This window comes from Pirellulales bacterium (assembly GCA_019694455.1).
Taxonomy (GTDB): Bacteria; Planctomycetota; Planctomycetia; order Pirellulales; family JAEUIK01; genus JAIBBY01.
In genome coordinates this window covers 1-57,671 of sequence record JAIBBY010000001.1, presented here as the reverse complement: position 1 = coordinate 57,671, position 57,671 = coordinate 1, and the positions used below count along the sequence as shown (strand labels likewise).

The 57,671-nt window shown below is 59.4% G+C and carries 44 protein-coding genes (1 of these 44 running past the window's edge); 22 read left to right on the top strand and 22 right to left on the bottom strand.

Annotation, left to right across the window (positions count from 1 at the left end; translation table 11 throughout):
- On the top strand, positions 1 to 696 hold the 3' end of the coding sequence (locus K1X71_00220) for a DUF1501 domain-containing protein (GenBank protein ID MBX7071540.1). It extends 699 nt beyond the left edge of the window; 696 of the gene's 1,395 nt are visible here — the last part of the coding sequence; the start codon falls outside the window, past its left edge; it ends in the stop codon at positions 694 to 696.
- 38 nt (positions 697 to 734) lie between these two features.
- On the opposite strand, the gene K1X71_00215 is transcribed toward K1X71_00220, so the two are convergent.
- Complete coding sequence (locus K1X71_00215; protein ID MBX7071539.1) at positions 735 to 2,024, bottom strand: glucose-1-phosphate adenylyltransferase; 1,290 nt, start codon at positions 2,022 to 2,024, stop codon at positions 735 to 737.
- Positions 2,025 to 2,283: 259 nt separating this feature from the next.
- Here K1X71_00215 and K1X71_00210 point away from each other — a divergent pair, with 259 nt between their 5' ends.
- From K1X71_00210 to K1X71_00190, 5 genes are read left to right on the top strand one after another with little or no spacing between them, the layout of a single operon-like run.
- Positions 2,284 to 3,867, top strand: a complete 1,584-nt coding sequence (locus tag K1X71_00210) for a sodium/solute symporter (protein MBX7071538.1) — start codon at positions 2,284 to 2,286, stop codon at positions 3,865 to 3,867.
- The gene (locus K1X71_00205) at positions 3,864 to 4,262 is read left to right on the top strand and encodes a hypothetical protein (protein ID MBX7071537.1); all 399 of its coding nucleotides are present in this window, start codon (positions 3,864 to 3,866) and stop codon (positions 4,260 to 4,262) included. The genes K1X71_00210 and K1X71_00205 overlap by 4 nt, the downstream gene beginning before the upstream one ends.
- A 3-nt stretch (positions 4,263 to 4,265) precedes the next feature.
- Complete coding sequence (locus K1X71_00200) at positions 4,266 to 4,517, top strand: hypothetical protein (GenBank protein ID MBX7071536.1); 252 nt, start codon at positions 4,266 to 4,268, stop codon at positions 4,515 to 4,517.
- The gene (locus K1X71_00195) at positions 4,514 to 5,032 is read left to right on the top strand and encodes a hypothetical protein (protein ID MBX7071535.1); all 519 of its coding nucleotides are present in this window, start codon (positions 4,514 to 4,516) and stop codon (positions 5,030 to 5,032) included. Before K1X71_00200 ends, K1X71_00195 begins: the two co-directional genes overlap by 4 nt.
- A 49-nt stretch (positions 5,033 to 5,081) precedes the next feature.
- Positions 5,082 to 7,280, top strand: coding sequence for a beta-galactosidase (locus tag K1X71_00190; protein ID MBX7071534.1), 2,199 nt, complete (start codon positions 5,082 to 5,084; stop codon positions 7,278 to 7,280).
- Positions 7,281 to 7,327: 47 nt separating this feature from the next.
- Here the strand turns inward: K1X71_00190 and K1X71_00185 are convergent, their stop codons facing one another.
- Positions 7,328 to 7,960: a histidine phosphatase family protein gene (locus K1X71_00185; protein ID MBX7071533.1), complete on the bottom strand. Its 633-nt coding sequence runs from the start codon at positions 7,958 to 7,960 to the stop codon at positions 7,328 to 7,330.
- Positions 7,961 to 8,181: 221 nt separating this feature from the next.
- Here K1X71_00185 and K1X71_00180 point away from each other — a divergent pair, with 221 nt between their 5' ends.
- From K1X71_00180 to K1X71_00170, 3 genes are all read left to right on the top strand, one after another.
- Positions 8,182 to 8,742, top strand: a complete 561-nt coding sequence (locus tag K1X71_00180) for a sigma-70 family RNA polymerase sigma factor (protein MBX7071532.1) — start codon at positions 8,182 to 8,184, stop codon at positions 8,740 to 8,742.
- Entirely contained in the window at positions 8,739 to 9,776 is a 1,038-nt protein-coding gene (locus tag K1X71_00175) for a hypothetical protein (protein ID MBX7071531.1), read from the top strand. Before K1X71_00180 ends, K1X71_00175 begins: the two co-directional genes overlap by 4 nt.
- Positions 9,777 to 9,916: 140 nt before the next feature.
- Complete coding sequence (locus K1X71_00170) at positions 9,917 to 12,043, top strand: DUF11 domain-containing protein (protein ID MBX7071530.1); 2,127 nt, start codon at positions 9,917 to 9,919, stop codon at positions 12,041 to 12,043.
- A gap of 155 nt (positions 12,044 to 12,198) precedes the next feature.
- Here the strand turns inward: K1X71_00170 and K1X71_00165 are convergent, their stop codons facing one another.
- Positions 12,199 to 12,378, bottom strand: a complete 180-nt coding sequence (locus K1X71_00165) for a hypothetical protein (protein MBX7071529.1) — start codon at positions 12,376 to 12,378, stop codon at positions 12,199 to 12,201.
- Between the two features lie 194 nt (positions 12,379 to 12,572).
- Here K1X71_00165 and K1X71_00160 point away from each other — a divergent pair, with 194 nt between their 5' ends.
- On the top strand, positions 12,573 to 13,736 hold the full coding sequence (locus K1X71_00160) for a hypothetical protein (protein MBX7071528.1): 1,164 nt from the start codon (positions 12,573 to 12,575) through the stop codon (positions 13,734 to 13,736).
- A gap of 23 nt (positions 13,737 to 13,759) precedes the next feature.
- Here K1X71_00160 and K1X71_00155 read toward each other — a convergent pair whose 3' ends face one another.
- Positions 13,760 to 17,407: a PQQ-dependent sugar dehydrogenase gene (locus tag K1X71_00155; protein ID MBX7071527.1), complete on the bottom strand. Its 3,648-nt coding sequence runs from the start codon at positions 17,405 to 17,407 to the stop codon at positions 13,760 to 13,762.
- 174 nt (positions 17,408 to 17,581) lie between these two features.
- Positions 17,582 to 18,292: a pyridoxine 5'-phosphate synthase gene (locus K1X71_00150; protein ID MBX7071526.1), complete on the bottom strand. Its 711-nt coding sequence runs from the start codon at positions 18,290 to 18,292 to the stop codon at positions 17,582 to 17,584.
- Positions 18,293 to 18,325: 33 nt separating this feature from the next.
- Here K1X71_00150 and K1X71_00145 point away from each other — a divergent pair, with 33 nt between their 5' ends.
- Positions 18,326 to 19,330: a phosphonoacetaldehyde hydrolase gene (locus K1X71_00145; GenBank protein MBX7071525.1), complete on the top strand. Its 1,005-nt coding sequence runs from the start codon at positions 18,326 to 18,328 to the stop codon at positions 19,328 to 19,330.
- A gap of 46 nt (positions 19,331 to 19,376) precedes the next feature.
- Here the strand turns inward: K1X71_00145 and K1X71_00140 are convergent, their stop codons facing one another.
- The 8 genes from K1X71_00140 to K1X71_00105 form a co-directional block, all read right to left on the bottom strand.
- Positions 19,377 to 20,162 carry an ABC transporter permease gene (locus tag K1X71_00140; protein MBX7071524.1) on the bottom strand — a complete coding sequence of 262 codons (786 nt, stop codon included), beginning with the start codon at positions 20,160 to 20,162 and terminating at the stop codon, positions 19,377 to 19,379.
- 1 nt (position 20,163) lies between these two features.
- Positions 20,164 to 20,958, bottom strand: a complete 795-nt coding sequence (locus tag K1X71_00135) for an ABC transporter ATP-binding protein (protein MBX7071523.1) — start codon at positions 20,956 to 20,958, stop codon at positions 20,164 to 20,166.
- A gap of 341 nt (positions 20,959 to 21,299) precedes the next feature.
- Entirely contained in the window at positions 21,300 to 22,463 is a 1,164-nt protein-coding gene (locus tag K1X71_00130) for an ABC transporter permease (GenBank protein MBX7071522.1), read from the bottom strand.
- The gene (locus K1X71_00125) at positions 22,460 to 23,416 is read right to left on the bottom strand and encodes an ABC transporter ATP-binding protein (protein MBX7071521.1); all 957 of its coding nucleotides are present in this window, start codon (positions 23,414 to 23,416) and stop codon (positions 22,460 to 22,462) included. Before K1X71_00125 ends, K1X71_00130 begins: the two co-directional genes overlap by 4 nt.
- A 375-nt stretch (positions 23,417 to 23,791) precedes the next feature.
- Positions 23,792 to 25,036 carry a PEP-CTERM sorting domain-containing protein gene (locus tag K1X71_00120; protein MBX7071520.1) on the bottom strand — a complete coding sequence of 415 codons (1,245 nt, stop codon included), beginning with the start codon at positions 25,034 to 25,036 and terminating at the stop codon, positions 23,792 to 23,794.
- Between the two features lie 1,153 nt (positions 25,037 to 26,189).
- Positions 26,190 to 26,309 (bottom strand): DUF1501 domain-containing protein, encoded by a 120-nt coding sequence (locus K1X71_00115; protein MBX7071519.1) that lies wholly within the window; start codon positions 26,307 to 26,309, stop codon positions 26,190 to 26,192.
- A gap of 54 nt (positions 26,310 to 26,363) precedes the next feature.
- Positions 26,364 to 27,098, bottom strand: coding sequence for a hypothetical protein (locus K1X71_00110; protein MBX7071518.1), 735 nt, complete (start codon positions 27,096 to 27,098; stop codon positions 26,364 to 26,366).
- A 49-nt stretch (positions 27,099 to 27,147) separates the two neighbouring features.
- Positions 27,148 to 28,023: a nuclear transport factor 2 family protein gene (locus K1X71_00105; protein ID MBX7071517.1), complete on the bottom strand. Its 876-nt coding sequence runs from the start codon at positions 28,021 to 28,023 to the stop codon at positions 27,148 to 27,150.
- A 260-nt stretch (positions 28,024 to 28,283) separates the two neighbouring features.
- Between K1X71_00105 and K1X71_00100 the strand changes: the two genes are divergently transcribed.
- Positions 28,284 to 30,455: a serine/threonine protein kinase gene (locus K1X71_00100; GenBank protein MBX7071516.1), complete on the top strand. Its 2,172-nt coding sequence runs from the start codon at positions 28,284 to 28,286 to the stop codon at positions 30,453 to 30,455.
- On the opposite strand, the gene K1X71_00095 is transcribed toward K1X71_00100, so the two are convergent.
- Positions 30,440 to 32,329: a hypothetical protein gene (locus tag K1X71_00095; protein MBX7071515.1), complete on the bottom strand. Its 1,890-nt coding sequence runs from the start codon at positions 32,327 to 32,329 to the stop codon at positions 30,440 to 30,442. The two genes, K1X71_00100 and K1X71_00095, sit on opposite strands and share 16 nt — an antisense overlap.
- Positions 32,330 to 32,517: 188 nt before the next feature.
- Between K1X71_00095 and K1X71_00090 the strand changes: the two genes are divergently transcribed.
- Positions 32,518 to 34,299: an ABC transporter permease subunit gene (locus tag K1X71_00090; GenBank protein ID MBX7071514.1), complete on the top strand. Its 1,782-nt coding sequence runs from the start codon at positions 32,518 to 32,520 to the stop codon at positions 34,297 to 34,299.
- Positions 34,300 to 34,332: 33 nt separating this feature from the next.
- Here K1X71_00090 and K1X71_00085 read toward each other — a convergent pair whose 3' ends face one another.
- Together K1X71_00085 and K1X71_00080 are read right to left on the bottom strand one after the other, a co-directional pair.
- Positions 34,333 to 34,554 carry a hypothetical protein gene (locus tag K1X71_00085; protein ID MBX7071513.1) on the bottom strand — a complete coding sequence of 74 codons (222 nt, stop codon included), beginning with the start codon at positions 34,552 to 34,554 and terminating at the stop codon, positions 34,333 to 34,335.
- Positions 34,555 to 34,807: 253 nt separating this feature from the next.
- Positions 34,808 to 35,902, bottom strand: coding sequence for a tetratricopeptide repeat protein (locus K1X71_00080; GenBank protein ID MBX7071512.1), 1,095 nt, complete (start codon positions 35,900 to 35,902; stop codon positions 34,808 to 34,810).
- On the opposite strand from K1X71_00080, the gene K1X71_00075 reads away from it, so the two are divergent.
- Positions 35,896 to 36,330, top strand: coding sequence for a hypothetical protein (locus K1X71_00075; GenBank protein MBX7071511.1), 435 nt, complete (start codon positions 35,896 to 35,898; stop codon positions 36,328 to 36,330). The genes K1X71_00080 and K1X71_00075 overlap by 7 nt on opposite strands.
- 198 nt (positions 36,331 to 36,528) lie before the next feature.
- Here the strand turns inward: K1X71_00075 and aceA are convergent, their stop codons facing one another.
- Entirely contained in the window at positions 36,529 to 37,821 is a 1,293-nt protein-coding gene (gene aceA, locus K1X71_00070) for an isocitrate lyase (protein MBX7071510.1), read from the bottom strand.
- 59 nt (positions 37,822 to 37,880) lie between these two features.
- Positions 37,881 to 39,482 (bottom strand): malate synthase A, encoded by a 1,602-nt coding sequence (gene aceB / locus K1X71_00065; protein ID MBX7071509.1) that lies wholly within the window; start codon positions 39,480 to 39,482, stop codon positions 37,881 to 37,883.
- 174 nt (positions 39,483 to 39,656) lie between these two features.
- Here aceB and K1X71_00060 point away from each other — a divergent pair, with 174 nt between their 5' ends.
- Positions 39,657 to 40,616, top strand: a complete 960-nt coding sequence (locus tag K1X71_00060; protein ID MBX7071508.1) for a LysR family transcriptional regulator — start codon at positions 39,657 to 39,659, stop codon at positions 40,614 to 40,616.
- Between the two features lie 44 nt (positions 40,617 to 40,660).
- On the opposite strand, the gene K1X71_00055 is transcribed toward K1X71_00060, so the two are convergent.
- From K1X71_00055 to K1X71_00045, 3 genes are all read right to left on the bottom strand, one after another.
- Positions 40,661 to 42,526 carry a hypothetical protein gene (locus tag K1X71_00055; protein MBX7071507.1) on the bottom strand — a complete coding sequence of 622 codons (1,866 nt, stop codon included), beginning with the start codon at positions 42,524 to 42,526 and terminating at the stop codon, positions 40,661 to 40,663.
- Between the two features lie 9 nt (positions 42,527 to 42,535).
- Positions 42,536 to 43,885 (bottom strand): right-handed parallel beta-helix repeat-containing protein, encoded by a 1,350-nt coding sequence (locus K1X71_00050; GenBank protein ID MBX7071506.1) that lies wholly within the window; start codon positions 43,883 to 43,885, stop codon positions 42,536 to 42,538.
- Positions 43,886 to 44,019: 134 nt separating this feature from the next.
- Positions 44,020 to 44,727: a hypothetical protein gene (locus K1X71_00045; protein ID MBX7071505.1), complete on the bottom strand. Its 708-nt coding sequence runs from the start codon at positions 44,725 to 44,727 to the stop codon at positions 44,020 to 44,022.
- 241 nt (positions 44,728 to 44,968) lie between these two features.
- Here K1X71_00045 and K1X71_00040 point away from each other — a divergent pair, with 241 nt between their 5' ends.
- Positions 44,969 to 46,183 (top strand): argininosuccinate synthase, encoded by a 1,215-nt coding sequence (locus K1X71_00040; protein MBX7071504.1) that lies wholly within the window; start codon positions 44,969 to 44,971, stop codon positions 46,181 to 46,183.
- A 341-nt stretch (positions 46,184 to 46,524) separates the two neighbouring features.
- Entirely contained in the window at positions 46,525 to 46,788 is a 264-nt protein-coding gene (locus K1X71_00035; protein MBX7071503.1) for a hypothetical protein, read from the top strand.
- Positions 46,789 to 47,455: 667 nt separating this feature from the next.
- On the opposite strand, the gene K1X71_00030 is transcribed toward K1X71_00035, so the two are convergent.
- The gene (locus K1X71_00030) at positions 47,456 to 48,100 is read right to left on the bottom strand and encodes a hypothetical protein (protein MBX7071502.1); all 645 of its coding nucleotides are present in this window, start codon (positions 48,098 to 48,100) and stop codon (positions 47,456 to 47,458) included.
- A 623-nt stretch (positions 48,101 to 48,723) separates the two neighbouring features.
- Between K1X71_00030 and K1X71_00025 the strand changes: the two genes are divergently transcribed.
- The 5 genes from K1X71_00025 (at position 48,724) to K1X71_00005 (ending at position 57,631) form a co-directional block, all read left to right on the top strand.
- Positions 48,724 to 49,821, top strand: coding sequence for an efflux RND transporter periplasmic adaptor subunit (locus K1X71_00025; GenBank protein MBX7071501.1), 1,098 nt, complete (start codon positions 48,724 to 48,726; stop codon positions 49,819 to 49,821).
- Between the two features lie 42 nt (positions 49,822 to 49,863).
- Positions 49,864 to 53,040, top strand: a complete 3,177-nt coding sequence (locus K1X71_00020; protein MBX7071500.1) for an efflux RND transporter permease subunit — start codon at positions 49,864 to 49,866, stop codon at positions 53,038 to 53,040.
- A 534-nt stretch (positions 53,041 to 53,574) separates the two neighbouring features.
- Positions 53,575 to 55,218 carry a TolC family protein gene (locus K1X71_00015; GenBank protein MBX7071499.1) on the top strand — a complete coding sequence of 548 codons (1,644 nt, stop codon included), beginning with the start codon at positions 53,575 to 53,577 and terminating at the stop codon, positions 55,216 to 55,218.
- A 175-nt stretch (positions 55,219 to 55,393) separates the two neighbouring features.
- Positions 55,394 to 56,671: a hypothetical protein gene (locus K1X71_00010; GenBank protein ID MBX7071498.1), complete on the top strand. Its 1,278-nt coding sequence runs from the start codon at positions 55,394 to 55,396 to the stop codon at positions 56,669 to 56,671.
- A gap of 267 nt (positions 56,672 to 56,938) precedes the next feature.
- Positions 56,939 to 57,631, top strand: coding sequence for a hypothetical protein (locus K1X71_00005; protein MBX7071497.1), 693 nt, complete (start codon positions 56,939 to 56,941; stop codon positions 57,629 to 57,631).
- Positions 57,632 to 57,671 lie beyond the last annotated feature (40 nt).

Sequence of the window (57,671 nt, the reverse complement as noted above, 5' to 3'; positions counted from 1 at the left end):
CAATTCCGTCGCGATCTCGATGAGGGTGGCGCGATGGCCGCCCTCGACGCCTTTGAACAACAAGCAGTGCGACTGGTTGCCGGCGAGCATGCCCGCGAGGCATTCGATCTCACCCAAGAAACGCAAAAGACTCGTGATCGCTACGGCGAGCATCCGTGGTGTCAGCAGGCGCTGCTCGCCCGTCGCCTGGTTGAGTCCGGGGTCAGCTTCGTCACGCTTGATCTGAGTAACCACGGCGCATCGGGCACTTGGGACACACACGGAGACAACATTCCTCCGTACGGTGGCATCACCAAGGGGTTGCAACCGCTCCTGCCGGTGTTCGATCACCTCCTCACCACGCTCGTCGCCGACCTGGAGGAGCGTGGCTTGACCAACGATGTCTTGGTGCTTGCCATGGGCGAGTTCGGCCGCACCCCCACCCTCGGCACGCAAGGCAGCACTGACGGGCGAAATCACTGGCCGCCCGTCATGTCGATGACTATTGCCGGCGGAGGATTTCGCCACGGACAGATTATCGGCGCCAGCGAGCGCGACGGCGGACACATCAAGAACCGCCCCGTTACTCCGGGTGACATCGCCGCCACCATCTATCACCACATGGGCGTACCACTCGACGCCACGTACCTCGATTTTCGTGGCCGGCCCCGATACATCGTCGAAAATGGCCAGCCAATCACCGAACTCATCGGCTGAACACGCAACGCGCCCTCGTCCAAGTGGCGCGTTTGCTATCAGTCCATCACCCAGCCGTCGCGCACCGTGGCGCCTTTCTCCACCACCACGATTCCGTCGGAGATCAAGATTCCATTGCTTTCTTCGCGCTCGGCAATGCCCTGAGGGTTGGCCAATCGCACCTTCCGGCCAATGCGGCAATTCTTATCGACAATCGCCCCCTCGATCACACTCCCTTCGCCAATGCCGATGTGCGGCGCCCCCACCGAATCATCGGCCGCCAATTCTTCTGGCGACTGAAAGCTGTCGGAGCCCATCAGCACCGAGTTGCGAATCACAACCCCCGCTCCGATACGGCAACGCAAGCCAATCACGCTGTTCTCAATCACCGCGCCCTCGCAAATCAGGCAGCCATCCGAGATCAGGCTGTGGCGAATCGTCGCGCCTTCCATGCGCGACGGAGGCAAAAATCGCGAGTGCGTGAAGATCGGCGCATTCGGCGACTCCAGATCAAAGGGTGGATTCCGCCGCGCTAGTTCCAGGTTCGATTGGTAAAAGGAGCCAATCGTGCCAATGTCTTCCCAATAGCCGTCGAACAGGTGGGCATGCACCCTTCGCGCGCGGATCGACGCCGGAAAAACCTCTTTTCCAAAATCGGCGTAGTTGGTCTTGGTGAGCACGTCCAACAACGTATCGCGGTTGAACAGATAAATGCCCATGCTCGCCAGGCACTCGCGCCCGCGACTGGGGATGCCCATCTCGTCGATCCAACTCGGCTCGGTGCGAATCATATCGACTTCAGCATCGGTCTTAGGCTTCTCCAAAAAGCCCACCACACGCCCGCTGTCGTCGATCCGCATGATGCCAAAGCCAGCCGCCTGTTGCCGGCTCACGGGCAAAGTGGCGATCGACACGTCGGCCTTGGCCTCCAAATGCGTGCGCAGCATGTCACGGTAGTTCATGTGATAAAGCTGGTCGCCCGACAAGATCAGCACGTAGTCGACGCTTTGCTCCTGCAGATAACGCAGGTTTTGCCGCACCGCGTCGGCCGTGCCCTGATACCATTCGGTGGAACCCAGCGTCTGCTGGGCTGCCAAAATCTCCACGAATCCGCCGGTGAACTGATCGAAGTTGTAGGTCTGCCGGATATGGCGGTGCAGGCTCACCGAATTGAATTGAGTCAGCACGTAGGTGCGCCGGATGCCGCTGTTGATGCAGTTGGATAGCGGGATGTCGATCAACCGATACTTTCCCGCCAAGGGCACCGCTGGCTTGGAGCGATATTTCGTCAGCGGGTAAAGGCGCGTACCGCGCCCCCCGCCTAGCACCAGAGCCAGTACATTATCCATCGCCGCGGTTCTCCCGTTTCAATTGTTTTCTCGCCGGACCGCGTCGGCGGCCCGTTCTTGTGCCGACAAGATCATGGCAGGCTGCCCATCATGGCGCCATCTAAGCACACCCTGCGCGCCAATCCAGCGCGCTACGCGGAACATACCGCCTGGCCGAATGCCGAACCTGGCGCTACGCACACTGCGCAACTCATGTTAACATCGTGCGATTCAACGCAAACGCCATGCCCTGGCCTACGACCTGATTCTTCGACCAACGATGCAAGATGCTGTCGGCAATCTCGCCGTAATCGACCTGATCATCATTGTCGCCTACATGGCCGGCATGCTGGTCGTCGGCGGCTATTTTGCCCGTTTCATCCATTCCTCAGGCGACTTTTTCCTGGCCGGCCGATCGCTCCCCTTTTGGGCGGTCGGCGTCTCGATCGTCGCCTCCGATATTGGCGCCATCGATCTCGTTTTCGGCTCCGGCGGCACCTATCGCTACGGCATCGCGCAGGCCAACTTCGATTGGATCGGCTCCATGCCGGCCGTCCTCTTCGCGGCGTTCGTCTTTGTGCCGTATTACTGGCGCGCCGGCGTCTACACTATTCCCGAGTTTCTCGGCCGCCGTTATAACGCCGGCGTCCAAACCATTCAGGCCGTGATCTGGCTCATCTTCATGTCGGCCAATGTGGCCATGATGCTCTGGACCTCGGCGGTCATCTTGCAGCCAATTCTCGGTTGGGAGCCGTGGCTCGCCATCACCGTCACCGCGATCCTCATCGGCATCTACACCGTCACTGGTGGGCTGGCCGCCGTGGTCATGACCGACGTGATGCAAGTCGTGGTGATGTTTGTCGGCACCGGCGCTTTGGTCGTATTGTCGCTGTGGGAAGCGGGCGGGCTCGGCGCGGTTGCCGCTAAGATCCAGTCGCAAGGCGGCAACGAAAACTTCTTTCGCCTCCTCATGCCGCACAGCGCCGATACTCCGTACCCCTGGACGGGCATCGTCTTTGGCCTGGGGCTCATCATGTCCACCGCCTACTTTGTCGGCAATCAAGCCGTCTTACAGCGCGCCCTCGGCGCCCGCAGCGAGTGGGATGCCAAGGCGGGCATGCTCGTCGCCGGACTATTGAAGCTGTTGATCCCCGTCTTAATGTTCATCCCTGGTCTGGCCGCGCGGGCCCTCTACCCAGAATTGGAAAAGGCCGATCAAGCGGTGCCCATGCTCGTCGCGCGTTTGATGCCACCCGGTCTCACGGGCCTGATGTTCGCCGCGTTCTTCGCCGCCATCATGTCGAGCGTCGATTCGTATCTCAATTCGTGCGTCACGGTGTTCATCTCTGATCTCTATAGCAAAGGCTACCGCGGAGTCACCGGTCGCCCCCTGTCCGACCGGCATGGCCTGATCCTCGGCCGTTGGTTCACTGTCGCGCTGCTTGTGGCTGGCTGCCTCGCCGCGCCCTGGATCGGCAAATTCGAAACGCTTTACGTCGCGCTACAAACCCTGCTCTCTCTCTTCCAAGGCCCCACACTCGCCTTGTTGCTCCTCGGCATCCTCTGGTCGCGCGCCACTGGCTGGGGTGGGTTAGCCGGGTTGATTGCCGGTGTCACCAGTAGCACGCTACTCACCATCCTGGGTGACGCCGTGTTCCCATCCGCCGAGCCGTTCCTGTTTGTTTCCATTTGGTCGTTTCTCATCACGCTGTTTGTCACCGCCGTCGTCAGCCTTGCCACCCCGCGCGAGCCGCCAGAAAAGCTGCGCGGGTTGGTTTACGGTCAAGTCCTGCACGACGAACCGGTACAACAGGCGCTCGAGCAGCGAGTGCGCAACATCGACTCCAAAGCGGGCTCGATATGAACAGTCAAGCAAATGAAAACGATTCCGCCGGCGCTTGGCAATTGTCGCTTCAGTCGCTATTGCTTATCGCGGCCGGAATCGTAGTGGCAATCACGATCGCGGTCGCGCTCATTCGCCAGCGAGAATCGGTGATCGCCGCGATGCGCGATACGCTTGGGCCACCACTCAAATCGCTGCATGCGCCGCTCGACCGCGCCCTCGACGCCGTGCCCATGTCCGTCGCCCAAGGCTGCACGATCGGGCTGTTTGTCATGGCGGCAATCTTCGCTTGGTGCATGCCGCGGCGCTACATTTATCTCGGCGCCCCCGATCAGGCCCGTTGGCGCGATCTGCGTATCTGGGCCACGTTGGTCCTCGTGCCGTACATGATCATCTACTACTGGCTGGGGATTTAACGCATGCCGCCGACCATCGATCCCCTCGTCGAGCAAAAGCAGCGCGACGCCATGACCTTTGTGCTGCTGGGCGGATTCTTCACCGTGATGGCTCTGCTTGTCCTGATCGGCACGCTTTGGACCCTTGCACGTCCCCACGCCATGGTGGTGAATCTGGTCGCCGGACTGATCCTGCTTGCCATGGGCGGCGCTATGTTCGGATTTGGCGTCCACAAGCGCCGCCTCGCAGATTACCCGCGCGAAGAACAACCGTGAACGCGCTGGTCCATTGGATAGATCGCAAGACCGCCTGGCGCCGGCTGCACCGGTCGGGCCTTTACGCATGGCTCAAGCCGCTCGCAAAAAAACGCGCGTCGAAAGCCCGGATCGAACTGACTTTGTTGCCGTACTATCTCGTGACGTTTGGAGAATCGCCGACAAAGGTGCGCTTTCTGGCGAGCGCGCAAAACGACCACGTCGCGCGCATAAGCCACGCGCGGCTCCATTGGCGCCAATGCGACGAGGAACAAGTGTTGCCCGCGATTATCACGCCACAAATGGCGGAGCAACACGCTCAGGCATTTCTCAGCCGAGCGGTCTTGGCCAGTGGCCGCTCGACGTTGGCGGCCGGCGCGCCGTCAAACACGGAGCTAATCGCCTACCCGTATTGGGTCTACTACTATCAGCGCTCGGCCGGTAAGCTAGACGCCAAATTGCTCGACGCCGTGACAGGCGCTCCCGCCGGCCCGCGCGTCAAATCCGCCTTCCTCGCCGCCATTCTCTCACACTGAGCGGCATACGGTCTCCGCCCTTACCTACGGATGAATGATCGCTAATCGCATGTCCAACATCACCTATCAAGACGGTCGATTCTACAAGGACGGACAGCCGTTCTTTCTCATTGCCGCCGACTATCCCTACTTCCGCGATCGCCGCGATAACTGGGAAGATCGCCTGCGCAAGCAAAAGGCAGCGGGCATCAATACCATCACCTTCTACATCTGCTGGCGGCACCACCTGCAATGGAAAGATGGTCGTCGCTGGTACGACTTCACCGGTCAGACAAAGGACAATCGCGATGTCGTCGGGTACATGCGCCGCATCGCCGACCTCGGACTTTACATGATCGTCAAGCCAGGTCCGTTCATTCATTCCGAACTGAACATCGGTGGCCTGCCCGACATTGTTTCGCCCAGCTTCAACCCCGGCATTCCCGCGGCACGGCGTCATCATGGCCGGCCCGCGTATTGGGGCTACGACGCCAGCATCTTGCCTGCCGCCTACGATTCCCAGGTCGATGCTCTCTGCCGCGAATGGCTCCAAGAGGCCGCCGAGGTCATCCGCCCCTTCGCGCATCCGGCCGGCCCCGTGATCGCGCTGCAACCCAACGACGAGACGCTCTACTGCACCTCAAACGATCCGCCGTGGCACATTGGCTACGAACCGTCGGGCGTCAAATACTTCCAGCAACTAATGACCGAGCGCTACGGCGACCTGGAAAACTACAATCACCTGCACGGCACGCGTCTCGACAGCCTCGACTTCATCGACCCGCCGCGACTTCAAGTGATTGCCGACGACTCGCCTACCGGTCAGGCCGTTGGACCCGACAGCAAAGAGCAGATGTTGCGCTACGTCGATTGGGCCGAGTATCAATGGCGACTGCGACGCGACAATTATTTGCGCGCCAAACAGTATCTCAACATCGATCTCCCCTACCTTACGAACTACGCCGGCATTACGCCACCGATTCAGGAGAACGTCCCTGATCAGAAGGACCATGCCCACGAGGCGATCCCCGCCGATTACGCCCCGCTCTATCCCGAATGGTGGTTCGCGATGAACCGCATCGAGAACGACGCCAACGAGTGTCACTATGGCATGATCAGTTGGCTCGGCGTGGCGGCCTACGATCGCGATGTGTTCGACCGCTACATCAACACCGCGCGCCGCGCACGCGGCATCAACATGGAGGAAAATTGGGGCTTCGGCACCCTCTACGACGCCAAAAGCCGTTATCCGCTGGTCCCCTTTTTCCAAACGCTTGCCTCGGTGGCTGGCGGCGCCACCGGTTACGTCATCTTCACCTGCGTCAACACCGAGCATTGGGAACCCTCTCTCGATCGCATCACCAAGCTGCAGTGCAATTCCTTCCCGTCGCATGCGCCGATCGACGAGCGCGGCAACCTCACGCCAATGTACGACACGGCCGGAATGCTCAACCGTTGGTTCGCCGACCACGGCGACGCCTTCTTGCAATCCGATCTGGAGATCGATTGCGCCTATCTGCTCTACGCCCCTTACGCCGCCGTCTCCTCTTGGACTCCGGACGAGCGCTTTTGGCGTCTGAAAGACCACGACATTCCCCGTTGTGGCCGCCAAGGCTTCGAAGAGTTTTCCCAGTCGCTGCAACAGGCGGGCTATGCCTTTGGCATGTTCGAGCTAGACGCGGCCAGCGACCAGCAGATGCAACACCCGCGCTCCCTGGCGATCCACAGCGCGTTCTTCATGGACCACGCCGCGCAAGACCGCCTCGCCCGCTATATCGAATCGGGCGGCAAACTTTTCATCTCAGGCGAGTTGCCCATCGTCGATCTGGAGTGGCGCCCCTGCGAGCGGCTCAAACAAGCGGTTGAAAAATCCGCCCGCGCAGGCAACGTCGTTTACGACCGAGACAACCTGTTTGCCAATGGCAAGTTCGCAGAACGGCTCGCGGCCAGCGGCATCCGTTCCAATGTCGGCTATTCCCTCGACATGCGGACCTTTGTCTACAAGCGCGCCGACGCGCACGATTACTTCATCTTCTTTTTCAACTTTGATCTCGCGGGCGAACACGAGAAACAGATCGAGTTCTATGGGCAGCGCCTGTCGCTGCGGGTCGGCTCCAAGACCAGCGGTGCACTTCGCGTTCAAGACGGCAAACTCGTCGCCTGGCTCGTGAAGGGACTCAATGAGGTGGAAGGGATCACCGCCAAGGTGCGCATCCAATACCAGGATCAGGTGGTTGAGCAGATCGGCGATTTCAGTTCGTCAGGCTGATCGTTTTTTGCCGATTGGCGATCACCCCTTGGCCATTCAGCGCGATGCTACAGATCGCCGCTGCCCGCCGCATGGCCTGCGTTCACCGCGCGCAGGTGCTGTGTTTCGTTCAGCGTTAGCAACTTCACCCGCTGTGTCCAGCCGATCCGGCTGATCGATCCGTTGATCAAACTAAAGGGATTCACCTCTGCCGGGATTTTCAATAGCGCCTTGAACGCGGCCGACAAGATGCCGCCATGCGCCACCACGGCCACATGCTCATACGGCAACTCCCGAATCGCCAGCATCACGGCCAATCCGCGTTCCATGAGCGCCCGGCGCGATTCGCCTCCCGGAATGACAAAGTCGGGCGCCTGCTCGATCCATAATCGCGCTTCGACGGGATGTGACGATTCGATTTCAGACCAGCGCAGCCCCTGAAAGATTCCGGCATGAATCTCTTTCAAGCGATCGTCGGTCTGTGGCGCCAGGCCATGACGCTGGGCGATCGGTCGAGCCGTCTCCAGTGCGCGCGACAACGGACTCGCGATGACCACGTCGATGGGGTATTGCGCAAGCTCCTCCGCCACCGCCAGGCTTTGTCGCTGCCCCAGCTCCGAAAGCGGTACGTCCAATTGCCCCTGAATTCGCCCCTCGGCGTTATACTGGCTTTCGCCATGTCGGACGCAGTACAGAATCATGCGAAGTCGGCGGCTCCATGCTAGTCGCTAAACCCTGGCGATTTTAGCGTTTGACGGGGCAATTGTGTCAGAGCGATGTGTTTTGCTGGTTCCTGAGTTAAACTGAACCGCTGCCAATACTTGCGCGACGATTCGCCTCGCCGGCCTGGCGCGCCAAATCAGCGCGGCTTGTCCCCATTTTCATACGCACGGGCAATCAACATACGGACCGTCGCAATTTCATGCAGCTTACAGAGTACGCCATCGGAATGAGCCCCAAGGATCTCTTCGAGATCCTGGTGCGCGAGCATGCCGAAATGTTGCAAATGTACCTGCGCTGCGTGGTGCGCGATCCCGTGGCCGTGGACGATTTGTTTCAGGAGACCATGCTGACCGCTTGGAAGACGCTTGAACGCTTCGATCGCAGCCGCCCGTTTGGCCCCTGGCTGCGCGGCATCGCCGGCAAGTTGGTGTTGGCTCACCGTCGGCGTTCCGCAAGAAACATGATGCTTTGCGACGAACAAGTGCTCGAACATCTGGAAGGGCGGCACGCGGCTTTGAATCGAATGCCGGGTGATACCTTGGACGACAAACTCGATGGACTGCGGCAGTGCCTGGAAACTCTGCCCACTCGCTATCGCGAGGCGGTCCGCTTGCGGTACACCGAAGGGCTGCATGGGGCCAGTTTGGCGGAAAAGCTCGAAATTTCCGGAGAGGCCACCAAAAAGCGATTGCAACGCGGTCGAGCGCGGCTGCTGGATTGCATGCAGCGCAAGCTCGCGGCCGTGGGTGAGGCGATATGAACGACGATTACGATTCGCACGACGACCACCTGAGTGAATTTGGACATGCCGACGATCTGGCCAGCCAATGGCTCGACGACGGCTTGCCCGTTGATGCCGATCAGGTTCATCCGTTGGATCAGCAGCGGTTCGCCGACCTCGCGTTTTTGAATGCCCTTCTCGAACGAGTGCATATGCCCGACCCCCGCAACAACGAAGAGCGCGTGCAGCGCGTCTTGGCGTCGATCGTCGACCAAAGCGAGTCGACCCAAACAGAATTGGCGCGTCCTGCCGTTGTGCATGCCCGGGTTTATCGCGCCCAGCGCTGGCTGTTCTCCTCAGTTTCAGCCGCGGCGATTTTGGCCGCGCTGTTCGCCTTTTATTGGACCGACCCGACTCGCACCGCGCATGCCGCCGTCCATCGCGCGCTGGTCAACGCCACCAGCTTGCAAGATCGGCAATATCGCGTCACCACCGAGGTGCGCATCTCCACGAACCATTCCATGTCGTTCGAGTCGTTTCTCACGGTTCGCGGCGGCGAGAAGTTCACGCTGCGGCATCCTGCGATGCTCGGACAAGCTTGGCTCGGCAGTAACGGAGAGGAAACCTGGGTGGTGCCCGCCATGGGGCAGCCACGCCGCGAGTCAGACCCCAAATTGGCCATCGAATGGGCCAAGAAACATGGCATCGGCCTGCCAGAAATGCACATCAGCGCGCTCATCGAGTTCTTGCAACAACAATTCGACTTGGAGCTGATGCCCAGCGAGAAACTACCGGGCGAAGACGACACGCGCTGGCAGCGTTTGCGCGGAGAACGGCGACAGTCCGACAAGGACAAGCCGCAACTGGTCGAACTCTGGGCCAATCCCAAGACCGGGGTCGCCCGCAAGATCCTGCTCGACTGGGATCGTCAGGGCGCCGATCTGGGGCTGACCCGCATCACAGTTGATCTGGTCAGCGAAGACCACGTTCCCGATAGCTGGTACGAGGCGGCCAGTCATCAGCCGCTGCCGGTGCTTCCCATCCCGCCCATCATGCCAGTGGTTGGCCCTTAGAGTCGCTGTAATCGGCAAGAACTGCTGATTCCGCTTAATCGATACTCTCGCCGCGGTCGATATTCCCTCCTGCAAGTTTGGCCAGCGCCGCGCAAGCGCCGGTCGGTCTACAGGGAAGCGACCTCTTCGCGGGTGAGATGATGCTGAAGCGACTCTTTGCCGTCCTGGCGATCGTGTTTTTGTTGTTGAGCGGACTCGCCTATCTGCTCGACGCCGCGCTTGCCGGCCAGCCGTCCCAAAGCTCGTGGTTGGATGCTTTGTTGCCGCGCGGGTCCGCGGCCTATGCCGCTGAGCCAATGGCCATGCGCCCGGCCAGGGCCAGTTCGCGGCGCGCCCTGCCTGCGCGTCGCATTCGCGCGGCCGAAGCCATGGAATCCGACCTGGCAGGCGTCGAACCAATACCCGCGCACGATCCGCTGCACGACCAAGCGGTTGTTGTCGCGCCCGTTTCCGCTACCGATGAGTTCGGTCCGCCCCACGAAGATCGAGATGTCGTCGCGGACTTGGCGGCGCCGACCGATGTGAACACTGAGCATTTCACGCCGCTGGCCGATCTGGGCAGCGACGCCCCCGAATCCCTCGTTCAGAGTGTTGCCTCAGAGCCGGAAATCGAAATTGCGACAGATAATGCGCCATCTGCCACCTCGAATTACGAGTCGGGCGAGCCAACTCTCGCCGAACAATCGCCGACTCGTCACGACGAATTCCAGATGGTCGAATCGGCGATCGAGGATGGCGAACACCATGGCGATGCGGCCGCGATGCTCGGACCCAAGCATTCGCCTGCGCCGCTTGGACTCACCGGAGCGCCCGATGGCGCCACTGGCGCGGGATCAGAAGTCGAGTGCGGAGCCGACGAGTTTGACGGCAGCGACGATCAGCAGCAATCCGAGGCTGACGGGGCGCTCCCATCCGCCGGAGCCGTGCTGCTTCGCTGGCGAACGCCGCGCGAGGTGAGCATCGGTCAGCAGATGCACTGCGGCCTCGAAATCAAGAACACCGGCGGCGCGGTTCAAAACGTTGTCGTCCGGGCAACTCTCTCCAAGCATGTGCGCCTCGATGGAACCAATCCCAAGCCACAGCGCAAAGAGCGTCAACTCATCTGGCAGTTGGGGGAGATCGAGGAAAATGGCAAGCGGCTGATCGAATTCGAACTGACTCCGGAAACAGAGGGCGAAGTCACGCCGCAAGCCGATGTCACTTTCACACGAGCTACGCAGGCCCGCATTCAGGTGCTGCGTCCCGACCTTGAGCTCACCCTCGAAGGGCCGGCCCAGATGATCAGCGGTCAGGCGGTCATGTACGAGTTCAAGGTCCACAATCCCGGTAGCGGGCGTGCGCATAATGTGGTGATCGAAGCCACCCTGCCCGAGCCGCTCAAGCATCCCGAAGGCGCCAAGTTGTCATACTCCGTCGGCACGCTGGGCCCTGGCGAGTCGCGCCTGGTGCAAACGCCCATCACCGGCGTCAAAGCCGGCGCGTGGGAACTGTCTGCTCGCGCCACCGCCACCGGCAACCTGGTGGTCGACCGCAAGTTGCCGGTCGAGGTCGTCAGTCCTCGCCTTCAGGTCGCTGTCGATGGTCCGCGGTTGCGCTATGTCGATCGCCAAGCGCGCTATGTCGTCCGCGTCCACAACCCGGGGCCAGCCCCCGCCAACAATGTGCAAGTCTTCGACGCGGTACCGGCCGGTTTCCGCTTTGTCGAAGCGAGCAGCGGCGGCGCTTACGACAGCCAGACGCGCCAGGTCGCTTGGTTTGTGGGACGCCTGGAGCCCAATGCCACGGCCGAAGTCGATGTGCAACTGTTGCCGATCGAAGTGGGCGAGCAACAAGTGTCCGCCATCGTCAAGGCCGACTCCGGAGTTTCCGAACAAGCCGCGGCGTCTACCCGAGTCGAAGGAGTGGCTTCGATCGCGCTTGATGTGATCGATGCCGACGACCCCGTCGAGGTCAACGGCGAAACGACTTACGAAATCCGCGTGACCAATCGTGGCTCACGTCCGGCCAGCCAAGTGCAGGTGGCCGCCAAGCTCCCGTCACAAATGGAATCGCTTGATGTCGCGGGCCCAACGAATGGCCGAGTGGAAGCCGCGCAGGTGATTTTTGACCCGCTGGAGCAACTCGACGCGGGCCAGACCGAAGTCTATCGCATCAAGGTGCGCTGTCTCCAAGCGGGCCATGCCAGCTTCCGCGCCTACTTCCGCACCGCCGAAACGGCCAAGGCGGTGGTCGAAGAGGAACTGACGCGCATCTATCAAGACGAGTAGGCCATCGTAAGTCGCCTGTCGGTCGATCGAACGTCGACTGACAGCACAGCGCTGCGGCCGCTCGCAATCCGATTTCAAACGGCGCCGATGGTGGACTCAGGGGGGCCCACCATCGGTGTCCGGCTTTTCTGGGCGCGGCAACACTCGCGCTCGGCCTACTTCGACTTCTTCTTCGCGGTCTTCTTGATCGCCTGCTTTGGGGCAGCGCTCTTCTTCTTCGTGCTCTTGGCCGGCTTTGCGGGCTTGGCGGCGGCCTTCTTCTTGCCCCCGAAAATCCGATCCCAATTCTCCGAGAACTCCGGCGAAGCTCCCGACCGTACTATAGGACCACCCACGTTGTCGACTCCTTGGTTGAAACGAGCAGTTCGCGACTAGGGCTCGCATTGTAAAGTTCGCTGCGGTTCTCACAAGGCGACCTGCCTAATCGCTGGCGGTCGACTTGCGGGCGGTTTACGATTGAATCGCAAAAGCCATGCAGACCACCATGGCCGGGGCCATCATCTGCTGCCAGTTGCGAAAGGGTCGATCAATGCGAGCTACCTGTGCCTTGCTCTTCGCCGCAATCGTTGGAGCCAGTGTCGCCACTGCACAAGAAAAGCCTCCGCTCGCGCAGTACACAGGCTGGATCACCGCGCTGGCGTTTTCTCCTGATGGCGCGACGCTCGCGGCCGTTGGCGGTCAGTCGCTGCTCTATCGTCCCGGCACGGTCAAACTGTGGGATCCCAAAACGGGCCAAGAGAAGCGCGCCTTGGATGGGCACGCCAGCGCCGTCTGGTGTGTCGCTTATTCCCCAGACGGCAAGTTGCTGGCCACTGGCAGCTATGACCATCAAATCAAACTCTGGGACCTTGAAAAAATGGCTGAGCGCGCCACGTTGGCCGGACATAAGAACTGGGTGACTGGACTCGCCTTCGCGCCCGATGGCCTCACCCTCGCGTCGTCGAGCGAAGATGGCACAGCGCGCTTTTGGGATGTCGCCGCGGCGCAGCAAAAAGCAATCATCGAACCAGCGCATGCCGGAATGATCCGCGGCTTGGCCTATTCGCCCGATGGCAAACTGCTCGCCACCGCAGGCAGCGACAAGCTCGTCAAGGTTTGGGACACCGGCAACAATACCGAGAAGTTCAAGCTCGAAGGGCACACCGAGCCTGTCTGGTCAGTGGCCTTTTCCGCCGATGGCCAAACACTCGCCTCCGCCGGCGGCGATCGCTCGATCAAACTTTGGGACGTCGCCAGTGGCGCCAACAAGGCCACACTCACCGGTCATACCAACTGGATCACGACGGTTCGCTTTTCTCCCACCGGCCAGCAACTCGCCTCGGCCGGGTACGATCGTTCAATCCGCTTTTGGGACGCGACTAACGGCGCCCCAGGGCCAGTCCTGTATGGCAACAAAAGCACCATCTGGGCACTGGCCTACGCGCCCGATGGCAAGCTGTTGGCGTCTGGCAGTCAAAGCGACTCGCTCCGTATCTGGGATCTGGCGTCGATGAGCCAGACGCTTGGCCCCGAGTTGGCGCCGCCACCGCCTGAGCCCAAGCCGGCCGAGCAGGCGCCTGCGGAGCCAAAGCCCGAGGACAAACCGGCCGAGGCCGCGCCCGCCGAAGAAAAACCTGCCGAACCCAAGCCAGAAGAGAAGCCGGCCGCGGAAAAGCCAGCGGAGCCAAAGCCCGACCCCAACCCCCCGGCGTGATTGGACATTGTAAGGGGGGAGGGCTAGCCGTCGGACCACCGCTCGCCGAAAGACGCAGGACTGTCATTGCGCGCCATGATTCTCCAGCGGATCAAGCTGATGGGGCTCCACCACGCCCGCTGGCCTGCCGCTTGTTGTTCCCATTGCGCAAAGTACGCGGCGCGCGCCAATTGCGCGCGGGCAAGGATGTTTCTTGCAGCGGAGTTGTTCGTTGGTCTTGTCGCGCCGCTAGTAGATGCCGGCAGTACGATTGTCTCAGGCGCCTTGGCGGCGCCGGGCCCTGTTTCTTCAACCAGTAGCGCAGCGCTTGCCGCCGGCATGAAGTTATCTGCCCACAATGTGTAGTCGGCGCCGTTCACCAATCCGTCACCGTTAAAGTCTCCTTGAGCAAAGGTTGGCGGCGGATTGCTTTGCTGAAAATGATCGGCCCAAGAAGTGTAGTCGGCGCCATTCACTAGCTGGTCCCCATTCGCGTCGCCGGGCAGCAATCGAAATTGAAAGCTGAAACTCCCACCTGCGGTTCCGTTGCCAGATGGAAAAGCGCTGCCACTGCCGCCAACGCTCGGCGGATTGACCCATTCGCCGTCCAATCGCTTGCCAAGCGAATCGACGATGGTGTCGGCAAGTTCCAGCGTATACAGTCCAGCGCCGAGGGGTGCGCTTGTCTTCCAGATGCCAACCACCGTCCCTGCAATAGCGCCCGGTTGCGTGACGAATCCCGTCAGCGGAATCACTACGTTGCCGGGGCCGCGCAGCGTCAAATGCGACGCATTGACATTCATCGCTTCGGAGAACGTCAATTGCACTTCATTCACGCCCCCCAACGGCACGCGCCGCAGTTGTTCGCCCCCTGCGGGCACCGCGTAGCTCGGCCCATTCGCGCGTCCCAGCGAGACGCCAATCACCGTTGGCGATTGATTCGGTGGCGAGAGCGCGCTGGCCGGGACAATCTGCTTAGCGACGCTCGGACTCGACCAGGACAACTGAGCCACCGCGCCAAACATATCGTCAAAGTACTCCATGCGTATGGAGTAGCTCTTACCGGCGACCAATGCGATGCTGCCAGCGACCTCGGTCGGCGCCTGGCTCACCCATTGATCAATGACCAACTGCCCATCAATCCACAGTCGCACCCCGTCATCGCTGCGCGCGTAGAACGTGTACGTTTGCGAAAACTGTGGCGTGATTTGCCCGGTCCAGCGAACCGAAAATGTGTCGCTGGCCATGCTGGGGTCGGGCGAACCCTCGCTCCAATCAAAATCAATCGTGGCGTCGCTGCGCACCAAGGCAAGTTGCGACAGATCCTTTTCGTTGTAGTATTCGGCGATCAAGCCGCTGCTGATCACGGCGACATGAATGAAGTCCGGCTTGTGGATCGTGGCGATTCCGGCGGCGCTGGTGACGCTCAGCGTGACATCATAGTTGCCCGCCTGCGTGTACAAGTGGGTTGGGTTTTGTTCGGTACTGGTCGTTCCGTCTCCAAAATCCCATAGCCAGCCAGTTGGCGACAGCACGTCGGAGGCATCGGTGAAGTGCGTCGTCAACGTTGGCACGCCCGTTTGCGCGTCGGCGCTAAACTCGGCTTGGCCGCGATACCGCACGCGGAAGATTCTGGCGCCAGCCTCGATCGGTGATCCGGCTCCGAGATCCTTGTACAACTCGGTGAAGTACAAGCCGTCCGGACCCGCGGCCAGTCCCACGATGGTCCCTTTGCCCACGCCGTTGTATTCCACTAGCGTCGTCGGTCCCTCGACGAGATTGCCGGCCGCATCCAGAACGAACTCCGATATTCGCTTGCCCAGCATTTGCGGGCCTGTTGCGTACGTCGGACCGCTTTCCGTAACAAATAAGTGGTCCTGCTGGTCCACCGGAAACAAGCTGCCGCCAAATGTTTCGGGCTGAATAAATGTCAGGTTCACGGGCGCATGCGCGGGGGACCATGTATAGATCGCGTCCGTCAGCATGCTCTCGTCGGTGCCGTTGTAGCCATAGTTGCCGCCAGCGACTACCTGCGCCAAGCGATCGCGAGTGGGTCCGTTCTCCACTTCGTAGAGTTTGCCGTCGGCGGCTCGCCAAGCGCCGCCAAATGGATTGCGAAAACCATAGGCGTAGATGTAATCAGCGGCAGACACGCCATTATTTGCGTCGTAAAACGGATTGTCGGTTGCTGCCGTGCCATCCAGATTCATGCGCAGAATCTTGCCGCGCATAGTGTTCAGGTTGAGCGAGGTGGAAGGATCGAATCCATCCCCCATATGTACATAGAGCTTTCCATCGGGGCCGATCGACAGATGCGAGATTTGATGCGACTGGCCTTGTTCCTCTCCTGCCATATCGATGATGGTCGATTGAGTAGCAGCGGTGCGCCCGCCATCAGTGGAATGCAAGCGAATGACTTTCGGGTAGTGAGGCGCTAGCTCATCCGCCGGGTTGCTGCTGTAAAGCAGCGAGACGATCACGTCTCCTGTCGCCGGCTCCACCACAATCCCAGCCAGCCCCTGCTCGCCCGTGCCCGGAAAGTTGCCCGTTGGGTTAAAGTTCAACAGGCCAGTGGCGTAAGTCGAGACCGCGCCACCACGGGTGACCACCTTGATCGTTCCGTATAGCTCCGTCACGTAAAACAACGGATCGTTGGCATTCGGACCTGGATTGGGCAAGAACTCGATATTCACCGGCAATTGAAAACCGCCCGCGAACTCGTCAATTGCGTATCCCGGTTCGATCGCTACGAACGGCAGCGCCGAGGCTCGTGCCAACTGCGAGAAATCGGGCTCGGTCTGCGCCGCGGTCCCAACGTAGGTGCTGCCGTCCCCGGCCACCCAAAAAATGGCTTGCGCGCCGGCCTGCAAACTAACGCTCGGTAAGTAAATAGACCGCGTAGCGCCCGAGTTATCGGTGAACGATAGCACCGAAGCGGCCACATTCACTCCCGAGGTTCCCGCCGTCAGCTTGATCCGTACATCACCATGCGCTGCCAACGGGGCCGGATTGACAACCTGATTCGGTCCGCTCGCCCCATCCAGCGCCAGCAAAAGCGCCGCATTGGATGTCTCCATTCTCAAACTGGCCGGTTGGGCGCCGCCTGGCAGGTCGATCGGATTCGATTCGCCATCTAGCCATTCAGATATTGGCTGATTGGTTACATCTTGCATTGCCAATGAAAACACGGTGGCGGGCGCGCCAGTCTGAAACTCGCGTGTCGCCCAATTGCTCACGGCGCCGGTCGAGTCGCGGAATCGAACCCGCAACTGATAATCGGTTTGATAATCAAGCTGCGTGTGTCCAGCCAATTCATTCTCAAAGACGCCGTCCCCCAGATGCGTGTGTGTCCGCTCCAACCCGGTGATCGCATCCGTGACCCACACGCGATGGTTGGAAGCCAGGGACCAAATCTCCCAATCAGTCGATTGGTGGGCGTCGCCATCCGCGTCGAAGTAAATCGGCGCCTCCATATGCACGTCGGCCGGATTGAGCGTCAAGCCATCTGTCAGCGGCTCGGTGATTACAGGTGTGGCAGGTGGCGTGCCGGCCAGCGCGGCCGCAACGACTTCCACTTGCTCAGAATCATGTTCATGTCCGGCGTGCATCAGCCGGCGCGCTTCCAACACCTCACACCGCAGCGCGCGACGGCGCGGATGTGACAGGGAGAATAGCCGAATGGGCTGTGACATCGATCAATTGCGCTTTGAACGGTGAGAGGGGCGCGAGGCAGACGACTCCGCCAAAGGTCGCGATCTCCGCCGCCTCAGCTCGGCGGAATGCTCCTTGCTCCCCCAATTGGGATGAGATTCGAGACTAATTGCCACCACCGCTCGCCGCAATCAGATTCCACGGAAGGCCGGCTATTAAATCAATTCCTTCATTTCCCGCACGGCTGACTGAAAACCAACCATGAGCGCGCGAGCCACGATGCTGTGGCCGATGTTTAGCTCATCCATCTGCGGAATCGTGGCGACAGGCCGCACATTGCGGTAGGTCAATCCGTGGCCGGCGTGCAGCGTCATGCCCGCCGCCACTATCTGTTGCGCCGCCGATCGCAACGCCTCCAATTCCCGCTCCAGTTCGTCGGCATGCCGGGCCAACGCGTATTTCCCGGTGTGCAATTCCACTGCCGTGGCGCCAAGTTGTTGGGCGGCGTCAATCTGCGCTGTCTCGGGATCGAGGAACAAGCTCACCAAGATGCCGGCATCTTGGAGTCGGCGCATCGCCTCTGACAAACGCTTTCGCTGTCCCGCCGCGTCCAGCCCTCCTTCGGTCGTGACTTCTTCACGACGCTCCGGAACGATTGTTGCTTGATCGGGCCGCAACTGGCACGCCAAAGCCAACACGTCGTCGGCCAACGTCAACTCCAGGTTCAGCTTGACGGCAACCGTCTCGCGCAGAACGCGCACATCGCGATCCTGAATGTGCCGGCGATCCTCCCGTAGATGCACCGTAATGCCGTCGGCGCCTCCCAACTCAGCAAGCGCCGCCGCCCACACAGGATCGGGCTCGTTGGTCTTTCGCGCCTGCCGCACAGTGGCCACGTGATCGATGTTCACTCCCAACTTCGCCATGGATGTCTCGATTGCGCTCTGGGCTGGTGCATGATGTTGTTGCGAGCTGCCGATTATACTCGGCCAGTCGGCGCGCCAACTGGCTCCTTTCGCCTCCCTGACGTCGCTGCTAAATTGTCCTTCAAATGCCGGTCAGGGGAGGAGGCATTGAGTGCAGCGGCCGAGTCCCGGCCAGCGCTGCTCACTTTCGCTGGCAACTACCCGCAGGAAACCATCGTGCCGCATACGACAACCTCCGCACGCATTCGCCTCGTCGTCTTCGATTGGGCCGGCACCACCGTCGATCATGGCTGCTTCGCGCCGGTCGCCCCCTTTATCGACGCCTTCCAAGAGGCGGGGGTTGCGATTACCTCTCCCCAGGCCCGAGCGCCAATGGGGCTGCACAAGCGAGACCACATTGTCGCCCTGTTGCAACAACAGGAAATCGCCGCCGCTTGGCGCCAAAAACATGGCCGGGATTGGACCGAGGCCGACGTAGATCAACTGTATGCCGCCTTCATTCCCAAACAGCTCGCCAGTGTGGTGGCAGTGAGCCGGCTTGTGCCGGGCGTTCTCGAAACGGTCGCCGAGTTGCGCCGCCGCGATGTCAAAATCGCCACCACCACCGGCTTCTTCAAGGAAGCGGCCGCGCTGGTCTATCAAACCGCCCGCGAACAGGGCTATGCGCCGGACGCCAGCCTTTCGGCGGGCGATGTCGAGCGCGGTCGCCCCGCCCCCTGGATGATCTTTCGCCTGATGGAACAGCTCGATGTGTTCCCCCCGGCGGCGGTGATTAAGATTGGCGACACCGAGCCCGATATTGGCGAAGGGCGCAATGCCGGCGTCTGGAGCGTGGGGGTTGTCGCTACCGGCAGCGAAGTGGGCCTCACGGCCGAAGAACTTGCCGCTCTAACCACGAGCGAACGCCACACGCGCCTCGCCGCGGCGCGGCAAAAACTGCTCGCCGCCGGCGCGCACTACGTGGTCGATTCGGTAGCCGACCTGCCGCGCTTGCTGGTCGAAATCGAAGAGCGGCTTCAATCCGGCGATCGCCCCTGAGACGCCAGCATTCGCCCCGCCGCGCGCTTTGGCCGGGTTGCTGTCGTTACTCCATGCCCAGCCGACTCAAGTATCCGCGGTCGCGCACCACGCCGAGCATCCATACAAAAAACGTCGCGCCCGCCGCCAGATATACGGCGTTCAGGCCAAACGAAATCAATAGCTGCGACCAGTTCAATCCATCGCCGTCTAGCGCCTGTCGCATGCCCTCGAACACATACGTCGATGGCAATGCCCGCGCCACGATTTGCAGCCAACCGGGCAGCACGTCGACCGGATAGAACACTGCCGAGAACGGTTGAATCAAAAACGGAATCCCCCACACCAGCGCCTCGGCCGATTGACCGAACCGCAGCACTAGCGCCGTGGTGCACATCCCCACCGCCCAACCAAACAAAAGCAGGCTGGCCATGAACGGCGCCAGCGCTATTCCGACGTCGAGCAGGTTAAAGTCATAAAACATCAGCGCCAATAGCCCCAACGTGGTGGCCGTGAGCAGCGATTTGATGATCCCGATCATGCAGGTCGATAGCATCAGCTCAAAGGTCGTCACTGGCGAGAGAAATATGTTAAGCAGATTCTTGGTCCAGATCTCTTCGGTCACGCTCAGCGTGATTGCCTGTTGCGATCGGTACAGCACGTCCCAAAAGATCAAGGCGCCCAGTAAATAGACTACCGCCTGCGGCACAACCATCGTCTTCAGATACGCGGTTAAAAAGCCCCATACCACGAGGTCCATCACTGGCCAAAAGAATATCTCTCCGGCTCGGACCAGGCTCCGGCGGTACAAGAACAGGTACCGCATCGTTAATCCCGACACGCGAAGCCACATGTTAAACGGGCTCCTTCAAACGCGTTAACGATGTCGCGATCGGGCGCGACTCGTAGTCCAATCCGTCGCCATTCCGCGCGATCGAGATGAATACCTCTTCCAGCGACTGCGCCTGTCGCTCGCGCATGATGCTGTGCGGTGAGCCCTCGGTCACCAGATTCCCCTTGGCCAAAAAGATCACGCGATCGCAAAGTTCGGTGATCTCGTTCATGTTGTGCGATGTCCAGACGATCGTCAGGCGCCGCTCGTGCTGAATATCGAGCAAATTGCTGCGCACCTTCTCGGCGATGTCCGGATCGAGGCTTGCCGTCGGCTCATCGAGGAACAACACCTCCGGATCGTTGAGCAGCGCCTTGCAAAGATTAACCCGCGTCTGCTGCCCGGACGAAAGGCTCCCCGTGATGCGCTTGAGCGTATGCTCCACTTCGAACCGTTCGACCAAATCTTTGATCTTGCACTGCGGCTTTCGCAATCCGTATAGCCGGGCAAACACAAACAGGTTTTCCCACACGGTCAAGTTCGATGGCAACGAGATGTACGCGCTCGAAAAATTCACCCTCTGCAAAATCGCCTGGCGGTGTTTCTGGATGTCCATTCCCAGCACCCGCGCCTTGCCGCTGGTGGGAGTGGTCAGCCCCAAAATCATTTGGATGGTGGTCGTCTTGCCCGCTCCGTTGGCGCCCAATAGCCCCAGGATTTCGCCGGCCGCCGCATGAAACGACAACGCGTTGACTGCCGTCACCTCGCCAAATCGCTTGGTGAGTTGCGAAACCTCAATGGCCATGGGTTGCGACAAAGGAAACCTCTTCGAGGAGCCAGAGAATGTGCCGGCGGGCGAGCAGGCGGAGGGCGGGCGTCTTCTAAGTATATCGCTGTCCACTCTGGAGCCGAAGCCATCGCCGCGACAACTACACACGACTATCCCCGCGCAAGTCGTGCTTGCAATGCGACTTGCGTCATTTGCACAAATGTGCGACTTCCCTTGGCCGTATGACCGAATACTCGCGGCATATCGATCGTCGCAGCGGCAAAATCGCTACAACTCGAACAGGCCCAGGCGATTGGTCCCGCGCGGCATTAGCCCACGCGCTGAGTCCCTCTAGCCAATGCGTCCACGCCAATTCGCAGGCGAACTGCTCAATACCAACGGAACAATTTGAGCGAAGCCACAAAGCAGACCACTGCCCACACCAACAGCACTCCCATGTAGTACAGCGACTGCCCCATGCCTGCGCCTTCGATCATGATGGCGCGCAGGCCTTCAATCAGCGCGGCCAGCGGGGTCAAGCGAATCAACGGTTGCACCGCTTCGCCAAATCGCTCGGATTGAAAAAAGATGCCAGATATCATCCACAGCGGCAGCATCACCAGGTTGATGATTCCCGATGCGGTCTCCAGCGTCATGGTCCGACTCGCCACCACCAATCCCATGCCGGCGAACACCCACGCGCCTAGAAAAATGAAGATTGAGAACGCGAGCCAACTCCCTCGAACGTGAATATCAAAAAGCCACCAGACCGCGATCAGCATCAGCGCGACCTCGGTCATCATGAAGAAAAAGCGGCTCAGAATCAGCCCCGCCAGAAACTCCGCCTTGTTCATCGGCGTCGTGACAAATCGCTTGAGCAGGTGCCGCACTCGCAAGTCGACCACCACAAATCCCACGCCCCACATCCCGGCGCTCATGAGCCCCGCGCCAATCAGGCCCGGCACGAGAAAGTCGATATAACGCCCGCCAATCTCACGGTACCGCACATCTTCAATCGCGATGGCGTCCTGCCGCCCGGCCGCGCGTTGTAGCACGTCGTCCACCGTGCGCCGTGCCGCCACGCTGTCCTGTCGCGTCGCGTCGAACAGATACTCCACTTGCAGAGCGTCGAGCGATGGCCCCACGCCGGCAACACCATCGGTCGACTGGGGAACGACCACTAACATCGTGCGCCCTGTCTTGAGGTTCATTCGCGCGGCCGCCTCGTCGACCGACTTCGCGCGAATCACGATCTCCGGCCGGGTCTTGCCAAGCGCCGATACAATCAGCGCGGCGCCCGGCGCCGATTGCACGTCGACAATGAACGTCTCGGCGTTCGGATTTTCAAACGCCATGCCCAGCACGATCGCCATCAGCACTGGAAATATGTAGACCCAGAAAATCGCCGACGGATGGCGAAAGAACTCTTTGACCCGCGTGACGATGATTTGCCATAGCGCCGAGTAATGGCGATTGTCCAAACAAGGCGCTGGCGTCGGTGGCACGACATCCGATCGCGGATCGTTGATCCGAGGTTCTTCCACGCTCGTCATACCGCCTCTCCGCCGTCGCGCAGGTGCCGCCCGGTCAGGGTCACAAAAACATCCTCCAAGCTGGCATGACGCGTCGTTAAGCTGGTCAACCGCTCTCCCTCCTGCTCCAAGCAAGCAAGCAGCGAAGGTAGCGCCAGGTGGGGTTCTTCAACCATCAGGCAGTACTGGTCGCCGTCTCGCCGCACCGTGCGCACGCTTTGCACACCGCCCAGTACCTTCGTGGAGCGCTGCGCAAAGCCATTCTGCCCGGCCAGTGTAAACTCCACCATGTGCTCGCCCCCCAAGTTGGCGATCAACTGGTGCGGCGTGTCGCACGCCATGACACGGCCGCGGTCCACAATCGCCACTCGGTCGCACAGCCGCTCGGCCTCGTCCATATAATGCGTTGTCAGCAGTACGGTTCGGCCCCGCGCGCGAAAGTTGCGAATCAACTCCCACAGTTGCCGCCGCGACTGCGGATCGAGTCCCGTGGTTGGCTCGTCCAGGAACAATAGCTCAGGGTCGCCCACCAGCGCGCAAGCCACGGCTAACCGTTGCTTTTGTCCACCAGATAACGTCTTGGTCCAACTCGAAGTTTTCTCTTCCAGCGATACCTGCCGCATGGCGTCTTCCGGCGACAGTCCACGCCGGTAGAAGCTGCGAAATAGCGTCAGAACTTCGCGCACGCTCAGTTTCTCTGGCAACCGCGTCTCTTGCAGCGAGATTCCGATCCGCTGCTTGATCTCGTTGTCCTGCGCCCCCCATTGTCGCCCCAGGATCTCGACCACGCCGCTCGTGGGCCGCAGTAATCCCTCCAAGATTTCAATCGTGGTCGTCTTGCCAGCGCCGTTCGGGCCCAATAGGCCAAAACACTCCCCCTCGCGCACGCGCAGGTTGAGCCCATTAACGGCGTTCACCGGTGGTCGGCCGGGATATTGCTTGTGCAGATCGCGGCAAAGAATTGCGTCGGGCAAGGCAGACTTTCGGCAAACCGGGCTGATGCGCCAATTGCAACGGTCGGGCGCCAGGCGAAACCCGACGGCGAAGGCTGGGAACCTGCCACGCCGATTCATTGCCCAGCCATCAGTGAAAATTACGCGGCTGGCCCGTCATTATAGCTAGTAGTCGCTTCGCCAACATGCCACGCAAATGAGGCCAAAACCGAAGCAAATTGACTGTTGGCGTCGACGGTCTGTGCCGGCTTGTCCTTGTTTGTCGCAGTTCGCAGCGATCAGCCAAAAAAAACGCCAACCTCAAAGCCGGCGGACGAACCAATGGGTTTGTCCGCCAGCCGAGGTTGGCGTCGTCAAATCGGCCTATTATCTAGGTGGCTAGGCCAAATGCTGGCCTTAAGCCGAGCGGCGCAGGCGCCGTGCCGCGCTCGCCGCCACGCCGATCATGCCCAACACGACCAGCGCCAACGTCGACGGTTCGGGTACCGGCACCACGCGCTCGTTAAGGGCCCGCACCGTGTAGTTGAGAGCGCCACCTTCGTTGCCGAGAACCACTCGCGCGTCCAGCAGGCTATAGTCAACGCCGCTGGCGGAATCAAACTCCAGCGCGGCATTGCGAAGCGCGACACTGACTGTCTGACCGAGCACGTCGAAACTGAGCAAGGTCACCTCGGGAAACGCGATGCTCGTATCGAGCGGCACATCTCCGCTGATCTCGCCAATCGGAATCGGCAGCTCCGGCAATACCTGGACCGGCAACGGCACCGACAACGTCGTTCGCATATCGTCGCGAGACTGACCACTGACAATCACTCGATCGAGCTGCAAGGCGGCCGACAACGGAAACGGCAGCGCGCCGGTGTTGATAGTGGGCACTCCCTGCGAAATCGGGATGGATCCGATCGGAAGTCCGAGAAAGCTCAATTCCAAGCTCGCGTCGAGCTGCGCGTTGACATCAGTCGAGATATCACCCGGGATTCCAGTCAGGCCGAGCGATGGGTAGTTGTAGCTGCCAAGTGGAAACAAGGAGGTGGGGACTCCCGTCCCAGCGGCAAGAACTCCCGATTGCTGAAAACTCAAATTCTGCAACGTGCCCGACGCGCTGGCCGTCAGCTTTACTTCCGGTCCCAAGACCGTGTCCACGCTGATAGTCTGTCCGAGGATCGTTGTAGAAAAGTTAATCGGGTAGCCTATCGAAGCCGTCGCTGTGAGCTCGTTCAGCGCGAAGCCCTGGGGATTCGGCGTAAGGTTGAGCGACGTGTTGGCGATGCTCACGTTCTGCAGCGCATGGGTATGCGTGTTGTTGACCTGAATGATGGTCGAGGTCCCGGTTGGCGTGTCGTTGATCGTCGCGGAGAAGTCGATCGCCTGCGGCGCCACGTTCATGCTGACATCGGGAGCAGGAACACTGATCGAAAAGATGTTGTTCCAAGAGCCGTTGCCGACCCGCCACTGAATATCACCCACCAGGCTGGAACGTACGAGCGCCTCCACCGACACATCACCGTTCACTGCGACTCCTGTCGAGATGCTGTCAGGTCCAGGAGGTCCGGTAAAATCGACGTTGACGGGGCCTTGGGCCCACGCAGAAAATGGAACGAGGGCGGCGAAAACAAAAAGTAGCTGGATTGATTTCTTCATTAGTCCCTTCCTTTGCTGCTTGATGCCGCAACCCAAATCAGGGTTGCTCACCAGTTGCACCAAGCGCGAATTTACGGTCGTCCGCGGCAAATCAGAAAGTCTGCGATCATGAAAACTCGCCCGCCGCAGGCTATGGGCGGTAGGTATGCGTTTTCTCATTCGCATCCAACTTGATCGCACGTTCGGCTCACTAGCGGCCCTTTCTCAAATTTGGCGTCCCCTGCGAAGCGGAAGTCATGGCATCTACGAGGACAAAGTAGGAGATTGACAGCGAATTACTAGGGCTTAAAGCGGATGATTTCATCTAATTTAATCTTCCGCACTTTCGAGGGGGTAAATGCATGATGGTCAGGCATCTTGCCCAGTCGCCCGGTGTCGAACACCACCGATTCGCGAGTCAAGAGCGAATGAAACGAGCGCGAGCTATTTGTAATGGACCCCAAAAACTGGGCGCGCTGATAAGGTAGGAAACGGGCTGGGGAGGAGCCGATCAGGAGCGGTTCAGGATGACCAGGAAGCGTCGGGTATTGGGGTCGGCCTTCAAGGCCAAGGTGGCCTTGGCCGCGCTGCGCGCGTTCCAACACACTGCATCATGGTGGATTGCGCGACTTACCATTACCCAGTCGGCTGACTCAAGAATAGGTTTTCAGACACCTCTCCGAAAACCCACTTGTCCCTCGGCCACCACATGCTGTAGTCGGTCGATGGCGCCGCACAACATCTGAGATCGCAAGCGCCGATCGGCCTGGTTGGTGAGACTCGAATCGCGACACCCAATTCCGAAAACTCCGAATTCAGAATCTCGGTCCGACAATCGCAACTTGATTCCACACCAACGTTTGCGCTTTTGTCCACGACCTTCGTGGCTGGGGTTTTCGGAGTCTATCCCCCTGTTTTGCAATTCGTCGTGCGATTCAATTGGGTCGCTCACAGCCCCTCCGCGAACTCCCAGTACCAACGTGGCATCAGCGCCAAAAAATCTCTTTGCTTTTTGAGCCAGCGCTCTGATACCGTGCTTCAATTGTCAGCGCATGGATGCTGGCGACGGCACATGCGGCGGCTATGGCCGGGTCGTCAGACCCCCTATTCGCTGACGATCACGGAATTCAACCTCACACCATTGCGAGGCCCCAGGAAGCGTCGTATCGATTAGCTAGCCAAACAACTCGAGGAGCGGTCGTCCACCGTCGACGAGCGGAATTGGTCGCCCTTGGGGATCGAAGAGTCGCTGTTCGTGGTCGATGCCAAGTGCGCGATAGATCGTGGCGGCCAACTCGTTGTTGTGTCAGCCAAGGTCAGTTGCGCGTTTGATATTGCGATCGGCGAACTACCAAATGCCGATGCCGAATCCCATGCCGCCGAAAATGCCGCGTTCAATTGGCACATTGTTCCGCGGCCGTGGCGTGTATTGGCTCTGGTAGTTGGGAAAGAAATCGTTGGCGGCTCGCCGAGCGAGCACTTGCTGGCGGTTCTGGTCTTGCTGCTCGCGCTGTCGCGCCGCGTTCCGCACCTGCTCCATCCGCGCTTCGTTGAAAGAATTCGCTTGCGTCCGCAGACCGGTTCTCCGCTGCTCTGCCTGATTTAACGCGTCCTGCAACTGCGCGGTGGTCATGTTCACAACGTCGAAATCATTCACCAACCGCTCTGGCAACACCACCTTGGCGGAAACAAAGTGCCCCAGCCACGCGCGAACGTCCTGCGCCTCTGGACTCATCAAAATTTGCAGCTTGCCCGACATCTCGTCCAGCCACGACTGCAACTCGGCGGCGGTCGCGGTGCGCACTCGGCGCTTGAACTCTGCCTTGACGTTCGGCACTTGGCTGGCCGGGTAAACGCGCTGCACCGAAAGCCACTCGTTGAACGCGTGTTCAACCTCATGCCATTCCGGGCTATTCAGAATCTTCTGTCGCGCGGCCATTTCGTTGCGGTCGAGCGTCGGCGACTGGCTGTCAGTAGCGCTAGCCGAGCGCCGCGTTCGTGTCGCGCCTTGGCCCCAGGCGCATACCGACAAGGCGCCTGCGCACAGGACGATACTGGCGGCGACCAACATGCTGCGTGACATGCATTTTCCTTGGGTGGGTGAGGCTCTTTGTCTTGTTCGTCGGAGAATACTACTTCGCGGGCTGCGGGCTCAATTTCACAGTAATGGCGGGCACTTCATTGCCATCATGCACGGTGCTGCCAACGTGCCACGAGATGGTGCCGTCTTCGTTGAACGTGTACTTCGTCGTCGTCGACACCTCGTCTCCGCGCACCGTGAAGCCCACTGCGTCAACGACCCAACCCGACTCGTCCGCGGTCCAAATGGCGTCGCCATGCCCGCCTTGCGAATCAAACGCCCACGAGCGGATCGTTCCACTGGCCGCGTCCCAGCCCACAATCTGATGACCGTGCAACAATACCGTGCCGCCTTTACTCACCGAGAATTCACGATCGATGAAATGTCCTCCCTCGGTCCATCGGCCGCTCATCTCATAGGTCATATCACCTGAGGTTCCCTGCCAGGCTTCTGTCAACCACGACAACTGCTCCAGCGGCCGCACCGGTTCGGCTGCCTCGGCGCTGTACTCGCGCAAACGAGCCAATAGCCACTTGCCATCTCGTTTGACCCAGGCCGCGCTAAAATGACCACCGGGCGACGCGCCATCTTCAATGGCGACCTCGGGAGTCACAAAGCGTATCGTAGTCTCGCCCAACTTGATCTCGGCGCCCGGTTGCGCTGTCCGGGGTTGGGCAAACTCCGCCTGAATCATTTCGTGCGCCTTCACTCGCTTCCCGGTCGCATCGATGTATTCGCCCTCTGGCGACCAGATTGCCAACATCGCCTTGGCGTCACCTTGATTCAAAGCGTCAACGTACGCCTGGGCCGCTTTGCGGATCGCTGCTTCTTCGGGGTTAATTGCCGTTTCTGGTTTGGCATCGGCGGCCCAACTCACCGTTGCCGCCAGCAATGCGGCACAAAAAGTCCAGTAGCAGCAACGCGACATGGTGCACTCCCGATACAAGAAACGATAACCCTCGTACAGAATGGCTATTAAGTCTAAGACCTGGAAACAAACGCGACGAGTCCCTCGATCAGGAATCGCCACGCAAATTGTTTCGGGCCGCAGGAATGTCGCCGGCCACGGTGGGGACAAGCCGGACGTAACGTATTTGCGGGGTAATGATCTTGGCTATAGCCTATGCTTGACTAAGGCGAACGGAATAATCCAATCATCTACCAGCTAAGGAAATGAGGAGCAGTTAGTTGGACCAGTCAATTTCCCGGTCCGTTTCGCGTAGCTTTGGTCGTTCCGGGCGATGGTTCCGCAACGGCGTCCGCTTCTGGCCCATTGCCGCAGTAGTCGGTCTGGCGCTGTTGGGGTTCTTTCTCTACCGCGCCGTTGAAGGCACATTGCAAGAGAAGTTGGCCGGAGACCTGCAAACAATCCTCAATGCCGACGTCGAGGCCCTCCGCATTTGGCTCACGACCCAAAAGGCGACGGCCGAGGCTCTGGCCGAGAACTCGGAAATCAAGCAATACGCGCGTCAATTGGTGACGTCGGCCCCCGGTACGGAGCAGGAACCAGCACAAGCCGAACTTCGCAAGCAGGTCGCCGAAGCGTTGCATCCAGCGCTCGAAGCGCATGGATATATCGGATTCATGATCGTCGACGCCAATCAGCGAGTAGTCGCCGCGACTACGGCGGAATTGGTGGGAAAGGATAGGCTCTCTGGCTATTCCGCGTTTCTTGAGCCTGCGCTTGCAAACAAGGTTACGGTGTCCAAGCCATATCGCAGCGTGGCCATGCTGCGCGACGCCCGTAACGAATTACGGACTGGTGTGCCCACGATGTTCGTGGTGGCGCCCATCCATGGCGCAGATGACAAAGTTATCGGCGCTCTTGGTGTCCGTATACGGCCAGAACGAGATTTTACGCGCATCCTCAGCATCGGACGTGCAGGTAAAACGGGCGAGACCTTTGCCTTCGACGACAAGGGACTGATGCTTTCACAGAGTCGTTTCGACGAAGATCTCAAGTCATTTGGGCTCTTGCCCGACGCACCAGACGCCTCTTCCATTCTTACGCTCACAGCGCGTGATCCCGGTGTGAATCTCTATACAGGGCAACGACCAAAGCTGCCTAGATCCAAGCAACCACTCAATCTGGATGTGGCATCGGCGATTCGAAGCGGAAGTGGCGCTAATTCCACAGGCTACCGCGACTACCGCGGCGCCGAGGTGATTGGCGCTTGGACTTGGCTCAAGGATTACGGATTTGGCGTCACCACCCAAACCGACACATCCGAGGCTTTTCGGCCACTTTGGATCTTACGCGTTGCCTTCGGAACGCTATTCGCGCTGCTGGTAGTGGCCGCCGCCGCCATCTATTTCTTCATGCTGGTTGCTTCTCGCTATCGGCAACAAATGCGCAGCGAAGCCATTAAGGCCAAGCGATTGGGGCAATATTCGCTGGACAACAAGATTGGCGCGGGCGGCATGGGCGTCGTTTATCGCGGGCATCATGCGCTCTTGCGGCGTCCCACGGCCATCAAGCTGCTCGATCCAGAACGGACGAACGCCGAAACAATTGGCCGCTTCGAGCGCGAAGTGCAATTGACCAGTCAACTGACCCACCCCAACACCATCTCCATTTACGACTTTGGGCGGACTCCCGAGGGGTTGTTCTACTACGCGATGGAGTACATCGAAGGCATCCCGCTGGATCAACTGGTCAAGAATTACGGCGCTCAGCCGGTCGGCCGCGTAATCTATATCCTCCGGCAACTTTGCGGCTCCCTGGCCGAAGCCCACTCGATCGGCCTGGTCCATCGCGATATCAAGCCGGCCAATATCCTGCTCACCCAGCGCGGCGGTTTGCCAGATTTTGTCAAACTGCTTGATTTTGGGTTAGTCAAAGCACTCGATGTCGCCGGACAGGCCGGCATCACCACCTCTGGCTCCTTGATGGGCACGCCCCTCTACATGTCGCCCGAAGCGATCCAAAGACCCGACGACGTTGACGCGCGCAGCGATCTTTATGCCGTCGGCGCCGTGGGATACTTCCTGCTGACGGGCACGCCGCCATTTGTCGGCGCGACAATGGTCGACATCTTCACCAAGCAAGTCTCGGCGCAGGTGGAGCCACCGTCGCAACGCCTTGGAAAGCCGGTGCCACAACGACTTGAGGAGGTTTTGCTATGTTGTCTCGCCAAAGCGCCCGACCAACGCCCCGCTAGCGCTGCGGCACTTGGACAAGCGCTGGCCGAATGTCAGGCTAACTCCCCTTGGAACGATTACCAAGCGCTTGCTTGGTGGAAGTCGCGAGACGCGGCGGATGAGACTCGCGCCTTCACCGAAGCGCCCACCGGGCAGGCGAGCACGGATCACACGCTGGTGTTCACAGAACCTTCGGAACAGCGTCATTCCGAAACTTGAAGTTGCAGCGTTCCGCGATCCAAGTCGGCCTGCGTGACTTGGGCATTCTTGTAGCCGTTGATTTCTAGAGTCGGTAGATCTCGCGTAGTTTTGCGAAATGGCGTGTCGACAACGCCAGGGCGTTCGAGTGCGAAACGAATGACCGGTAAGCGCAAGCGTCCCTTGGGGTCGGTCATCGTCGACAACGCTTCTTCCTCTTGATTGCGAATGATCACCGCGGCTCCAATCAGCGGCGCGCCATCGGGTTTTTGCAACACAATTGGCGACGTGTCGCCGATCCGAATGCGGCGCGGCGATGGCAAGTTCAGGGGACCACGAATATCCGCCAGGTCAAATGTCACCGGCGCCAACGAGTCCGCAGCTACATGTGTGTCCAAGAGCGTAACGAACTCTCGACTCCCCCAGTCTCCGCTATAGAAAGTGCTGCGATCAGCGAGCAGTTCTGCTGCGTCGAGCACGCCCAGATTCTTCGTCACCTGCTCAAGTGTTTCCACGGCGTCTGGATGATCTGCCATGCGCAGTGATTTCAAGCGGCGCTGCGCCAGCGACAGGAACTTTTCTTTAGCTCGCTTACCATTCGTCCAACTCAACTCATTGTCGATTAACGGTTCGCCTTGATTACAGCCGCCGTCAGACCCGGTTGTGGAAATCAAAATATGATTGCTCGCAAATGCGTTCCCCCGAATGAGATCGGAAATCGGGGTTTCCTGCTCCGGCCCCCCCTGCCCTTCAAAAGTAATCGCTTTGGCGTACATCGGCAGATCGCGCCCATCGTGTTGGGCGCTCGTGGGGCCGCACAGAATCGCCGTCACATCGTTGAATTCGTAGCGGTTACGATTCTCGGGCTCGTTGAGCACATCCGTCAGGTAGATGCCCGAGCACGAGGTGTGATCCAATCCGCCAACAGCCAGAATGGAGTTATGACGAATCAAATAGTTGCGAGTCTCGATGCGAACTCGAACGCCGCAGGCATTGAGACCCCAGCCGTATTCTTCGTTCGGAAGGTTCCAAGCCAGAATCACATTGTCTTCGCACACTAGTCGCTCGCCACCACCGGAGATGATGCCGCGTCCGCTAACGGGTGGAATTATGACGTTCTTCTGGATGACCACCGACTTGGCGCCGCTTGCAACCGCGTATCCGTTGGTGGCGAACATTCGCTGCGCGATCAAATTGTGGTCGACGCGCGAGAAATCGCCGATATGCACCCCCGAGTTGCCGCCGATCAAAATGCAACCTGTCACCTGGCAACCCGCGTCAAGACGAACATTCGCGGGCATCATGTGCCGATCGTCGGTGGCGTCTTGATGGTTTTTCAGTACACAACCGGCAACCGTCACTCGGCCGTACGGAAAGCTTACGCAGGAAGTGTCTCGTCCAAAAACTTCGACCGCGACCCGCTCGATGCGAGCATCGCCCCCTTCATTTCCGCAAATTGCGTGACACCGCGCGCCGGTACCAACATGCACAATGACGCCGTTGATGATCCTTGCGCGCAGCGCGTGCTGAGGCGCCTGGGGCGCAGCTAGCTTTCGCTGATCCGCTTCCAGCCAATTGGTGTAGACGCGGATTCCCCAGCAATCATCACCTTCTTCGCCGTAATACAGCGTGTGTCCGGCGAGATCGATGGTGACGTCGTTGCCGGTAATGAATAGGCCATCACGTTTGAAACGTACTGGTCCGGAGAGTCGATAGACTCCGGCCGAAACGGCAAGCGGTCCATTGAGCTCTCGCGCTTGCTCGATCGGCTCGACGGCATAATGAGCTGGTCCCAATCGCTCAACGGGCGCGGCTGACATGGCGAAATGCCAGCTTCCAATGAGCAGGAAAGCGAACATCCGAAACTGAAGATCGATGTTGAAGTGCGGCGTCATCTGTATTGCCAATGGATTATCGGCTAGCGAGGGCCCGTTGCGATTCGAGTCTTACATTCCAAGTGCCAATTGGGCATGCCGTGTGAACATCTTCGTCCGGCGCGCTGTGTGCTGCAACTGCGGGCGTAATGTCCAAAAACGAACCTCGCGAATTTGGTGGCCCGCCAGTATAATGAGCGACCAAGGCCATGGTGCGCCTAGTTGCAGAGCGAAGTTCGGATTTGATCAGCCCAGTCTTCAATCGCGCCGTTGTCACACTACCGCGTCGGGCACGGCATTTTATTTATCGCGCGGCGTATCCGGTCGCATTGTTCACGCTCATGTTGGCCGCCTGGCAGGTGCTGGCCGGCACGCAAGTGATTCGTAATGTCGGCGACTTCTCGCGATTCGGCGCGATGTTGTTCCAAGTGCTGGCTCCTGTGCAGTTGGCATTGGCGTTGTTCGCTTCCGCCCTGCTGGCAGCCGGTTCAATTGCTGCTGAGAAAGATCGCCGCACATTGGACTTGTTGTTGCTCACCAATTTGTCGAGCGCCCAATTCGTATTGGGAAAGCTATTCGGAAGCTTGCTGCTTGTGTGGACGTTGCTCGTCGCCGCATTGCCGTTGTTTGTCTTTGCGCTGCTATTTGGCGGCGTTGCGGGAGAACAACTGTTCCGCGCAATTGCGGTAACAATCAGCGCAACTCTGCTCGCCGGCAGCTTGGGGGCGATGCTCGCGCTGTGGCGCGACAAGTCGTTTCAAACTTTGGCCATGACCACCACCTTAATGGTGCTTTGGCTGGTCTTTTGGGAACTGATGGCAAGCGGCTTGCTCGGAAACGGCAATTGGGGGGTCGCCGCGCATCAATGGGCCATCGCATTTAGTCCTTGGCGCGCAATACTTGCGGCGACTCTTCCCACCGACCCCATCCCGCTCGGCGGCGAGCGAGCGATGCACAACGCCTTGTGGTTTTTGCCTGTTTCCCTGTCGCTCGCAGCGGCTTTCACCACATGGGGCATCATTCGCTTTCGGGTTTGGAATCCATCGCAGAGGTTGGATGCGAGCAGCCGCCCAATCGGAGACCGTGAAGTTGGTCCAGTGGGTCGTTCACTGCGTTCCGAGCGCGAAGTGTGGACCAATCCGATCATCTGGCGAGAAATGCGCACCTGGGCCTATGGCCAAAGAACAATGCTCGTGCGGATTGCATACCTCTTGCTGTTTGTACTGGCGGCTGGCGCCATCTTCAATCTGCAATCGAGCGAGATGTCGCTGACTCGTATTGCTGTGGCCACCGCTTTGATTCCGCTCTTTGTGCTCAGCTTATTGCTGATTAACGCGCAAGCCGTCACGAGTATCACGACCGAACGGGATGGCCGTGCGCTGGACCTGTTGCTGGTGACCGATCTCACGCCCAAGGAATTCATCTTCGGCAAGCTGGGCGGGGTGCTTTACAACACCAAAGAAATGATCGTCGCGCCAATTGCTCTCTGTGTGGCGCTGTGGGCCATCGGTGGCGTTACCCTTGAGAATCTGGCCTATCTAACTGTTGGCCAATTGTCCTTGATCGCGTTTGCAGCGATGCTAGGCGTGCATGCGGGCATGACGTATGGTCACTCGCCCACTGCAATCGCGGTCAGTCTCGGCGCCGTGTTCTTCCTCTTCATCGGTATCGCCGCTTGTATGCGCGTCATGGTGGCGTTTAGTGGTTCGTTCGAAGTGCAGTTGGCGCCGTTCGTGCTTTTCATGTTCGGTGGCGGCGTTGGGCTGTTTTTTGCGCTGGGTGTGCGCAATCCTTCCACGGCGCTACTGGCTGCATCGCTCTTGTGCCCGTTTGTGACCTTCTATGCGATCACAAGTTTCTTGCTCGGCCAGACGCTGAATGTCTTCATCGTAATCACCGCGATGTACAGCTTCGCGACCGCCGCCATGTTGATACCGGCGATCTACGAGTTTGACGTCGCGGCGGGACGAACCACCAGCGCGCAAGAATAGTAGCGCTGCCACCGCCAATGGGCGTGGGAATGACTATTTGTGATAGCCGAGCGCTTGAATCACCGTCAGCAATTCTTCGTGCGAAATGAAGCGACGGCGGTGTTGCAATTTGTAGCCGTCGACGGCAATCGCCAATTCCCGGGCGGGGCCGGACAGTTCCGTATGGCCATCGACGAATTGGCGACGCTCGCGCCCTTCGTGCGACGAGTGGGCGCCACGGCGATCGACAAAGAGCGATTCCATCGGGTGCAGCAAGGTTTGCGACATTAGTTCGCCGGCTCCGTATTAGGTCAGCAACGGTTTTCGATATTCAAAGTTAGTGCGAAGAAATGAGAAATGCCTGAAAAATAGATAAGAATTGGCGAGGCAAAACCGCTTCTTGCTATTGCGAGACATACGCCGCGCGGCTGTTCGGGGCCATTTGACACGCAAATCCCGACAGATATATCGTCGGAGATCGCGCCTCAACAACTTTGCGAATTTGGCAAACTTTACCGAAGATGCGGAATTATCTGGGTATGCCGCCAGGCGTCCGCGCGGTCCGCAATTGGTTGGAGAGCTCAATTCCCCATGGGTGGCCCGGATTCTGGGCCACTAACTCGGAGACGGTAGAGTTGGCTTCAATGAAGTGCCCAGCTTGCATTTGTGCTTTGGCCAATTCGTATAACAGCTCGGGCGAATGGTCGCCACGTTGCCTAGCCAGTTCAAACTCTATTGCGGCCTGATCCGATCTCCCCAGCGCGCTGGACGCCAATCCCAGTAGGAAAAAAAGGTGAGGAGGTTCGTCGCCCGGCGAGTAAGATTCGCGCACGGTTTGCAGAGTGGCCAACGCACGCTGCGGTTGGTTCTGCTGACGGTAGAGTTCGGCGATCGAAAGCAGAATCTCCGCGTTGCCCGGATCGGTGGAAAGCGCGCGATGATAGGCGGCCAGCGCCTGTGTCGCCGCTCCAGAACGTTGATGAACTCGAGCTTGCGCGATCCACGCGTCGCTCCGTCCTGGTTCCAGTTCCAGCGCGGTCTCGACTGATCGCTGCGCGGCCTGCAAATCCCCTTGCTCAATCCGGTACATTGCCATCTGGCAATGTAAGGAGGCATCGCCGGGCGACAGCCGATTTGCCTCTTCAAGCTGCTCAATGGCGAGTTCTCGCGAACCGTTGTGCCAAAGCGCTCTCGCATAGTTTCGGCGGGCCTCAGGGTCGGAGCCACAGCGTTCCACCGATCGGGCTAATTGCTGCTCTGCTTCGCTCCACTTCTCGCGTTCCATGGAGCTAACGCCTTGTTGGCAGAGCTGTCGCGACTCAACTACCGACTTCGATGTGGCGCCCACGCCGTCAACCAGCTTGCAGCCGTTGAGGTTGATCACAGCCGGCAATAAAACAGTCACGCCAACTAGAAAGCGCCATGCTGCCCCGCGGCGGCGAATTGGTTGACAAGCCATGAATTCGCAATGCCAAATAGTTTCGATAGATTGCGAGGTGGCGGAGACTACAAAATTGATAGCTAGCCGGCAATCCCGATCGAACCCGTTGGTGGAGCAATGCCAGCACGCTACGATGCAACCAGAGAAATTTTCCGCACAGTTTAAGAACTCCTGGCATGCCAAAGCTTTACGATCGACTCGGCCTGCGATTTCAATATCCAGACAACTGGACGCTAGACGAAGCAGAGGCGCTCGCTGGCAATCACTCCGTATCGGTATACAGCCCGACGGGGGCCTTCTGGTCAGTCGCCGTTCGTCCGCGTGACGCCGATTCTGGTCGCGCAGCGAGCACCGCGCTGGCCGCCATGCGAGAAGAGTACAACGATCTTGAGGCGGAGCCGACCACTGATTGCGTTGCGGGACACGAACTTACCGGATTCGAAATTAACTTCTGTTATCTCGACTTGACGAGTACCGCCGGTGTTCGGTGCGCGGAGCTTGACCAATCAACGTTGGTCATTTTCTATCAAGCCGAGGACCGTGACTACATTGCCGTGGAGCCTGTGTTTCGGGCCATGACCTACAGCCTGCTTACCAGCCTGTCATCGTAGCGCAATGCCTGCTCAGAATGCGCCTGCTGGCCATGCTGAGAAAGTTGGCGACAGTGGTATAAAACGCCGCTGCCCGATTTGTCGACGATGCGTTTCTTTACCATGCGATAAAAAAACAACGCAGCGAGCCGACGCCCTGGCTGGGGAAGCGGTCGGCTCGCCTGCGTTGTTTAAGAATCAGGGAATGCGTCAGCCGCTTTAGGCCGCCTGATGCTCTTCCTCAAATTGTTCTTCTTCGGTCGATCCAGAAAGCGCAGTGGTCGACGAGATTCCGCCAGCGATCGTCTGGGCGACTTCATCGAAGTATCCCGTGCCCACAAAGCGTTGATGCTTGGTGGCTCGGTAACCAGCGCTCTCACGCTCAAACTCTCGTTCTTGCAGAGTGGCATACGCGGTCATTCCTGACTCACGATAACCGCGCGCCAACTCGAACATCGCCAAATTCAACGCGTGGAATCCGGCCAATGTGATGAACTGGAATTTGTAGCCCATGGCGCCCAGTTCGCGCTGGAATCGCGCGATTGTGGCGTCGTCGAGCTTCTTCTTCCAGTTGAAGGATGGCGAACAGTTGTAGGCCAGCAGCTTGCCGGGGAACTCAGCGTGAATCGCCTCGGCGAATCGGCGCGCCTCTTCGATATTCGGCTCTGAGGTTTCGCACCACAGCAGATCGGCGTATGGCGCATACGACAGACCACGATCTATCGCGATATCCAGTCCGCCGGTAATGCGATAGAAACCCTCTGGTGTGCGGTCGCCAGTGATGAACCGACGGTCGCGTTGATCAACGTCGCTCGTGATGAGTTGCGCGCTGTTCGCGTCAGTGCGGGCGACCAACACGGTCGGAACATTCATCACATCGGCCGCAAGTCGAGCGGCCGTCAGTGTGCGAATGAACTGGCAGGTGGGGACGAGCACTTTGCCTCCCATGTGCCCGCACTTCTTCTCACTGGCGAGTTGATCTTCAAAATGCACGCCGCCGGCGCCGGCCTCGATCATTCCCTTCATGAGTTCAAAGGCGTTCAACGGGCCGCCGAAGCCGGCTTCCGCATCGGCCACGATCGGCAAGAAGTAGTCGACCTCGTTTCGACCTTCCATATGCTGAATCTGATCGGCGCGTCGGAACGCGTTGTTGATCCGCCGCACAACCGCCGGAACGCTGTCCGCGGGGTAGAGGCTCTGATCGGGATACATCTGTCCTGCATTGTTGGCGTCAGCCGCGACCTGCCAACCGCTCAAATAGATCGACTTGAGGCCTGCCTCAGCCATCTGCACCGCTTGATTGCCGGTGAGGGCGCCCAAGGCGTTGATGTAGGGGTCAAAATTCAGCAGCTTCCAAAGTTTCTCGGCGCCGCGACGGGCGAGCGTGCATTCAACGTGCATCGAACCACGCAGGCGAGCAACGTCTTCGGCGGTGTAATCACGCCGAATTCCCTCCCAGCGCTGCTGAGCGTTCCAGCTTTCCTTGAGTTCGCTGACCTTGGGATGACACATGTGAGACCTTTCCGTGCTGGCGTGGGTAAAGTAAGAGATTGTTCCGGCGTAGAGGTGAGTTAAGCGAGCTGCTCGTATGCGGGCAGCGTCAGAAAATCGACAAACTGATCGGCGGTGCTGACCTGCAAGAACAGTTCCGCCGCCGCGTCAAACTGGGTGTTCGCATAAGCGCCCCCCATGCTCTTGCGCAGTTGTTCAAGCTCTGTGGCAAGCGCATCCTTGACCATATCTACCGTAACCGACTTGCCGGCGGCGGTTTCGCCACCGTGGCGAATCCACTGCCACAACTGGGCCCTCGAAATCTCCGCAGTGGCGGCGTCTTCCATCAGGTTGAAGATCGGAACGCATCCATTGCCGCGCAGCCAGGACTCGAGATAGCGCAGCCCCACTGCGACATTGGTGCGCACGCCCGACTCGGTGATCTGACCTTCTGGCACAAGTAAGAGGTCGCGAGCTGTGATTTTCAGATCTTCGTGCCGCACATGAAGTTGGTTCGGCGAATGCATGTGCTCATTGAAGATGTCCATTGCGATCGGCACCAAGCCTGGGTGCGCAACCCAAGTACCGTCATGCCCATCACGAACCTCACGAAGCTTGTCGGCGCGAACTTTCTCCATAGCTTGTTCGTTGGCCTGGACGTCGTTCTTGATCGGGATCTGCGCGGCCATCCCTCCCATGGCATGCGCTCCGCGACGGTGGCAGGTCTTGATTAATAGCAACGAGTAGGACCGCAGAAAATGCGTCGTCATGGTCACGACGGCGCGATCGGGCAACATGAAGTCGGAGCGATTACGGAATTTCTTGATGAAGCTGAAGATGTAATCCCAGCGTCCACAGTTAAGGCCAGCCGCGTGCTCACGTAGTTCGAACAAGATTTCGTCCATCTCAAACGCGGCCAGAATAGTCTCGATCAGCACGGTGGCCTTGATCGTGCCTTGCGGCATTCCGATCGCGATCTGGGCGCGTTTAAACACGTCGTTCCATAGCCGTGCCTCAAGGTGGCTCTCGAGCTTGGGCAAGTAGAAGTACGGACCCGATCCCTTGGCGACCAGCGCTTCGGCGTTATGAAAGAAGAAAAGTCCGAAATCGAAAATCCCCGCCGAAATCGGCTGGCCATCGACCAGCACGTGCTTCTCATTCAGGTGCCATCCACGCGGGCGAACCAGCAGAGTTGCTGTTTTCGCGTTGAGGCTATATTGCTTGCCTTCGGGGCTGCAAAACTCAATAGTGCCAGCGACTGCGTCACGAAGATTGATTTGGCCTTCAATCGTTGCTTCCCAGGTCGGCGAGTGACTGTCTTCGAAGTCGGCCATGTACATAGTCGCGCCGGAGTTGAGCGCGTTGATGACCATCTTCCGATCCACTGGGCCAGTGATCTCAACACGCCGATCCTGGAGATCCGCGGGCACGGGAGCGACTTGCCACTCGCTCTCACGTACCTCCGCTGTTTCGGGCAGGAAGTCGGGAAGTTGGCCGGCATCGATTCTGGATTGGACCTCCTGGCGGCGCCGCAAGAGCGACTGCCGCACGGCACGCGCATGACGTTCCAGTTCGGCAACAAACTGCAACGCTTCTGGAATGAGAATGCGGGCGCCTTGCGGAGAGACTGGAGCGAGCAATTCGACGCCCGCAGTCCCCGTTGGTGGTTCTTGAATCGACATCAGCAAGATCCCTCCAGAATGCGAATGGCCCGAGAAAGGCGGCTGTTTGCCCTTCCGATGGCGACACTGTAGCTACGGCTGGAAGGATTGAATACAATAATCTTTTCAATCCAGAGCATTAGTCTGATGCATAATATGATGACTATTGCGATCGCCTATACTTAAGTTCGCGCTATGTCGCTCGCTTCCAATCCGCAGTATTACAAACAGAACCGCCTCTCGCAGTTACGCGGCTTTTGCTACGCCGCGCAGGCTGGCAGCATCTCGAAGGCCGCCGAGCGGCTGTTCTTGAGCCAGCCGAGCGTTTCGCTGCAAATCCAGGCGCTGGAGCGCGAATTCAAGACCACGCTCTTTGAACGGCGCGGGCCCAAGATCGTGCTCACGCCCGACGGACGCATGCTCTACGAACTTGCGTCCCCGCTGGTGGAGGAGATGGACACGCTGGAAGAGACCTTCGCGGCGCGTCGGGGTGGAATTGAAACCGGCCGACTCGACATCGCGGCGGGCGAGTCGACTACGCTCTATCTGTTGCCGGAGTTCGTGAAGCAATTCATCGAGATCTATCCTGGCATCGAACTCAAATTGCACAACGTCACGGGGCGCGATGGATTGGCGATGGTGCGCGCGGACGAAGTCGACTTTGCAGTCGGGTCGATGTTGGAGATGCGGGACGACATCGAATATCAACCCATGTTCTCTTACGATCCCATGCTGATCGTGCCGCTTGATCATCCGCTCGCCAAACGCAAGCGCGTGACGCTCAAGGACGTGTCGCCGTATCCCTTGATCTTGCCGCCGATCCATTTGACGACTTGGAAAGTGGTGGACTACGCTTTCGGGCAGCAGAACCTGAAATACGAAGTCAAGATGGAGGCCGGTGGCTGGGAGGTCATCAAGAAGTACGTCTCGCTCGGCATGGGGGTTTCGATCGTGACAAGCATTTGTCTTTCTGGCGAAGAGCGATTGGCGTGCATTCCCCTGACGCGATATTTTCCAAAGCGAACTTATGGACTTGTGATCCGCAAAGGAAAATTCCTTTCGCCCCAAGCGCAGCGCTTTGTGGCACTGATGCAGGAGGCGACGAAGGTCAAAAAGCAGGGCGACCGCAGAGAAAAAGCTGTGAAATCCGCATAGAGCCGCCATGCGACATCGTGCAGCGGCAGTTTTGTTGCGGGAGATCATGCCGCCTCCCAGGGCTGCTCAATCCACCAACCAAATGGCGCTTGTTGGCTCTGACTCAGCGGATGCACAACGCCGCGTGGAAAGCGAAGCGTGACATCACGATCGGAAACGATCACGCCCTCCGAATTGCTTTCCAGTCGTGGCTTGCCCCAAGTGTTGCTGGTCACTCGCGAAACTGCTCGCCGACCGATGACCACGGAGCTGGTGAGAAACATCTGATCGTAGCTTTCGATTGGCGCCGGTGGAACAGCCACTGCGCCACTCGTGCCGGCCACTTTGTCGCGTTCGGCAACCAAGTCCATGAAGCGGCGATGGCTAGCGGCAGAAACGCTGTCGCCCGTTTGATAGAAGTGGATACCACCGCCGGCAAGGTTCGCGCCATCGCCGCAGAGCAGCGTGGCGTGCAGAATCAGCTCTGCCCAGTAGCCATCCATGCCGAGCATCAGTCCCTTGCCCGATAGCTCGTTGTAACTTAAGTACACATTTCGAGGCAGGCTTGAGCCGTTGATCAGATTGCCCAAGCGGGTGAGTTGAGTGAGCAGCGCGGCAAAGTGGAACTGTTCCGTGCCGCCCTTGAAGCGCTGCAAATCGAAGGTGGGCCAGTACCAACGGGCGTTGTCGAACGTGCCGTAACAAGAGACGCAAGACCCGCCAAAATGACTGCCGTTGCCGAGTGGCTTGATATCGAGCGACGCGGCGCGATCCGATGGGTGCGTGCCTGGCGCCGTGAGGCACGTGGCGTACTCGAACGCTTCGAGCCTGGGGAAATAGTGTCGCGCGATTTCCAAGAGGGCGTAGTAGCGGTTGCTGAGATAGGCGCGCATCGCGCCATCAAATACGAAGACGCGTTGATCGCGATCGATATCCCAATCTTTCCAAGTGGACCAAACGTCCTGCGACAAGGGTGACGCCTCGGGCATGCGAGCGCGCCACGCCGGCCAATCATCGTCGGTGAACACGTCGTCAAGTGTTTCGCGGCTGTCATAGCCGTAGTCGCGCGCTATCCATTCGGGTCGAAACCGCCAGAATTGGCGAAAGTTCTCCGCGTCGAAGACAAAGCGATCGCAAATAGTGTCGGCTTTGTCCTCGCCAAATCTGGCGCGACCCGCCTTCTTCAGCAACAACCAAAAGCGCCGCCATTTAGACTGTTCAGCACGCACGGACTCGTACCAATGATCGACGCTCAGTCCTTGGCGATTGGGGGTACGAAACTCTTGATCGAACAAGCAGTAGCGACGATTGCGGCGAATCTTCCAAAGCGGCTGCGACGTGCCCATGTTGATGGCGCGCTGGCCGGGTGGGCATTTCGCAAGCTCACTGGCTAGTCTGGCAACCGACGAGCCGAGATCATCGCGTCCCTCGAAGGCATGACAACAGCCGATCACATTGTCCCGCTCGCCAATTTTGGGGTCGGCCTTAAGCGAAGCTGTCAGCCACTTCTTGTCCCAGCAAAAGACCAGCGTCTTGGCGGGGCTTGTAACCGCCTGCGAACCTGGTAATTGAAGCAGTTTCTCCGCGCGATTGGCCGCAACAGCGCCGCTCAAGAATTTCTCTGGCGAGGCGTCAAAACGCTCGCGCAGTTGCTGTCGCGCCTCGGCGGCCGTGAGATGGTCGCGAAACACCATTCCCTCGTACTTGTAATCGGGCGATGTTTGGTAGTAACGGCCGCGACCGTTGTTCCAGTGCAGGTAGCTCAGCGCGCTCTCGGCAGTGAGATAGCCAGGAATCTCCACTGGCGCGTCGATCAACTGCGCCGCGACCAACGCCCGTACGCACTCCGCCGGCGTCATCTGCGAGAAAACGCGTTGAAACAAATCGGTGCGACTGGAAAGTTCTTGAATTCTTGCTGGATCGACTGTCATGTCGATTTGTCACCCCTTGCGCTGATCGTCGACCGCCGTGGCAAAGCCATCGATGTGATTGTCGACGAGTTGCAGTTCCTCGGTCGCTTGGCTGATGCGGATGCCGACGCGCATGGCGGGAGAACGCGTCTCGCGAATGACATTGCGCGCGATCAAATTGCCTTGGCTGGCGCCTTGCAGATCGATGGCCGCCGCGCCTGGCCCGCCGTTATCGACTATCTGGTTTGCTTCGAGACGATTGCGGTGGGGCGCGAAGCCGGGCCCGCGTTCCGGGCGGTAGAGCACGCCCGTTTCCAGGCTGCCACGAATCACATTGTCGCGAATGAGGTTATCCGTGTCGCGATGTCCGATCGACACGCCGATTCGATTGTCGACGATTTGATTCGCTTCGGCCAATCCGAATTTGACGCCCCAGCAAAAGAAAATGCCAATTCCGTTTCGTTCCAGTTGATTGCCGCGAATCCGAGGGCGCTGTGAACCGGAGCCGGGATGCAGGCCAAGGTCTGCATGGTCGAGGCTGCGGCAGTTCTCGACGACGACATCGTGGCAGATCTGCCAACTGAAGCCGTCGCCGTTGTAATTGCGCCCGGTGACTTGCCGGATGCCGACGTCGTTGCAATCCTGCAAGAAGACGCAGCCGCCGTAATTGCCGTTCAGGTTATCGTTGGCGGCGCGATTGCCATCGAGCGTGAGGTTCTCGATGGCGACCTGTTCTATGCCGTCGCCAGAAAGGATGGGAAAGAGCGTCGAGCAAGTGGATTTGCCCAACTGCCAGAGATTCTCGCGAAGTGGCCGATCGAGCCGGAAGCGATTGCCGCTGTTGGCGACCAGCGTTCGTTTCAAGACGACTGCCGCGCCGGTGTCGGCATTCTTGGTTTGCAAACAGACGCCGTCGCCGAGCGCAAATCCGGCGCTGTCAGCCAGCGTAATCTCCTGGTCGAACCAATCGGAATCGGCCGCGAGCGGCGTACTGGTCGATGGTTCCTTGATAAGGATGGACTTATCTCCCTCGCCAACCAAACGGATATTCGAGCGCAGATAGACCGAGTTTCGCATGCGCCAAGTTCCGGCGAGCAAGCGCACGGTGCCGCCGCCAAAACCGCTCAGATGATCGACGGCGGCTTGGATTACCTGTTGCGTTTCGCCGCGCAAATCGCCTTGGTCGTTGCCAACCGTGATCGTCAACCGTTGTTGCCAGTCTGGCGCGTGCTTACGGTCGCCAGAGGTGGCGCGCGGATTGACAACTTGCGGTCGAGGGTCATCCGCACGGCTCTTGCCAATCAGGGCGGCGGCGCCCAGCCAGGTCGCGGCCTGTAGCCAGTCGCGTCGATGGATTAGCGGCGATTCGATATTGCGCATGACGCGGCTCCAAAGTTAGTAGTGGAACTTAGCTGGCTCTACCGTAGGCGCCGCGAAACGCGAAGTAAAGCAACAGTGGAAGTTGCCCGCTGTATGAGCCGCCGCACACGGATTTGATGCGCGGCGCAGATCGCCTACATCGAGGGAGGGGGCAAGAGTTGGCGGGGCGGTTCGACCGCGGCGGGGGGCGCAATGACTTCTGGTTGCGGGGCCGCGCTGGTTGGCGCTTGCATGAAGGGAATCATCGGGAAGCCGACATTGCCACCGAAGCGGGCATTGAGCTTGCAGATGATTTTTTGCTCGAGCACCATGTCGCGGCCTTGCGGAATCCAACCGAGCGTGAGCGGCTGTGGACCAACCGGCTCGTTGAACCGCGAGAGCGACTGCTCGTTGCGGAAGGTCGATCCGCCAGTTGTGGCGCGCTCTGGACGCGGCAGGTCCTCGAGTTCCTTGAAAACGGCCACGTCGATCATGTAGCCGCTGGGGGAGGGAATCACCCGAATCAATGCTCGTCGACGAATCGATTGCAGCGTGCTTTCCAAGCGCTCGTAGGCATTGGCGGAGTCGCGTCGCCAGGGCTCGAAGAGTGTGGCGCCGACCTCGGGAAAGGTGTCGATGCGGCCTTCGGTGAGCGTATTGCCAATCAGCTTGACGCGACTTTCCGACGCGATACGAAAGTAATCGTCGACTACGTCGACCACTTCTTCCCAGACATAATCGGCGTCGGTGAGCGGCACCACCGTGGGATTGGCAAGCTCTTTGTTGACCAGATGAGTGGTGGGCCCCGCGCAGCCAATGCAGATTGGCAACAGACTGACCAAGGCTCGCCAGGATGGCTTCATGCGCGAGGAAAATCCAAGTTTCCGGAAACGCCCGCGGCGGACGACTGCTGCTTAAGATCGGCGCGCGGAGCGGTCGCCATGCACGCAAGGGGGCGGAAGTGTGCCGAAAAAGGGGCGCGGCGACAAGGCGACTTTTGGGCGTTTTGGCGCCGCATCTCCTTGCGACCGGCGGAACGCATCGCCAAAATGACTGGCTTCGCCAGTTTCGCCTCACCTGCCTAGCTTTCGGAAACAACTGCTCATGCCAAGCTGCGTGCTCGCCTACTCGGGTGGTTTGGACACCTCGGTCATTCTCGGTTGGTTGCAAGACCAGGGATACGAAGTCCACGCGGTTTACGTCGACCTGGGACAGCCGTGCGAGGACCGGCAGGCGATCTTGGACAAAGCGAAGACCTGCGGCGCCAAATCGGCGCGGATCGTCGATGTGCGTGAGGATTTGTGCCGCGATTTCGCGTTTCCGATCATGGCTTGGGACGCCAAATACGAGGGGGATTATCTGCTGGGCACGTCGATTGCGAGGCCGCTGATTTCGCGAGTCTGCTTGCAAGTGGCTCGCGAGGTAGGCGCGAACGCCTATGCGCATGGCGCGACCGGCAAGGGGAATGATCAGTGCCGGTTTCAATTGGCGGCCGAGGCATTGAACCCGGACGTCGAAATCATTGCTCCATGGCGGAACGCGGAGTTTCGGAAATTGTTTCCCGGCCGAAGCGAGATGATCGCCTACTGCGAGGCGAAACAGATTCCGGTGAAGGCATCGGTCAAGAAGCCGTATAGCTCGGACGAGAACTGTCTGCACATCAGCTACGAGGCGGGCAAGCTGGAAGACCTGACCGTCAACGGTGTTGATCTGGTCGATTTTGGCATGACCGTCTCGCCGCGGCAGGCGCCCGAGGCGGGAGAGAGCGTGACAATTCAGTTCGAGGCGGGCTATCCGATTCAGATCAACGGCGAGGAACTGACCGCATACAAGATTGTCGATCGGCTCAATCAGATTGGCGGACGGAATGGCGTGGGGCGCATCGACATGGTGGAGAATCGCTTTGTCGGCATGAAGAGCCGCGGCGTGTACGAAGCGCCGGGCATGACGCTCTTGTACGCCGCGCATCGCGCGCTCGAGCAACTGACGCTCGACCGTGATCTGATGCACCTGCGCGATCGATTGTCGCCGGAAGTGGCCGAGATGGTGTATTACGGATTTTGGTACACGCCCAAGATGGACGCTCTGATGGCGTTTATCCGGCAGGCGCAACGGCATGTGACGGGCGTAGTCAAGCTGAAGCTGTACAAAGGCAACATCGATATCGATAGCCGGCAAAGCCCGCGCAGCCTGTACGACGAGGGGATCGCCAGCATGGAGGGGGGCGGCAGCTACAACCAGACCGATGCGGAAGGGTTTCTGCGAATTCAAGGTCTGCCGTATCGAGTGCAAGGTCGCATGCATCCACGGTCGTATTAGTTGCAATTCGCCATGGCGCGCCCGCCGCGTGCGTTGTGTTCTCACCCATTGCCCGATGCGTTGGGGCAACAGCGTTTCCTTTTCGCAGCGCGCAGCCTAAGGCCATCCGCCGCGCGCAACTGTGGTAGCCGTAGCGTGTTGCGCGTGTAGTCGTGCAGCGGCGCGTTGGCTGGCCCCTCGATTGCGATAGCTGGATTTCGCCAACTTGCCCACAGCCGTTTTTCAACGGCGGCAGTGGCGACGACGCGGGCCTAAGGGGTCTCAAAACCAGCATGTCACTGATTCCGCTCTTTCCGATCGCGGCATCACCGTCGTTGCCTCTCGCACTCCATCGACTCGCCTTGACCCCTACGGCCCGGCTCGCGAATTACTATCGGCTGGTCCCGCGCGACGAACCGCTCGGTGGCTGCCGGCCGCGCGCCATCTCGCTGTATCATCCGCCGCGGCGCAGTGTGGCGCAGGCGTGGATCGTCGACGATCTGGTGACCGCTGGCGTGATCGGCACGCGCTTGGCGATACTCGATCCGATCGACACCGATGAAAACTCGATGCTCGCGCGCCAAGGGGCGCCGACGATCGGCAAGAACATCAATCTGCTTGCATAGCCCCCCTGCCCTATCCGCTGTTTGTTATCCCACCGATGACCGCGTTTTTACTTTCTCAAATCGTGATCTGGAAACTCTCGTGGCGGGCCGCGACGTGGCTCGATGAGCAGCGCCGGCGCGAGAACAAGTAACAACGGGCCATCGCTTGGCAGTTTCGAATCGGCGGCGAAACGGCCTTGCCGATTCACCATCTTCTGCCACCCTCTTGGCATAAGCACACGCTACCAAATGTGTGGCTCAAAAAGCAAAAATATTTTGTGGGCGATGGCGACGCTTGCGCCGACACGACGTTGCCGGTGGCCAGCAGGGGGCGATCGATCCCATGCGGCGCCGCGCCGCAATTGAGTTCGGAGCAAAAAACGCAAATCAGGGGGGTAGACTCCGAAAACCCCTGGCGGCGCCGGCAGGGATTGATAACGCAAATGATGAAGCGGCAGCAGGTTGTGGTTTTCGAAGCGGCGGATTCAATTCGGAGTTTTCGGAATGGGTGTCGTAATTCGCGTCTCAATCGGCAGCGTGATTGGCGGGACTGATCCCAGATGTTGTGCCGCGCTGTTGAGCGACTACCGCATATGGTGGTCGAGCGACAAAAGGGTTGTCGGAGTGTGTCCGACAACCGGTCTCCGAAAACCCAAACACTCCGAAAACGATTCTTGATCGTGCTGCTCTAATTCGGAATCTGGCTGGTGAGCAGTTCGCCTCGATGGTCGATGGCAGTGGCGAAATTCTGCCTTAGGTCGTCAAAGAGTTGCCGGGCCTTCCCTTTGTCGCCCTGCTCCAGGTAGTGCTGGGCCAAGAGGAACCGAGCCAAGGCGCCGACCTGAGCGCCATCGCCGTAGTAGCAGCCATTATAGAGGTCGATCGCCTGTTGGAGTCGCTCCGCGCGCTCGGCGCCACTGGACCACTGGGCCAGGTACATGAGTCCGCAGCCGGTGCGGTTCATTTCTGGGAACTTGACGAGCAGCTCTTCCAGGTTCTGTTTGGCCTGATTGGAGCGGGGCTGATTGTTGGCCACCTGGTACAACCGCTCGGCCTGCGCGAGTTGCTCTGGTTGGAAATTGTCGCGATCGGCGGCCATACGCTTGCGGGCGGCTTGCTTTTGCTGCTTTTGAATTTTGTCGAGATCGGCCGTGGCGGCCGTTGGGGGCGCGACGTGGCGAGATTGAGCCTCCAGGGCCGTCAAGCGGGCTTCGATGGCGGCGAGGCGCTGGAGAATTTCGGCGAGTTGAGGATCATCGGCCGCGACGGCGAGCGTAGGAGCAGCGGCGGTAATGGCGGCCGAGATCAGAAGGAAAAATGGCGCGCGCGACATGATGGTTGCTCCCTAAGAAAGAAGAGATGTATCTGAGCGGGAGGCAATGCGCCATTTACGGTAGCGGCGGAGTGGGGGCATGTCACGCAATTCGGCGACTCGGGGCTTGCGGACGTGCGCCAGGTTCGGCGAAATTCTGCAAAGAAACAGGGGTCTGAAACGCGGCCGAGCTTCCAATTAGCTCAAATGGCCCCCTGCTTTTCCTAGTTATTAGCAGTTCCAGGATTCAACGTGTCCGATGCATTGAGCGCGTACCCGCTAAGGGGCGGCGCGTGGCGCGTTATGCCGACAAGGCTTGCGCAATCGGGCAAGACTACGGCGAATTTCGCCGTATTTCGCGTTGCTTCATGACAATTCTGTAAGGGTTGAACATCGTCCTGGAAGAAAACGTCGAGCTAGAATAGATTGATTGCCTTGGCCTCACATGGATCGTCAAACTGAATTCGCTGGTCGCGTAGTACGCACAGTGGTCTGCTGCGCAGACCGATCTCATTCGCCATGCTACGGCGGACGATGACGTTTGATGGCGATGTTTGACCAACGTCGGTGGCATTCGTGTTGGTGCTGCCCCATCGTCCTCGGTGTTCCGCAGTAGAGTCAGCGAATTGCGAGGCAACCTGTTTATGCGATTTTCGCCAACCGCGGCAATCTTACTGGCCCTGTTCTGCCTGACTCTGCCGGCCTGCCGCAAGCATGAGGAAGCGCATCACGAAGAAGCGCATAAGGTAATTGCCACCAATCCGGAGTCGAAGTCGGTCACTCTGACCGAGCAGTACGTCTGCCAGATTCACTCGCGACGCCACATCCAGGTGCAAGTGCTGGAGACGGGCTATCTGGAGGAGATCAAGGTCAAGGAGGGGCAGTCGGTCAAGGAGGGGGACGTGATGTTCACCGTCCGGCCGATTCTTTACGTGTCGAAGCTGGAGGCCGAGAACGCCGAGGCCGAGTTGGCAGACCTGCAATTGCAGTACGCGAAGAAGCTGAGCGCGGAAAAAGTCATTTCCGAGAACGAGGTGAAGCTGCGTGCGGCGGAGTTAGCCAAGGCGAATGCCGAGGCCAAGCTGGCGCGGGCCGAACTGGACTTTGCCACGGTTAAGGCCCCATTCGACGGTATCATCGACCGTTTGCAGCAACAGCAGGGGAGTTTGGTGCAGGAGGGGGAGGTTCTCACCACGTTGTCTGACAACGGCCTGATGTGGGTGTACTTCAATGTGCCCGAGGCTCGTTATCTCGAATACATGGCCGACCTGAAGCAGCACAAGGGGGACATGAAGATCGAGCTTGTACTGGCCAACGGCGAGACATTCGATCAGCCCGGCGTGATCGGCGCGATCGAGGCCGATTTCAACAATGAGACAGGGAACATTCCTTTCCGCGCGGACTTTCCGAACCCGGAACACCTGCTACGTCACGGACAGACCGGGACGATCTTGATTCACCGAGCGCAGGACGACTCGCTGGTAATACCGCAGCGAGCCGTGTTTGAGAACCTGGCCAAGCGATACGTGTACGTGGTCGACAAAGACAACGTGGCGCATCAGCGCGAGATTGTGGTCAAGAACGAATTGGAAGATCTCTTCGTCATCGAAAAGGGAGGGATCGACGTGAACGACAAGATCGTCTTTGAGGGGGTTCGGCAGGTGCGCGACGGCGCGAAGGTGGACTGCGAGCTGCGCCGTCCGGAAGAAGTAGTCGCACAACTCAAGTACCGAGCGGAATAGGGGCTGACGCTCGGCACGGCATTCGACGAACGACCCAGGAACATGATCGCAAAGATTCTTCATCGGCCGGCATTGGCGATCGTCATTTCGGTGATCATCGTCTTCCTGGGCGGTCTGGCCATCAACACGCTGCCGATCTCGCAATTCCCCTCCGTCGCGCCGCCGAGCGTGATTGTCTCCATTTCATATCCCGGCGCCAGCGCCAATGTGCTGGTCGACTCGGTGTTGATCATTTTGGAGCAGGCGATCAACGGAGTGCAGGACATGCGTTACATGTCCTCCGCTGCCACTAGCGCCGGCGAGGGGGCGATCTCCATCATCTTCGAACCGGGGACCGACCCCAACGTGGCGGTCTTGAATGTCAATAACCGCATCAACATCGTGAAGAACCGGTTGCCTCCCATCGTCGAACGGGAGGGCATCATCGTCATGCAGAACATGACGAGCATGTTGATGTACGTGAACGTCTACAGCACCGACAAAAGTCTCGACCAGAACTTTCTTTACAACTACGTCACCGTCAACTTGCTGCCAGAAATCCGGCGCACCCGCGGCGTCGGCACCGCCAATATTTTGGGCAATCGCGCGTATGCCATGCGGATCATGCTCAACATTGACCGCATGCGGGCCTACAACGTCTCGGCCGACGACGTGATGAAGGCGGTGGCGGAGCAGAGCATGATTGGCTCGCCCGGGCGGCTCGGCCAAGCGACGGGGCAGACTTCGCAGACCATCGAGTACGTGTTGACCTGGGTGGGGCGGTACAACACGCCGGAGCAGTATGAGAACATCATTTTAAAGGCCAATCCCAAGGGGGAGATCCTGCATTTGCGGGACGTGGCCACGGTGGAGTTGGGGTCGTCGTTTTACGATCTTTACTCCGACATTGACGGCAATCCTTCGGCGGCCATCGTACTCAAGCAACTGCCGGGCACCAACGCCGCGACGATCATCGAGGAAGTCAAGCACAAACTGGAGGAGTTCCAGGAGGATCTGTTTCCGCCGGGCATGCACTTTGAGGTCAGCTATGACGTCTCGGCGTTCTTGGAGGCCTCGATCGAAAAGGTGCTCCATACGCTGTTCGAAGCTTTTGTGCTCGTGTCGCTGGTGGTGTTCCTCTTTCTCGGAGATTTTCGCTCGACGCTGATTCCGACTTTGGCCGTGCCGGTATCGTTGATCGGCACCTTCTTCTTTCTGCTGCTGTTCGGATTTTCGATCAACCTGATCACGTTGTTCGCGTTGGTGCTGGCGATCGGCGTGGTGGTGGACGACGCCATCGTCGTGGTCGAAGCGGTGCACGCCAAGATGGCGGAAAAGCACCTTTCGCCCTATCGGGCGACGCAGGAAGTGATGACCGAAATCAGCGGCGCCATCATCGCCATCACCTTGGTGATGACGGCGGTGTTCGTGCCGGTGACCTTCATGACCGGGCCGGTCGGCGTCTTTTATCGCCAGTTCGGCATCACGATGGCGATCTCCATCATCTTGTCGGGTGTGGTGGCTTTGACGCTGACGCCGGTGCTATGCGCCATGTTGCTCAAGCCGCATACCGGGCATAAGAAGATTCGCGGGCCGCTGGCGCTATTGCTGTACCTCTTCGATCGTGGCGTTGAAAAGCTCACCGGGGGCTATGCCGGCCTGCTGAGCCGGATCGTCACGGTGCGCGTTGTGAGCTTTGCGACCGTTGGCGCGTTCTTCTTCGGCATTTATCTAGTAAACACCCAACTGGCCACAGGCTTCATCCCGCTGGAAGACCAAGGCATGATCTACGGGGTGATTCAAACCCCGCCGGGCTCGACATTGGAATACACCAATTCCAAGTCGCATGAGCTGCAAGCAATCGCCAAGAGCGTGGACGGCGTCAAATCGGTCTCGTCGTTGGCGGGTTACGAAGTGCTCACCGAGGGTCGCGGTTCGAACGCGGGAACTTGCCTCATCAATTTGAAGACCTGGGCCGACCGCAAGATGACCTCGCGCGAGATCATTGAGGAGCTCGAGAAGAAAGCGCACAAGATTTCCAATGTGAAGATCGAGTTCTTCGAACCGCCCGCCGTACCGGGCTTCGGCGCCGCCGGCGGGTTTTCGGTGAATGTGCTCGATAAGACGAACACCATGAACTACAAGATGCTGGGCGAGGTGACCGACAAGTTCATGGCCGCCTTGTCCAAGCGCAAGGAGGTGAAGGGCCTCTTTACCTTCTTCGCCAGCAACTACCCGCAATACGAAATCATCATCAACAACGAAGTGGCGATGCAAAAAGGGGTGTCGATCGGCGAGGCGATGAACAACCTCTCGATCGTAATCGGCAGCACCTGGGAGCAGGGCTTTGTCCGCTTTGGCCAGTTTTTCAAGGTTTACGTGCAAGCGGCGCCGGAGTTTCGGCGGTTTCCGGAAGACTTTGAAAACATCTTCGTGCGGAACGATCAAGGAGAGATGGTCCCCTATTCGGCGTTCATGACGCTCAAGAAGCAGCAGGGGCTGAACGAAATCAACCGCTACAACCTTTATCCCACCGCCGCGATCCAAGGCGCGCCGGCGCCCGGCTACAGCACGGGACAAGCGATCCAGGCGATTCAAGAAGTGGCCGCGGAAACCTTGCCGCGCGGCTATGACATTGGTTGGGCGGGGCTCTCCTACGACGAGGCGCGCAAGGGGAACACGGCGGTCTACATCTTTTTGATCGTGGTGATCTTCGTCTATCTGGTGCTGGTGGGTCAGTACGAGAGCTTTATCTTGCCACTGGCCGTGATCTTGTCGTTGCCGATCGGTATCTTTGGATCGTTCTTTTTCTTGCAGGCGATGGGCCTGGCCAACGACGTGTACGCGCAGATTGGCTTGGTCATGTTGGTCGGTTTGTTGGGCAAGAACGCCATTTTGATCGTCGAATTCGCCGTGCAGCGGCGACACGAGGGGACGAGCTTCCGCGACGCGGCGATCGAGGGGGGCAAGTTGCGCTTCCGGCCGATCTTGATGACGTCGTTCGCCTTTATCGCCGGTTTGATTCCGTTGGTGCGGGCCACCGGTCCGGGGGCGATCGGCAACCGCACCATCGGCACCACGGCGGTCGGCGGCATGCTGTTGGGCACGGTCATCGGCGTCTTGGTCATACCGGGCCTGTACTACCTGTTTGGCGTGCTGGCTGGCGACGGCAAGTTATTGAAGGACGAGACGCACACGCCGCTCAGCGAGGCGATCGAACACCCGCCGCATCCGGCGTAGTCACCCTGGGGAAGCAAGCCGACGTGGCTTTCTCCCCACTCGCCGCGAGCGCAGCGACGCTGCTGCGGCGCGCGGTGTCGATCATTCGCCGCTGTTGATTCGTCTACGACTACTCCGAGTCGCTGCGGCGATGCAGACAGCAGTCAGCACTGCTGGCGAGCCTCTGCCTTGCGATTGCGTAAGAATCGCGCCATGACATGAGGTAAAATTGCCTCGCGATGCGCGCTTGCGAGCATGCTAGCTACTGCGCGGCGCGATTAAGCGGCTGGCGCGTGTTAACTTGTAGCGAGAATTTGCAATTCATCGTCGCATGCCGCGCGTGGCCGACGATGTAAAGCATCGTCAAACCATGTTGCGCCGGTAGGGATGCTGACGCGCAACGATTGACGAGTAGGCCGCATTGACACGGGAACGTCTGGGGGGAGTTCTCCCCAGCGGATGAGGGATCCCGCGACGATCGCCTTCTTGATCGACGTCGTGCCTGGTTTTCGCCAACCGCGCACGACTTGCCATCGCTCAACTAGGACGACACGGATGAAGCCCTTGGTGAGAAATGCGAGCGCGCGGCGCGGGGCGCGCGCCATCATTGTAGCGCTGGCCTGCGGCCTGCTATTTGGCTTGTCGGGCTGCGGGATTCCCGCGCTACGCAAGCCGATGTCGGCGCAAATGCTGCCAGACACCTTCAACGGGCAGGCCACCGCGGAGAACTCGTCGGAGGTGCCGCCGGTCGAGTTTTTCAACGACCCGAACCTCACGAGCCTCATCAATCAGGCGTTGTTTGGCAACCAGGAGTTGCGAATCCTGGCCCAAAGCATCTTTGAGGCCAGCAACGACGTGATGCGGCGGCGCGGTACTTACTTGCCGTTTGTCACCTTTGGCACGGGCGCTTCGCTGGAGAAGCTCAGCACATTCACTCCGCCGGGCGCCGAACTGCTCGAACTGAACACGCCGACCGGAGACATGTTCCCCAATCCGCTGCCGAACTTTCTGATCGCCGCCGATGTGACGTGGCAGATCGATATCTGGCGGCAATTGCGAAACGCGCGGGACGCGGCGGGGCTGCGTTACCTGGGAACCACGGACGGTTGGAACTACGTAGTGACTCGCATGGTCGCGGAGGTGGCGGAGAACTATTACAAGTTAATGGCGCTCGACAAACAGTTGGAGACGTTGGACTTCACGATTCGACTGCAGGAGCAAAGTCTGAAAGTCGCCAAGGCGCAGAAGATCGGGGCGCGCGGCAATGAGTTGGGCGTGCAGCGTTTTGAAGCGGAAGTGCGCAAGAACCAAAGCGAAAAATGGATCATCTATCAGGAGATCATCCAGACCGAGAACAAAATCAACTTTCTCTGTGGTCGCTTTCCGCAACCCATTGCGCGACAATCCGCGCAGTTTCTCGATTTGCAATTGCAGGCATTGAACGTGGGAGTGCCGGCGCAGCTCTTGCGCAATCGGCCCGACATCCGGCAGGCTGAGCGCAATTTGTCGGCCGCGGGACTCGACATTCGTGTGGCGCGGGCGAACTTCTATCCGAAGGTGATGCTCACGACCGGTGTGGGCTATGAGGCCTTCAACACGCGGTATTTTTTCTACTCCCCGGAATCGCTCATTTACGGAGTCGCTGGCAACCTGGTCATGCCGCTGATCAACAAGACCGCGATCCGGGCCGATTACCTGGACGCGAACGCCAAGCAATTGGAAGCGCTCTACGAGTACCAGCGCGCGATCCTGAACGGGTTCACCGAAGTGGTCAATCGCATGGCGAAGGTGCGCAACTATAGCCAAAGCATCGCGCTCAAGAGGCAGCAACTGGCCGCCCTCGAAAAGGCGGTGGAAGTCGCCGACATTCTGTTTCAGAACGCGCGTATTGAATACATCGATGTGCTGTTTGCCCAACGTGACCGCAACGACGCTCGGATCGTGTTGATCGAAACCAAACAGGAGCAACTTTCCGCCATTGTGAACGCCTATCAGGCGTTAGGGGGCGGCTGGCGCTATGTGGGGCCGCCGATGCGACTGCCCCCCACCGGCCCGGAAGGCCCGCCGCTGCAGTTGCCCCCCAACCTGCGCCCGCCAGAGCCAAAGCTGGAGGAGTTGCCCGCGCCGCCGAACCCGGTGCAACCGCCGCCGCCCCCTCCCCCACAGGCGGCGGCAGCAGCAGCAGCAGCGGCGCGCTAGTTCGCCGCGAACGATCCCGCTGACTTGAGGGCGCTAGCGCCGAGTTGATCTTGGCGGGGCATGCGTGAGCATGATCCTTGCCGCGCCGCCAATCAGCGCTTGCACGTCAACCGTCGGCGCCGCAGACTGCGATGCGTGGGGCGCAAGCGTAGTCGTGGGAGCGGGATGGCGGGATATGTTGAATCGCAGAGCGTTTTTGGGCGCCGTGGGGGCGGGCATTTCTGGAGCGGCCATTGGCAGGGGCGAAGATGCCGAGTCGGCGACGGCCAAGCGCAAGAAGCTGGCGGTCGTTACCACCGAGTGGCGCTATCACTCACACGCCTGGCACATGGCGGAACGCTTTTTGGTGGGCTACCCCTGGCGCGGGCAGTGGCATTGGCCGCCGTTTGAAGTGGTGTCGGCCTATGTCGATCAGCGGCCAGAAAACGACTTGAGCCGCGCGCGGGCCAAGGAGTTTGGTTTTACGATCTATCCCACGATCGCCGAGGCGCTGCGCGCTGGAGGGGACCGGCTGGCGGTCGACGGCGTGCTGGTGATTGGCGAGCATGGCGACTATCCGAAAAACGCGCTCGGTCAGAAGCTGTATCCGCGGTACGAGTTCTTCCAGCAAGTGGCCGAAGTGTACCGCGCCGATGGTCGCGTGGCGCCGGTGTTCAACGACAAGCATTTGTCGTGGAAGTTCGACTGGGCCAAGGAAATGGTCGACACCGCGCGCGAGCTTGGTTTTCCGCTGCTCGCCGGATCGTCGTTGCCGGTGACGTGGCGGATGCCGGCCATTGATCTGCCGCGCGATGCGGTGGTGGCCGAGGCCATGTGCGTGGCGATGGGAGAGGTGGACATCTACGACCTGCACGCGCTGGAGACAATCCAGTGCATGGTGGAGCGGCGCCGCGGCGGCCAGACCGGAGTGATCGCCGTGCAGGCCTTGCGAGGCGATGCGGTATGGCGGGCCATGGAGGCCGCCGATTGGGCCAGCGGCGGCTGGGATAGGCGGCTATTTGAGGCGTGCTTGTCGCGCAGTCATACGCTCGCGCAGCCCGAGTCGTTCAGCCACCGCTATCCCACGGTGGAACAGATCAAGGCCTGGGTCAAGGAACCGGTCGCGTACCGCATCGAATACGCCGATGGGTTGAAGGCGACGATGCTGTTGATGAACGGGCTAGTTGAGGACTTCACTTTCGCGGCGCGAATTGAAGGCAGGCAGGAACCGCTATCGACGCTGTTTCAATTGCCGCCCAATCCGAATGTGGTCTATTCAGCGGCGCTCATGTCGAAGGTCGAGGAGATGTTTCGGACGGGCCGCGCGCCGTATCCGGTGGAACGCACCCTACTGACCTCGGGCCTGGTGGCGGCGGGGATGCAGTCGCTAGCGCGAAATCAAGAGCGGATTGAGACTCCGCATTTGGCGATTCGTTACGAGGCGCCGCGCGAGAGCCAGTTTTGGGTGGAGTGAGGAGAAATCAACCGCGGAGGCGCAGTGACGCAGAGCTAGAAGGAAAGGGGACTGGGGTTGAGGCGAGTTGTTGGGCCGGGCGGCCGTCACGCTTCGCGCCGTGCAGGTCAGACTTGCCATGCCTATAATTCTGACCCTCTGCACCCTTCCCCTGCCTGCTTGATACTTTCAAACCGCTCGAAGCGCTGCCGCAGGATACTATGTGGTGCCGTGCTCGAAGGAGCCGTATTGAAATCGTCGCTAAACAAGTCGGGGAGGTAGCGGCCGATGCGATCGAAAATCCGTTGGATTGGTTTCGCGCAAGAAATTCCATGGTATGTCGCGATCCTGTTGGGTTGGATGTTGGTGACCATGTGCAGCGTCGGCGCATCGCTTGCGCTGCCGGAACTTCCGAAAGTGATTCAGGTAAGCGTATTTGTTGTCCCGCAGTTATTGTTCGGTGCCATCTTGTATTGGATTTCGCGATCTGCCCAAAAGAGGCGGACTGCCGCGTTGAAGTTGTTTGCCGAACAATGCGGCATGAAGTTCATTCCGCGGCTCGACGATCGCAAGTTGTTCCCCTCCCAGGAGCTACCGGTCATGGCAAAACGGTATCTCTCGCGACCTCTGCGGAACTTGCTCATCGGAGATCTGGCCGGAGTTGAAGTGTGGCTATTCGATATGAGCGCTGGGCGTGACCGAAGAGTTCGAGACCAGACTCTCGCCTACTTCCCGACTCCGATGCAAAATCTCAGGGACTTCCCCACAGGTTTGGTCGTGGCACATGTCCCTTCAGCATACGAGCCGGTCTTGCGTAGTCTTGGAAAAATCTCCCTGGAATCCAAGCAGGGGCGGCTGATCCTTTATCGATGGCATCACCTGGTCCGACCGGAAAGCTACCCGGAGTTCCTGACGGTCGTCGGCCGCGCTCAGGCGCAGTTGGCGGAGTGCCTGGTAGAGGACGCAAAGCAAACTGTTTGAAAAGAGCTGGCAGAAGGTCAGCACTCACTTTGACGCGCGA

Bases quoted from the DNA above. Each gene is read 5' to 3' on its own strand.
- K1X71_00040 (MBX7071504.1), top strand. From the start codon at position 44,969: ATGCCAAGCTGCGTGCTCGCCTACTCGGGTGGTTTGGACACCTCGGTC.
- K1X71_00175 (MBX7071531.1), top strand. From the start codon at position 8,739: ATGAACGACGATTACGATTCGCACGACGACCACCTGAGTGAATTTGGA.
- K1X71_00010 (MBX7071498.1), top strand. From the start codon at position 55,394: ATGTTGAATCGCAGAGCGTTTTTGGGCGCCGTGGGGGCGGGCATTTCT.
- K1X71_00120 (MBX7071520.1), bottom strand. From the start codon at position 25,036: ATGAAGAAATCAATCCAGCTACTTTTTGTTTTCGCCGCCCTCGTTCCA.
- K1X71_00185 (MBX7071533.1), bottom strand. From the start codon at position 7,960: ATGATTCTGTACTGCGTCCGACATGGCGAAAGCCAGTATAACGCCGAG.
- K1X71_00140 (MBX7071524.1), bottom strand. From the start codon at position 20,162: ATGTGGCTTCGCGTGTCGGGATTAACGATGCGGTACCTGTTCTTGTAC.
- K1X71_00005 (MBX7071497.1), top strand. From the start codon at position 56,939: ATGCGATCGAAAATCCGTTGGATTGGTTTCGCGCAAGAAATTCCATGG.
- K1X71_00075 (MBX7071511.1), top strand. From the start codon at position 35,896: ATGCCAAAGCTTTACGATCGACTCGGCCTGCGATTTCAATATCCAGAC.
- K1X71_00205 (MBX7071537.1), top strand. From the start codon at position 3,864: ATGAACAGTCAAGCAAATGAAAACGATTCCGCCGGCGCTTGGCAATTG.
- K1X71_00090 (MBX7071514.1), top strand. From the start codon at position 32,518: ATGGTGCGCCTAGTTGCAGAGCGAAGTTCGGATTTGATCAGCCCAGTC.
- K1X71_00055 (MBX7071507.1), bottom strand. From the start codon at position 42,526: ATGACAGTCGATCCAGCAAGAATTCAAGAACTTTCCAGTCGCACCGAT.
- K1X71_00180 (MBX7071532.1), top strand. From the start codon at position 8,182: ATGCAGCTTACAGAGTACGCCATCGGAATGAGCCCCAAGGATCTCTTC.
- K1X71_00145 (MBX7071525.1), top strand. From the start codon at position 18,326: ATGTTGTTGCGAGCTGCCGATTATACTCGGCCAGTCGGCGCGCCAACT.
- K1X71_00045 (MBX7071505.1), bottom strand. From the start codon at position 44,727: ATGAAGCCATCCTGGCGAGCCTTGGTCAGTCTGTTGCCAATCTGCATT.
- K1X71_00130 (MBX7071522.1), bottom strand. From the start codon at position 22,463: ATGACGAGCGTGGAAGAACCTCGGATCAACGATCCGCGATCGGATGTC.
- K1X71_00190 (MBX7071534.1), top strand. From the start codon at position 5,082: ATGTCCAACATCACCTATCAAGACGGTCGATTCTACAAGGACGGACAG.
- K1X71_00155 (MBX7071527.1), bottom strand. From the start codon at position 17,407: ATGTCACAGCCCATTCGGCTATTCTCCCTGTCACATCCGCGCCGTCGC.
- K1X71_00160 (MBX7071528.1), top strand. From the start codon at position 12,573: ATGCGAGCTACCTGTGCCTTGCTCTTCGCCGCAATCGTTGGAGCCAGT.
- K1X71_00020 (MBX7071500.1), top strand. From the start codon at position 49,864: ATGATCGCAAAGATTCTTCATCGGCCGGCATTGGCGATCGTCATTTCG.
- K1X71_00095 (MBX7071515.1), bottom strand. From the start codon at position 32,329: ATGACGCCGCACTTCAACATCGATCTTCAGTTTCGGATGTTCGCTTTC.
- K1X71_00110 (MBX7071518.1), bottom strand. From the start codon at position 27,098: ATGTCACGCAGCATGTTGGTCGCCGCCAGTATCGTCCTGTGCGCAGGC.
- K1X71_00215 (MBX7071539.1), bottom strand. From the start codon at position 2,024: ATGGATAATGTACTGGCTCTGGTGCTAGGCGGGGGGCGCGGTACGCGC.
- K1X71_00030 (MBX7071502.1), bottom strand. From the start codon at position 48,100: ATGTCGCGCGCGCCATTTTTCCTTCTGATCTCGGCCGCCATTACCGCC.
- K1X71_00105 (MBX7071517.1), bottom strand. From the start codon at position 28,023: ATGTCGCGTTGCTGCTACTGGACTTTTTGTGCCGCATTGCTGGCGGCA.
- K1X71_00170 (MBX7071530.1), top strand. From the start codon at position 9,917: ATGCTGAAGCGACTCTTTGCCGTCCTGGCGATCGTGTTTTTGTTGTTG.
- K1X71_00015 (MBX7071499.1), top strand. From the start codon at position 53,575: ATGAAGCCCTTGGTGAGAAATGCGAGCGCGCGGCGCGGGGCGCGCGCC.
- K1X71_00200 (MBX7071536.1), top strand. From the start codon at position 4,266: ATGCCGCCGACCATCGATCCCCTCGTCGAGCAAAAGCAGCGCGACGCC.
- K1X71_00050 (MBX7071506.1), bottom strand. From the start codon at position 43,885: ATGCGCAATATCGAATCGCCGCTAATCCATCGACGCGACTGGCTACAG.
- K1X71_00210 (MBX7071538.1), top strand. From the start codon at position 2,284: ATGCAAGATGCTGTCGGCAATCTCGCCGTAATCGACCTGATCATCATT.
- aceA (MBX7071510.1), bottom strand. From the start codon at position 37,821: ATGTGTCATCCCAAGGTCAGCGAACTCAAGGAAAGCTGGAACGCTCAG.
- K1X71_00025 (MBX7071501.1), top strand. From the start codon at position 48,724: ATGCGATTTTCGCCAACCGCGGCAATCTTACTGGCCCTGTTCTGCCTG.
- K1X71_00060 (MBX7071508.1), top strand. From the start codon at position 39,657: ATGTCGCTCGCTTCCAATCCGCAGTATTACAAACAGAACCGCCTCTCG.
- K1X71_00150 (MBX7071526.1), bottom strand. From the start codon at position 18,292: ATGGCGAAGTTGGGAGTGAACATCGATCACGTGGCCACTGTGCGGCAG.
- aceB (MBX7071509.1), bottom strand. From the start codon at position 39,482: ATGTCGATTCAAGAACCACCAACGGGGACTGCGGGCGTCGAATTGCTC.